This window comes from Streptomyces sp. NPDC088733, from assembly GCF_044751185.1.
Taxonomy (GTDB): Bacteria; Actinomycetota; Actinomycetes; order Streptomycetales; family Streptomycetaceae; genus Actinacidiphila.
On sequence record NZ_JBIVLH010000003.1, the window covers coordinates 54661 to 110771 of the forward strand.

54 protein-coding genes (2 of these 54 only partly in view) are annotated in these 56111 nt (G+C 72.6%); 33 read left to right on the plus strand and 21 right to left on the minus strand.

Translation table 11 applies throughout. The annotated features are described in order from the left end of the window. A protein-coding gene (locus tag ACIP64_RS06320) for a TerD family protein (protein WP_401582489.1) crosses the window boundary here: on the plus strand, positions 1-755 show its 3' portion. 178 nt of this gene lie to the left of the window's left edge; only the last 755 of its 933 coding nucleotides appear in the window; its start codon lies off the left edge, out of view; the stop codon is at positions 753-755. Between the two features lie 27 nt (positions 756-782). On the opposite strand, the gene ACIP64_RS06325 is transcribed toward ACIP64_RS06320, so the two are convergent. The 6 genes from ACIP64_RS06325 to ACIP64_RS06350 all read right to left on the minus strand — a co-directional run bounded on the left by ACIP64_RS06325 (position 783) and on the right by ACIP64_RS06350 (position 5104). After that, entirely contained in the window at positions 783-1514 is a 732-nt protein-coding gene (locus ACIP64_RS06325) for a Tellurium resistance (protein ID WP_401582491.1), read from the minus strand. A gap of 85 nt (positions 1515-1599) precedes the next feature. After that, on the minus strand, positions 1600-2748 hold the full coding sequence (locus ACIP64_RS06330) for a DUF475 domain-containing protein (protein ID WP_401582492.1): 1149 nt from the start codon (positions 2746-2748) through the stop codon (positions 1600-1602). Between the two features lie 16 nt (positions 2749-2764). Then, positions 2765-3340, minus strand: a complete 576-nt coding sequence (locus ACIP64_RS06335) for a TerD family protein (RefSeq protein ID WP_401582494.1) — start codon at positions 3338-3340, stop codon at positions 2765-2767. A 67-nt stretch (positions 3341-3407) separates the two neighbouring features. Further along, positions 3408-3983, minus strand: a complete 576-nt coding sequence (locus tag ACIP64_RS06340) for a TerD family protein (RefSeq protein WP_360906988.1) — start codon at positions 3981-3983, stop codon at positions 3408-3410. Between the two features lie 73 nt (positions 3984-4056). Continuing rightward, positions 4057-4515, minus strand: coding sequence for a peroxiredoxin (locus ACIP64_RS06345; RefSeq protein WP_401582496.1), 459 nt, complete (start codon positions 4513-4515; stop codon positions 4057-4059). Positions 4516-4663: 148 nt separating this feature from the next. Next, on the minus strand, positions 4664-5104 hold the full coding sequence (locus tag ACIP64_RS06350) for a DUF3052 domain-containing protein (protein WP_319662596.1): 441 nt from the start codon (positions 5102-5104) through the stop codon (positions 4664-4666). Positions 5105-5507: 403 nt separating this feature from the next. Between ACIP64_RS06350 and aceE the strand changes: the two genes are divergently transcribed. Then, positions 5508-8249, plus strand: coding sequence for a pyruvate dehydrogenase (acetyl-transferring), homodimeric type (gene aceE, locus ACIP64_RS06355; RefSeq protein WP_401582497.1), 2742 nt, complete (start codon positions 5508-5510; stop codon positions 8247-8249). Positions 8250-8321: 72 nt separating this feature from the next. Here the strand turns inward: aceE and ACIP64_RS06360 are convergent, their stop codons facing one another. Continuing rightward, the gene (locus ACIP64_RS06360) at positions 8322-8696 is read right to left on the minus strand and encodes a peptidase inhibitor family I36 protein (RefSeq protein ID WP_401582499.1); all 375 of its coding nucleotides are present in this window, start codon (positions 8694-8696) and stop codon (positions 8322-8324) included. A 137-nt stretch (positions 8697-8833) separates the two neighbouring features. Further along, a complete protein-coding gene (locus ACIP64_RS06365) occupies positions 8834-10435 on the minus strand; it encodes an MFS transporter (protein WP_401582501.1) in 1602 nt (533 codons plus the stop codon). Positions 10436-10542: 107 nt separating this feature from the next. On the opposite strand from ACIP64_RS06365, the gene ACIP64_RS06370 reads away from it, so the two are divergent. From ACIP64_RS06370 to ACIP64_RS06380, 3 genes are read left to right on the plus strand one after another with little or no spacing between them, the layout of a single operon-like run. Continuing rightward, positions 10543-11226, plus strand: a complete 684-nt coding sequence (locus tag ACIP64_RS06370; RefSeq protein WP_401582503.1) for a TetR/AcrR family transcriptional regulator — start codon at positions 10543-10545, stop codon at positions 11224-11226. Positions 11227-11279: 53 nt separating this feature from the next. Then, a complete protein-coding gene (locus ACIP64_RS06375; RefSeq protein ID WP_401582505.1) occupies positions 11280-12476 on the plus strand; it encodes an alpha/beta hydrolase in 1197 nt (398 codons plus the stop codon). 54 nt (positions 12477-12530) lie between these two features. Next, positions 12531-13316, plus strand: a complete 786-nt coding sequence (locus tag ACIP64_RS06380; RefSeq protein ID WP_401582506.1) for a DUF4429 domain-containing protein — start codon at positions 12531-12533, stop codon at positions 13314-13316. Here ACIP64_RS06380 and ACIP64_RS06385 read toward each other — a convergent pair. Further along, positions 13277-14296, minus strand: a complete 1020-nt coding sequence (locus tag ACIP64_RS06385) for an aldo/keto reductase (RefSeq protein ID WP_401582508.1) — start codon at positions 14294-14296, stop codon at positions 13277-13279. The two genes, ACIP64_RS06380 and ACIP64_RS06385, sit on opposite strands and share 40 nt — an antisense overlap. A gap of 5 nt (positions 14297-14301) precedes the next feature. Then, a complete protein-coding gene (locus ACIP64_RS06390) occupies positions 14302-14763 on the minus strand; it encodes a MerR family transcriptional regulator (RefSeq protein WP_401582510.1) in 462 nt (153 codons plus the stop codon). Positions 14764-14824: 61 nt separating this feature from the next. On the opposite strand from ACIP64_RS06390, the gene ACIP64_RS06395 reads away from it, so the two are divergent. Further along, positions 14825-15643: a serine hydrolase domain-containing protein gene (locus tag ACIP64_RS06395; protein WP_401582512.1), complete on the plus strand. Its 819-nt coding sequence runs from the start codon at positions 14825-14827 to the stop codon at positions 15641-15643. A gap of 313 nt (positions 15644-15956) precedes the next feature. Here ACIP64_RS06395 and ACIP64_RS06400 read toward each other — a convergent pair whose 3' ends face one another. Together ACIP64_RS06400 and ACIP64_RS06405 are read right to left on the minus strand one after the other, a co-directional pair. Next, positions 15957-16673: a cache domain-containing protein gene (locus ACIP64_RS06400; RefSeq protein WP_401582514.1), complete on the minus strand. Its 717-nt coding sequence runs from the start codon at positions 16671-16673 to the stop codon at positions 15957-15959. Positions 16674-16726: 53 nt separating this feature from the next. Beyond that, the gene (locus ACIP64_RS06405; protein WP_401582515.1) at positions 16727-17467 is read right to left on the minus strand and encodes a FadR/GntR family transcriptional regulator; all 741 of its coding nucleotides are present in this window, start codon (positions 17465-17467) and stop codon (positions 16727-16729) included. Between the two features lie 112 nt (positions 17468-17579). Between ACIP64_RS06405 and ACIP64_RS06410 the strand changes: the two genes are divergently transcribed. The 9 genes from ACIP64_RS06410 to fabF all read left to right on the plus strand — a co-directional run bounded on the left by ACIP64_RS06410 (position 17580) and on the right by fabF (position 26591). After that, entirely contained in the window at positions 17580-18686 is a 1107-nt protein-coding gene (locus ACIP64_RS06410; RefSeq protein ID WP_401582517.1) for an ABC transporter ATP-binding protein, read from the plus strand. Continuing rightward, on the plus strand, positions 18677-19870 hold the full coding sequence (locus ACIP64_RS06415) for an ABC transporter substrate-binding protein (protein ID WP_401582519.1): 1194 nt from the start codon (positions 18677-18679) through the stop codon (positions 19868-19870). The genes ACIP64_RS06410 and ACIP64_RS06415 overlap by 10 nt, the downstream gene beginning before the upstream one ends. Positions 19871-19877: 7 nt before the next feature. Continuing rightward, the gene (locus ACIP64_RS06420) at positions 19878-20765 is read left to right on the plus strand and encodes an ABC transporter permease (RefSeq protein WP_401582521.1); all 888 of its coding nucleotides are present in this window, start codon (positions 19878-19880) and stop codon (positions 20763-20765) included. Positions 20766-20777: 12 nt separating this feature from the next. After that, positions 20778-21602: an ABC transporter permease gene (locus ACIP64_RS06425; RefSeq protein WP_401582523.1), complete on the plus strand. Its 825-nt coding sequence runs from the start codon at positions 20778-20780 to the stop codon at positions 21600-21602. Positions 21603-21667: 65 nt separating this feature from the next. Continuing rightward, on the plus strand, positions 21668-22867 hold the full coding sequence (locus ACIP64_RS06430) for a helix-turn-helix domain-containing protein (RefSeq protein WP_360906590.1): 1200 nt from the start codon (positions 21668-21670) through the stop codon (positions 22865-22867). Between the two features lie 101 nt (positions 22868-22968). Continuing rightward, a complete protein-coding gene (locus ACIP64_RS06435) occupies positions 22969-23892 on the plus strand; it encodes an ACP S-malonyltransferase (protein ID WP_401582525.1) in 924 nt (307 codons plus the stop codon). A 14-nt stretch (positions 23893-23906) separates the two neighbouring features. After that, on the plus strand, positions 23907-24941 hold the full coding sequence (locus ACIP64_RS06440; protein WP_401582526.1) for a ketoacyl-ACP synthase III: 1035 nt from the start codon (positions 23907-23909) through the stop codon (positions 24939-24941). Positions 24942-25016: 75 nt separating this feature from the next. Then, positions 25017-25265 (plus strand): acyl carrier protein, encoded by a 249-nt coding sequence (locus ACIP64_RS06445; protein ID WP_319662619.1) that lies wholly within the window; start codon positions 25017-25019, stop codon positions 25263-25265. 63 nt (positions 25266-25328) lie between these two features. Beyond that, entirely contained in the window at positions 25329-26591 is a 1263-nt protein-coding gene (gene fabF, locus ACIP64_RS06450) for a beta-ketoacyl-ACP synthase II (RefSeq protein ID WP_401582528.1), read from the plus strand. Positions 26592-26678: 87 nt separating this feature from the next. On the opposite strand, the gene ACIP64_RS06455 is transcribed toward fabF, so the two are convergent. After that, positions 26679-27647, minus strand: a complete 969-nt coding sequence (locus ACIP64_RS06455; RefSeq protein ID WP_401582529.1) for a beta-ketoacyl-ACP synthase III — start codon at positions 27645-27647, stop codon at positions 26679-26681. A gap of 62 nt (positions 27648-27709) precedes the next feature. On the opposite strand from ACIP64_RS06455, the gene ACIP64_RS06460 reads away from it, so the two are divergent. The 3 genes from ACIP64_RS06460 (at position 27710) to ACIP64_RS06470 (ending at position 29851) form a co-directional block, all read left to right on the plus strand. Continuing rightward, positions 27710-28312 (plus strand): TetR/AcrR family transcriptional regulator, encoded by a 603-nt coding sequence (locus ACIP64_RS06460; protein WP_401582530.1) that lies wholly within the window; start codon positions 27710-27712, stop codon positions 28310-28312. Positions 28313-28384: 72 nt separating this feature from the next. Further along, positions 28385-29086, plus strand: a complete 702-nt coding sequence (locus tag ACIP64_RS06465) for a hypothetical protein (protein WP_401582531.1) — start codon at positions 28385-28387, stop codon at positions 29084-29086. Between the two features lie 3 nt (positions 29087-29089). Then, positions 29090-29851, plus strand: a complete 762-nt coding sequence (locus ACIP64_RS06470; protein WP_401582532.1) for a hypothetical protein — start codon at positions 29090-29092, stop codon at positions 29849-29851. Between the two features lie 608 nt (positions 29852-30459). On the opposite strand, the gene ACIP64_RS06475 is transcribed toward ACIP64_RS06470, so the two are convergent. After that, entirely contained in the window at positions 30460-31356 is an 897-nt protein-coding gene (locus tag ACIP64_RS06475) for an NAD(P)-dependent oxidoreductase (RefSeq protein WP_401582533.1), read from the minus strand. Between the two features lie 172 nt (positions 31357-31528). On the opposite strand from ACIP64_RS06475, the gene ACIP64_RS06480 reads away from it, so the two are divergent. From ACIP64_RS06480 to ACIP64_RS06490, 3 genes are all read left to right on the plus strand, one after another. Further along, positions 31529-32089: a sigma-70 family RNA polymerase sigma factor gene (locus tag ACIP64_RS06480; RefSeq protein ID WP_360906609.1), complete on the plus strand. Its 561-nt coding sequence runs from the start codon at positions 31529-31531 to the stop codon at positions 32087-32089. Next, positions 32086-32865: an anti-sigma factor domain-containing protein gene (locus ACIP64_RS06485; protein ID WP_401582535.1), complete on the plus strand. Its 780-nt coding sequence runs from the start codon at positions 32086-32088 to the stop codon at positions 32863-32865. Before ACIP64_RS06480 ends, ACIP64_RS06485 begins: the two co-directional genes overlap by 4 nt. 95 nt (positions 32866-32960) lie before the next feature. Then, positions 32961-34319: a cryptochrome/photolyase family protein gene (locus ACIP64_RS06490; RefSeq protein WP_401582536.1), complete on the plus strand. Its 1359-nt coding sequence runs from the start codon at positions 32961-32963 to the stop codon at positions 34317-34319. Here ACIP64_RS06490 and ACIP64_RS06495 read toward each other — a convergent pair. The 5 genes from ACIP64_RS06495 to ACIP64_RS06515 are packed head-to-tail and all read right to left on the minus strand — an operon-like array spanning position 34232 to position 39606. Beyond that, positions 34232-35041: a DUF1295 domain-containing protein gene (locus ACIP64_RS06495; RefSeq protein ID WP_401582538.1), complete on the minus strand. Its 810-nt coding sequence runs from the start codon at positions 35039-35041 to the stop codon at positions 34232-34234. The genes ACIP64_RS06490 and ACIP64_RS06495 overlap by 88 nt on opposite strands. After that, entirely contained in the window at positions 35035-36321 is a 1287-nt protein-coding gene (locus tag ACIP64_RS06500) for a class I SAM-dependent methyltransferase (protein ID WP_401582540.1), read from the minus strand. Before ACIP64_RS06500 ends, ACIP64_RS06495 begins: the two co-directional genes overlap by 7 nt. Beyond that, positions 36318-37706 (minus strand): class I SAM-dependent methyltransferase, encoded by a 1389-nt coding sequence (locus tag ACIP64_RS06505; protein ID WP_401582542.1) that lies wholly within the window; start codon positions 37704-37706, stop codon positions 36318-36320. The genes ACIP64_RS06500 and ACIP64_RS06505 overlap by 4 nt, the downstream gene beginning before the upstream one ends. Further along, positions 37592-38341 (minus strand): DUF1365 domain-containing protein, encoded by a 750-nt coding sequence (locus ACIP64_RS06510; protein ID WP_401582543.1) that lies wholly within the window; start codon positions 38339-38341, stop codon positions 37592-37594. The genes ACIP64_RS06505 and ACIP64_RS06510 overlap by 115 nt, the downstream gene beginning before the upstream one ends. Continuing rightward, positions 38335-39606 (minus strand): NAD(P)/FAD-dependent oxidoreductase, encoded by a 1272-nt coding sequence (locus ACIP64_RS06515; protein ID WP_401582545.1) that lies wholly within the window; start codon positions 39604-39606, stop codon positions 38335-38337. The genes ACIP64_RS06510 and ACIP64_RS06515 overlap by 7 nt, the downstream gene beginning before the upstream one ends. A 176-nt stretch (positions 39607-39782) precedes the next feature. On the opposite strand from ACIP64_RS06515, the gene ACIP64_RS06520 reads away from it, so the two are divergent. The 4 genes from ACIP64_RS06520 to ACIP64_RS06535 all read left to right on the plus strand — a co-directional run bounded on the left by ACIP64_RS06520 (position 39783) and on the right by ACIP64_RS06535 (position 45053). Continuing rightward, positions 39783-40499, plus strand: a complete 717-nt coding sequence (locus tag ACIP64_RS06520) for an alpha/beta hydrolase (protein ID WP_401582547.1) — start codon at positions 39783-39785, stop codon at positions 40497-40499. Continuing rightward, a complete protein-coding gene (locus tag ACIP64_RS06525) occupies positions 40496-42007 on the plus strand; it encodes an SDR family oxidoreductase (protein ID WP_401582549.1) in 1512 nt (503 codons plus the stop codon). Before ACIP64_RS06520 ends, ACIP64_RS06525 begins: the two co-directional genes overlap by 4 nt. 89 nt (positions 42008-42096) lie before the next feature. Then, the gene (locus ACIP64_RS06530; protein ID WP_401582551.1) at positions 42097-42918 is read left to right on the plus strand and encodes a hypothetical protein; all 822 of its coding nucleotides are present in this window, start codon (positions 42097-42099) and stop codon (positions 42916-42918) included. After that, positions 42915-45053 (plus strand): MMPL family transporter, encoded by a 2139-nt coding sequence (locus tag ACIP64_RS06535; protein ID WP_401582553.1) that lies wholly within the window; start codon positions 42915-42917, stop codon positions 45051-45053. The genes ACIP64_RS06530 and ACIP64_RS06535 overlap by 4 nt, the downstream gene beginning before the upstream one ends. Here ACIP64_RS06535 and ACIP64_RS06540 read toward each other — a convergent pair. Further along, on the minus strand, positions 45041-45535 hold the full coding sequence (locus tag ACIP64_RS06540; protein ID WP_319662641.1) for a DUF3145 domain-containing protein: 495 nt from the start codon (positions 45533-45535) through the stop codon (positions 45041-45043). The two genes, ACIP64_RS06535 and ACIP64_RS06540, sit on opposite strands and share 13 nt — an antisense overlap. Positions 45536-45771: 236 nt before the next feature. On the opposite strand from ACIP64_RS06540, the gene ACIP64_RS06545 reads away from it, so the two are divergent. The 8 genes from ACIP64_RS06545 (at position 45772) to ACIP64_RS06580 (ending at position 55454) form a co-directional block, all read left to right on the plus strand. Then, positions 45772-46683: an SGNH/GDSL hydrolase family protein gene (locus ACIP64_RS06545; RefSeq protein ID WP_401582555.1), complete on the plus strand. Its 912-nt coding sequence runs from the start codon at positions 45772-45774 to the stop codon at positions 46681-46683. Between the two features lie 188 nt (positions 46684-46871). Next, positions 46872-48032 (plus strand): mandelate racemase/muconate lactonizing enzyme family protein, encoded by a 1161-nt coding sequence (locus tag ACIP64_RS06550; protein ID WP_401582556.1) that lies wholly within the window; start codon positions 46872-46874, stop codon positions 48030-48032. Then, positions 48029-49051, plus strand: coding sequence for a zinc-binding dehydrogenase (locus tag ACIP64_RS06555; protein WP_401582557.1), 1023 nt, complete (start codon positions 48029-48031; stop codon positions 49049-49051). The genes ACIP64_RS06550 and ACIP64_RS06555 overlap by 4 nt, the downstream gene beginning before the upstream one ends. 136 nt (positions 49052-49187) lie before the next feature. Continuing rightward, on the plus strand, positions 49188-50234 hold the full coding sequence (locus tag ACIP64_RS06560) for a hypothetical protein (protein WP_401582558.1): 1047 nt from the start codon (positions 49188-49190) through the stop codon (positions 50232-50234). Between the two features lie 6 nt (positions 50235-50240). After that, complete coding sequence (chvE, locus tag ACIP64_RS06565) at positions 50241-51365, plus strand: multiple monosaccharide ABC transporter substrate-binding protein (RefSeq protein ID WP_401582559.1); 1125 nt, start codon at positions 50241-50243, stop codon at positions 51363-51365. Between the two features lie 65 nt (positions 51366-51430). Further along, positions 51431-52981 carry a multiple monosaccharide ABC transporter ATP-binding protein gene (mmsA, locus tag ACIP64_RS06570; protein ID WP_401582560.1) on the plus strand — a complete coding sequence of 517 codons (1551 nt, stop codon included), beginning with the start codon at positions 51431-51433 and terminating at the stop codon, positions 52979-52981. 1 nt (position 52982) lies between these two features. Beyond that, positions 52983-54239: a multiple monosaccharide ABC transporter permease gene (gene mmsB, locus ACIP64_RS06575; protein WP_401582561.1), complete on the plus strand. Its 1257-nt coding sequence runs from the start codon at positions 52983-52985 to the stop codon at positions 54237-54239. Between the two features lie 27 nt (positions 54240-54266). Continuing rightward, complete coding sequence (locus ACIP64_RS06580) at positions 54267-55454, plus strand: aldose epimerase family protein (protein WP_401582562.1); 1188 nt, start codon at positions 54267-54269, stop codon at positions 55452-55454. A gap of 79 nt (positions 55455-55533) precedes the next feature. Here ACIP64_RS06580 and ACIP64_RS06585 read toward each other — a convergent pair whose 3' ends face one another. Continuing rightward, positions 55534-56111, minus strand: partial view of a pyridoxal phosphate-dependent aminotransferase gene (locus tag ACIP64_RS06585; RefSeq protein WP_401582563.1) — the 3' end only. It continues 1042 nt past the right edge of the window; only the last 578 of its 1620 coding nucleotides appear in the window; its start codon lies off the right edge, out of view — the gene reads right to left on this strand; its stop codon occupies positions 55534-55536.

Below are 56111 nucleotides of genomic sequence, written 5' to 3' on the forward strand. Positions count from 1 at the left end.
ACCCGGCGGGCGTCGCGCGGCACCTGCCCAAGCGCAGCGAACCGGCCGGGCTGACCGACGCGGTCGAGGTGGACCTGTCCGCCCTGGACCCGAGCGTGGACCGCGTGGTGATCGCGGCCTCCTCCGACGGCGGTCCCTTCGCGCTCGTCTCCGACCTGCGGGTGCTGCTGTACGACGCCGCCGCGGCAGCCGGTTCCGAGGCCGAGCCGCTGGCGTTCTTCGAGGTCGTCCCGGACACCGGCGACGAGTCGGCGCTGATCTGCGGGGAGCTGTACCGGCGCTCCGGCAGCTGGAAGTTCCGCGCGCTCGGGCAGGGGTACGTGTCCGGCCTGGAGGGCCTGGCGACCGAGTTCGGGATCTCCGTGGACGAGGGCGACCTCGTCGAGGTCCCGGCGCAGCAGGCGAGCCCCGACGCCGAGGCCAACGCGCTGCCGCCGCAGCCGGTGCCGCCCACGGTCCGCATGACGGCCGAGCCCGAGGCATACACCCTGCAGGCCCCGGCCCCTTCGACGCAGGCCGTGCAGGCCACCCAGGCCGCCGAGCCCGCGTACGGCTACCCGCAGCAGCCCCCGACCGTGCCGGCCCCCGCCTACGGCTACCCGCAGGAGCCGACGGCGCCGGTCCCGGCGTACGGCTACCCGCCGCAGCAGCCGGCCGCCACCGCGGCCGCGCCCGGCCCCGCCTACGGATATCCCCATCCGCAGCAGCCCGTCACGCTGCCCCCGCAGGGGCCGCAGTTCCAGGAGCGCCGCTGAGCGCGGCCGCGGGCGGGGCCTGCGGCGTCAGACCTTGCTCTTGAAGCCGCGGCCCCACTGCAGCCCCCAGCCGTACAGCCGGTCGAGTTCGGCCTGGAAGCCGTAGACGTACTTGACCTCGCGGCGCACGGTCAGGTCGCCCTTCTTGTTCTCGATGAGCACGACCGCGCAGGACCGGGCCTGCGGCTCGCGCTCGTTGAGCGGGATCTCGATGCGCGGCCCGGAGCTGGGGAAGATCTCCACCTTGGCGTGGGTGCGGTCGAAGGCCGGCGTGCCGTCGTAGATGTAGACGAAGACGAGCAGGCGCTTGAGTTCGTCGCGCTTGTCGAGGTTGATGTAGAGCGTCTCGCCCGAGGAGCCGCCGAAGCGGTCGTCCCCGCTCATCTGGATGTACGGCGGGGCGTCCAGGTCGCCGAGGAAGTTGCCGAGCGGCTGGACGACGCCCTTGGTGCCGTCGGCGAGTTCGTACATGCAGGCCAGATCGAGGTCGACGTTGACCATGGCGGGGCCGGCCGCCTGCACCGGCTCGGGCTTGAACAGGTGCATCTGGCGGCTCAGCCAGGAGCCGCCGCGCTGGTTCCAGCCCCCGGTGTCGGAGGTGCGCATCTGCCAGGACAGGTTGATCCGCAGATTGCCGACGGCCGCGCCCTGCTTGGTGAGCGAGACGACCTGATGGCGCCGGGTGAGCTCGATGGTGTGCACGTTCGCGAGGTCGAACTGCACGTTGAAGCCGCTGCTGGGCCGCAGAAATTTCCACATATGGGCTCCGCCCCTCCCCTGACGTGCCGCCGCCCTCCGCCCGGCGGGCGGAGGGCGGCGGCACGGTCCGGTCGTGCGCCGGGGGTCAGACCCCGCTCGTCACTTCCGTCTTGTCGTTGTCGTCCCGCTGCTCGGAGCTTTCCCCGAGGCGGCGGTTTCGCACCACCGACGACCAGTAGGAGGCGCCGATCAGGACGACACCGACGAGGCCGGTGATGACCTCGTTGATCTCGTACTTGATGGTGACCAGGAGGATGACGGCCAGGGCGCCGATGGCGTAGTGCGCCCCGTGCTCCAGGTAGACGTAGTCGTCCAGGGTGCCCTTGCGGACCAGGTACACGGTGAGCGACCGGATGTACATCGCACCGATGCCGAGACCGAGCGCGATGATGAAGATGTCGTTGGAGATGGCGAACGCGCCGATGACGCCGTCGAAGGAGAACGAGGCGTCGATGACCTCGAGGTAGAGGAAGAGGAAGAAGGCCGCCTTGCCGGCCAGGCCCACGGCGCTGGAGCCGCTGCCGCTCGGCTTGCCGCCGCCGGCCACCTCCTCCAGCTCCTCGTCGGCCTCGTCGGCCTCCTCGTCGAGGCGGTCCTCGAAGTAGCTGGAGATGCCGCCGACAACGAGGTAGGTGATCAGACCGCCGACGCCGGCGAGCAGCACCGTGGAGGTCTTGTCGCCGCCGCCGTGGGCCACCGCGGTGGCCACGGTGGTGGCGGTGACCAGCAGCACGACCAGGGCGACGACCACCGAGAGCATGTCCAGCTTGCCGAGCTTGGACAGCGGGCGCTCCAGCCAGGACAGCCAGGTGTGCTCACGGCTCTCGAAGATGAAGTCCAGGAAAATCATCAGCAGGAACATTCCGCCGAACGCGGCGATCGCCGGGTGGGCGGAGGTCACCAGGTGTTCGTACTGGTCCTTGTTGTTGATCGCCAGATCGATCGCGTCGATCGGTCCGATCTTGGCCGTGATCGACACGATGATGATCGGGAAGACCAGGCGCATGCCGAAGACGGCGATCAGAATGCCGATCGTCAGGAAGATGCGCTGCCAGAAGGCATTCATCTTCCGGAGGATCCCGGCATTGATCACCGCGTTGTCGAACGAGAGCGAGATCTCCAGGACAGAGAGGATCGCGACGAGTGCGAGACCTTCCGCACCCCACAGGAAGCCGGCGAGGGCCAAGCCGATGGCAGTGACGCCGAGCGACCAGCCGAATGTACGGAGGAGCACTGGATATCCAATCCCTTTACGAAACGTTGACCCCGAAGTCTAGGGCGATACCCCGCAGCCCTGACGCGTACCCCTGGCCAACGGCCCGGAACTTCCATTCGCCGCCGTAGCGGTACAGCTCGCCGAAGATCATTGCGGTCTCGCTGGACGCGTCCTCGGACAGGTCGTACCGGGCCAGTTCGCTCTGGTCGAGCTGGTTGACCACTCGGATGTAGGCGTTGCTGACCTGGCCGAAAGTCTGGCCGCGGAGGTCCGCCTCGTAGATGGAGACCGGAAAGACGATCTTGTCGACCCGCTCCGGGACCGCCACGAGATCGACGATCAGGATCTCGTCGTCACCGTCGCCGTCGCCGGTGAGGTTGTCCCCGGTGTGCTCGACCGAGCCCTCAGGGCTCTTGAGATTGTTGTAGAAGACGAAGTACTCGTCGCCGAGGACCCGCCCCGAGGCGCACAGCAGGGCGCTCGCGTCCAGGTCGAAGGGCGCTCCGGTGGTGGAGCGCGCGTCCCAGCCCAGCCCGATCATCACCTGTGTGAGATTCGGTGCGGCCTTGGTGAGGGAGACATTGCCTCCCTTGGCGAGCGTCACGCCCATACTGTTCTCCTCCCCCAGCCGGGGTGCGCGGCCCGCCCCGGGCGGACGGACCGCACGACCCTGGACATCAGACGTTGACGCCGAAGTCCTGCGCGATGCCGCGCAGGCCGGAGGCGTATCCCTGGCCGATGGCCCGGAACTTCCACTCCGCACCGTGCCGGTACAGCTCGCCGAAGACCATGGCGGTCTCGGTGGAGGCGTCCTCGGTGAGGTCGTAGCGGGCCAGTTCGTTGTTGTCGGCCTGGTTCACGACGCGGATGAACGCGTTGCGGACCTGGCCGAAGGACTGCTGACGGGTCTCGGCCTCGTAGATCGACACCGGGAAGACGATCTTGGAGACCTCGGCCGGGACGGCCGCCAGGTTCACCTTGATCTGCTCGTCGTCGCCCTCGCCCTCACCGGTGATGTTGTCACCGGTGTGCTCCACGGAGCCGTCGGGGCTCTTGAGGTTGTTGAAGAAGACGAAGTGCTGGTCGGAGAGGACCTTGCCCTCGGTGCCCGTGAGCAGGGCACTGGCGTCCAGGTCGAAACCCGCGCCCGTGGTGGTGCGGGCGTCCCAGCCGAGGCCGACGACGACGGCCGTGAGGTTGGGGGCCTCCTTCGTCAGCGAAACGTTGCCACCCTTGCTGAGGCTGACTCCCACGAGTCCTCCCATGTCGTCGCGTGTCGCTCGTAACAGGATCAACGCCCTGAGGGTAGTACCCGGTTCCCTCCGGCTACAGGGCTTCGAGCGCCTTGACGTACTCGTTCAGGTCACGCGCGTCCGGCAGGCCGTTGACGACCGTCCAGCGGATCACGCCCTCCTTGTCGATGACGAAGGTGCCGCGCACCGCGCAGCCCTTGTCCTCGGCGAAGACGCCGTAGGCGCGGGAGACCTCGCCGTGCGGCCAGAAGTCGGACAGCAGCGGGTAGTCCAGGCCCTCCTGGTCGGAGAAGACGCGCTGGGTGTGCATGGAGTCGCATGAGACCGCCAGCAGCTGCACGTCGTCGTTCTGGAACGCCGGGAGCGCGTCGCGCAGCGCGCAGAGCTCGTCGGTGCAGACGCCGGTGAAGGCGAAGGGGAAGAACAGCAGCACGACGTTCCTGGCGCCGCGGAAGTCCGAGAGCCGGACGGTCCGGCCGTGCTGGTCCCTCAGCTCGAAGTCGGGGGCCTGCTCTCCTGCGCCGAGCGCCATACGGGACACACCTTTCCGGTGACGGGGCGGCGCCGGGACCCTCGCGGCCCGGCCGGCCGGCCGTCCAGTCAACCACTGCCCGCCGGACCCCATGCAAGACGCCCCCGCGGCATGCTGCCGCGGGGGCCCAGGGTCCGTCCTGAACGCCTCAGCGCTTGGCGGCCTTCGCCGACTTCGGAGTCACGAGCCGGCTGGCGGTCCAGTCCTTGGAGACGTTGACACTGCTGGTCTGAGCAAGGCCGGCGGTCTGCGCGGCCTCTCCGATGTCACTCGGCTCGACGTGCCCGTCACGGCCGGTCTTCGGGGTCATGAGCCAGATCTGGGCGCCGTCGTCGACGGCGGACGTGGCATCGACCAGGGCGTCGGTCAGGTCGCCGTCATCGTCGCGGAACCACAGGACGACACCGTCGGCGACGTCGTCGTAGTCCTCGTCCGCGAGCTCTTCGCCCGTGATCTCCTCGATACCCTCACGGAGCTCCTGATCGACGTCGTCGTCGTAGCCGAGCTCCTGGACCACCTGTCCGGGCTCGAAACCAAGCCGGCTTGCCGGGTTGGTCCGCTCCTCCGCGTGGCCCGCGGTCGCGCTCACGCTCTGCCTCCTGTCATGGGGGTTGTCTTCCCGCTCCTGTGCGGGGTTATGGGCGGTAGTCCACACGGGCGCGGCGGATCGCGCAAGTACCCGGCCGCCCATCCCGCCCAAACGTTGACGTGTCACCGCAACCCGAACTGCGAAGGGTGACGTGGCTCACTCCACTATGCCAGCATTTCTCCCGAATCGGAGTCGCGGTCGGTCGTACGTCCGAGTGGGCGTACAGTTGCGATTTGGTCGCTCGGCCACCGGAAGCCACACAGGAGCCCCGCCAGGGGCCTTGCAGGTGGGTCTGTGGCGCTACGTTACGGTTACCGCTCAGTAGAGATGACGTATCCCGAACGCGCGGTACACGATGGAGGCGGCGTGACCCCGTAGCACTATCTATCAGCGAAGGATTAGCGTGGCTTCCGGATCAGATCGCAACCCGATCATCATTGGCGGCCTTCCCAGCCAGGTCCCGGATTTCGATCCCGAGGAGACGGCGGAATGGCTCGACTCGCTTGACGCCGCTATCGACGAGCGCGGACGCGAGCGCGCCCGCTACCTGATGCTCCGGCTGATCGAGCGCGCGCGCGAGCGGCGCGTGGCCGTGCCCGAGATGCGCAGCTCGGACTACGTCAACACCATCGCGACCAAGGACGAGCCGTTCTTCCCCGGCAACGAGGAGATCGAGCGCCGCATCCTGAACGCGACCCGCTGGAACGCGGCGGTCATGGTGTCCCGTGCGCAGCGTCCCGGCATCGGCGTCGGCGGCCACATCGCCACCTTCGCTTCCTCGGCCTCCCTCTACGACGTGGGCTTCAACCACTTCTTCCGGGGCAAGGACGACGGCAAGGGCGGGGACCAGATCTTCTTCCAGGGACACGCCTCCCCGGGTGTGTACGCCCGCGCCTTCATGCTGGACCGGCTCTCCGCCACTCAGCTCGACGCGTTCCGCCAGGAGAAGTCCAAGGCGCCCTACGGCCTGTCCAGCTACCCGCACCCGCGGCTCATGCCGGACTTCTGGGAGTTCCCGACCGTGTCCATGGGCCTCGGCCCGCTGGGCGCGATCTACCAGGCCCGGATGAACCGCTACATGCAGGCGCGCGGCATCGCCGACACCGAGCAGTCGCACGTGTGGGCCTTCCTCGGCGACGGCGAGATGGACGAGCCGGAGTCGCTCGGCCAGCTGTCCCTGGCCGCCCGCGAGGGCCTGGACAACCTCACCTTCGTCGTCAACTGCAACCTCCAGCGGCTCGACGGCCCGGTGCGCGGCAACGGCAAGATCATCCAGGAGCTGGAGTCGCAGTTCCGCGGCGCCGGCTGGAACGTCATCAAGCTGATCTGGGACCGCACCTGGGACCCGCTGCTGGCCCAGGACCGCGACGGCGTGCTGGTGAACAAGCTCAACACCACGCCCGACGGCCAGTTCCAGACGTACGCCACCGAGACCGGCGCGTACATCCGCGAGCACTTCTTCGGCGACGACCAGCGCCTGCGCGCGATGGTCGAGGGCCTCACCGACGACCAGGTGCTGCACCTCGGCCGCGGCGGCCACGACCACCGCAAGATCTACGCGGCGTACAAGGCGGCCCGCGAGCACAAGGGCCAGCCGACCGTGATCCTGGCCCAGACCGTCAAGGGCTGGACCCTCGGCCCGAACTTCGAGGGCCGCAACGCGACGCACCAGATGAAGAAGCTGACGGTCGACGACCTCAAGCGCTTCCGCGACCGGCTGCACCTGCCGATTGCCGACAAGGAGCTGGAGTCCGGCGCCCCGCCGTACTACCACCCCGGCCGGAACTCGGAGGAGATCCAGTACATGCACGACCGCCGCAAGGGCCTGGGCGGTTACGTCCCGACCCGCGTCGTGCGTGCCAAGCCCCTTGCGCTGCCGGACGACAAGGCGTACGCGGCGACCCGCAAGGGCTCCGGCCAGCAGACGATCGCCACCACCATGGCGTTCGTCCGGCTGCTGAAGGACCTCATGCGGGACAAGGAGATCGGCAAGCGCTTCGTGCCGATCGCCCCCGACGAGTACCGCACCTTCGGCATGGACTCGCTCTTCCCGTCGGCCAAGATCTACAACCCGCTGGGCCAGACGTACGAGTCGGTCGACCGCGAGCTGCTGCTGGCCTACAAGGAGTCCCCGACCGGCCAGATGCTGCACGACGGCATCTCCGAGGCGGGCTGCACCGCCTCGCTGATCGCCGCGGGCTCGGCCTACGCCACGCACGGCGAGCCGCTGATCCCGGTCTACGTCTTCTACTCGATGTTCGGCTTCCAGCGCACGGGCGACCAGTTCTGGCAGATGGCCGACCAGCTGGCGCGCGGCTTCGTGCTCGGCGCCACCGCGGGCCGCACCACGCTGACCGGTGAGGGCCTGCAGCACGCCGACGGCCACTCGCACCTGCTCGCCTCCACGAACCCGGCCGTGGTCGCCTACGACCCGGCGTACGGCTTCGAGATGGCGCACATCGTGCGGGACGGTCTGCGCCGCATGTACGGCGGGACGCCCGAGGCGAACGAGGACATCTTCTACTACCTCACCGTCTACAACGAGCCGATCGTGCAGCCGGCCGAGCCGGCGGGCGTCGACGTCGACGGCATCCTCAAGGGCCTGTACAAGTACAAGGCCGGCGAGGCGGGCGCGGTCCCGGCGCAGATCCTGGCGTCCGGTGTCGCGGTGCCGTGGGCCCTCGAGGCGCAGCGCATCCTCGCCGAGGAGTGGAACGTGCGGGCCGACGTCTGGTCCGCGACCTCCTGGAACGAGCTGCGTCGCGACGCGGTCGAGGCCGAGGAGCACAACCTGCTCCACCCGGAGGAGGAGCAGCGCGTCCCGTACGTGACGCGGAAGCTCTCCGGCTCCGAGGGCCCGTTCGTGGCCGTCTCCGACTGGATGCGGGCCGTTCCGGACCAGATCGCGCGCTGGGTGCCCGGCACCTGGCAGTCGCTGGGCGCGGACGGCTTCGGCTTCGCGGACACCCGCGGCGCGGCGCGGCGCTTCTTCCACATCGACGCGCAGTCGGTGGTCCTCGGCGTGCTCACCGAGCTCGCCAAGGAGGGGAAGATCGACCGCTCGGTGCTGAAGCAGGCGATCGACCGCTACCAGCTGCTCGACGTGGCCGCCGCCGACCCCGGCGCGGCCGGCGGCGACGCCTGACGGTCCCCGCTCCACCAGGGCCCCCACCGCGGTCGCGGTGGGGGCCCTGCCCGTCTGCCTGTCTGCACGGCGTCATTGGTCGACGATCTGGAAGGCCCGGATCGTGTGCCGGGACTCGGGCACCCATGTGCCGGACGGGAACGTCTCGAAGTCGCCCTCGGTGGAGCACTCGGCGCTCTGGTAGGTCGTCACGAGCTTGCGGGTGCGGTTGGCGAAGGACTTCGCGGTGACACCGGCGGGCAGCGGCACGCAGGAGTTGACGTCGGTGTCGGCGAGTTCGTGGACCGCGCGGGTGCCGCCGTAGTCCGGCCGGGCCCACAGGCACAGTTCGCCGGGGTCGCAGCCGCCCGCGGGGGCCGCGCCCGCCGCGGCGGGGGACACCAGGGCGGCGGCGCTCGCGGCCAGGGCGAGCGGCAGGGTCAGGGTCAGGGTCAGGGCACGGCGCATGTGGATCACTCCCCGTTGTCGGTACGGCGTCGTCGCGGCACCCGAAGGCACCGGTACGGAGCACCACCGTGAACGACGAGGCCCGGGGCCGCCAAGGGCCCCGGGCCTCGATCACCCTGATAGGGAGTTCACCCGTGTCAGACGTGCACCGCGCCGCCCGCGGCGTCCGCGTTGACGCCGCGCCGGGTCAGGAAGGCGACACCCGCCGCGAAGGCGGCCACGACGCCGGCGACCGTGAAGGCCAGGCCCATCCCGGACAGGAAGGTCTCGTGCGTGACCTTCGTGATCATCGCGACGACCTCGGCCGGGGTGTTCGGGGCGACCGGCGGCACACCCACCACGACCGCGTCGGCGGCCTGCGCGGCCTGGTCGCCCTTGAGCGGGGGCAGCCCCGCGGCGGCCCACTTCTCGGGCAGCGCGCTGTCCACCCGCGAGGCCATGACCGTCCCCAGGACGGCGGTGCCGAGGCTGCCGCCGACCTGCATGGCGGAGCCCTGGAGACCGCCGGCCACGCCGGACAGCTCCAGCGAGGCGTTGCCGACGATGACGTCGGTGGCGCCGACCATCACCGGGGCGAGGCCGAGGCCGAGCAGCGCGAACCACAGGGACATGATCAGCGAACCGGAGTCGGCCTCCAGGCCGGTCATGCCGAACATGGCGACCGCCGTGCAGACCATGCCGCCGACCAGCGGCACCTGGGGGCCGAACTTGGTGATCAGCAGGCCGGCGACCGGCGAGCTGACGATCATCATCGCGGTGAGCGGCAGCAGATGGACACCGCACTCCACCGCCGACATCCCGTGGACGTTCTGCAGGTAGAACGTGACGAAGAACAGGCCGCCGAGGAAGGCGAAGGCCATCAGCACCATCAGCAGGGTGCCCGCCGACAGCGGTACCGAGCGGAACATCCGCAGCGGGATCAGCGGCTCGGAGGCCCTGGTCTCCCAGAACGCGAACAGCACGAACAGCAGCACGGAGCCGATCAGGAAGAGCAGGGTCTGCGCATTGCCCCAGCCCCACTCCGGAGCCTTGATCAGGCCCCACACCAGGCCGAACATCGCGCCGGAGAGCAGCAGGATGCCGGGGATGTCGAAGGACCGCGGCGCCTTCTCGGCGCGGACGTCCTTGAGGATCACCAGGCCCAAGGCGAGCGCGACCAGGCCGACGGGCACGTTGATGAAGAAGACGGACTCCCAGTTGACGTGCTCGACCAGCAGACCGCCCGCGATCGGCCCGGCGGCGGTGGAGGCGCCGATCACCATGCCCCAGATGCCGATGGCCATGTTGAGCTTCTCGGCCGGGAAGGTGGCCCGCAGCAGGCCGAGCGCGGCAGGCTGGAGCAGCGCGCCGAACACACCCTGCAGCACGCGGAGCGCGATCACCATGCCGACCCCGCTGGAGAGGCCGATCAGCCCCGAGGTGAGGGCGAAGCCCGCGAGGCCGATCAGGAAGGTCTGGCGGTGCCCGAAGCGGTCGCCGAGCTTGCCGGCGGTGATCAGCGACACGGCGAGCGCGAGCATGTACCCGGTGGTGATCCACTGGATCTGCTCGCGGGAGGCGCCGAGGTCGGCCTGGATGGCCGGGTTGGCGACGGCGACGATGGTGCCGTCCAGCGCCACCACCATGACGCCGATGGCTACCGAGAAGAGGGTCAGCCAGGGATGGCCGCGGAGGGGCTTCTTGGAGGGCGCCGGTATGGGCTCCGGTGCCTGGTCGGTGACGACGGAGGCTTGGGTCATGGGCAAGAGATTATGGCAGCATCTGACATTTGACCAAAGCATTCATCCGTCGGTTACTGACAGGAAGCGCGACCGGTTCGAAGGGGGTCCCGAAAGGTGGACGGCAGATGACGTACGCGATGCCCAAGACGCCCGTGTGCGGTCTGCGGGAACGCAAGAAGCAGCGCACGCGTGACGCGCTGGTGCGGGCCGCGGTGGAGTTGTTCGTGGCGCAGGGGTACGACGGGACGACCGTCGACGAGATAGCCGACGCGGTGGACGTCTCGCAGCGCACCTTCTTCCGCTACTTCGCGGGCAAGGAGGAGGTCGCCCTCGCGCTGGAGGACACCGTCGAGGACGCCTATGTCACCGCGGTGGCGGCCCGGCCGCCCGGCGAGCCGCCGTTCGAGGCGCTGCACGCGGCGCTGAGGGCGTCGTGGGACGGCATCGGCGCGCTCATCGTGGCCGTCGTGCCGCTGCCGACGTACATGGCGATGTACCGGGTGATCGAGTCGACGCCGACGCTGCTGGCCGCGCAGTTGCGCCGCTCGTCGGTGGTGGAGGGGCGACTGGCGGCCGTCATCGCCGCACGCGAGGGACTGGACGCGGCCGACCCGCGGCCGCGGGTGCTCGTGGGCGCCGTCGGCGGGGTGCTGAGGGCCGCCCAGCGGCTGTGGGGGGACGGCGACGAGACCACCGTGGAGTCGATCCGCAGGATCACCGAGGAGCACCTGGCCCTGCTGGTCCCCGTGCTGACACAACCGTGGGACGAGCACAAGGGTGTGTCCGGAATCTCCTTCTTTCAAACGTGACTTGAGTCACGGCGTGCTCAGGGGACCTGCGGCGTCTCCTATGGTGGCACGCAGTGAATTTCGCCGACGAGCGTTTCAGCTCCCCCTCCCTGCGCGCCCTCCTGGCTCTTGCCGTGGTCTTCGTCATGCTGTCGACCACCGGCTGGACGGCGCTGCGTCATCACCAAGGTGACAACGACGCCAAGTCCGTTGCCCTGGCCGCCTGGCGGCACGGGACGGTGGGCGGCCGTGCGCTGCCCGACCCGCAGGCGGGGGCGAAGGCGCTGGCACGCTTCTTCGGCACACTCGCCCCGAAGCAGGCCCAGCGCCTGGCGAAGCGCTACCCGTTGATCGTGGGCAACCTCAACGGCGCGCCACTGGCCCTGCGTTACCAGGCCAACCGGATCGCGCTCGGCACCGAGCGGGCCCGGGAGAACGCCCGCTCGCACAGCCCCCTGCTCACCACCGAGGGCCGGCAGGACGCGGCCGGCCGGGCGAGCCGCTACGCCTCCCTCCAGCGGCCCGGCCGGCAGATCCTGGCCTTCGACCCCGCGGGCCGGGGCCGGGTCGCCGAGGTCTTCGGCGACCTCCAGCACGCACATCGGGTCTCGATCGTGGTGCCCGGGGTCGACACCGACGTGATGTCCTTCGAGCGCACCGCCCTCCCCTACCGGGCCCCGGTGGGCATGGCCCGCTCCCTGTACGGCGCCGAGCGGGCCGCCGACCCGCGGGCGCGCACGGCCGTCATCGCGTGGGCGGACTGGACCACCCCGCTGGGCGTGGGCCTGGACGCGTCCACCGGCGAACTCGCCGAGCAGGGTGCCGTCCGGCTGACCGCCCTGGTGGGGGCGCTGCCGACGCGCGGCGACGTCGCGCTGTTCTGCCATTCGTACGGCTCGGTGCTGTGCGGGGTGGCCGCGCCGGGCCTGCCGGCCGGCCGGGTCTCGGACATCACGGTCTTCGGCAGCCCCGGCATGCGGGTGGACCGGGCGGCCGATCTGCGCACCGGCGCCCGCGTGTGGGCGACCCGCGACAGCTCGGACTGGATCGGCGACGTGCCGCACCTGGAGATCGCGGGCCTGGGCCACGGCGCGGACCCGGTCTCGCGGGACTTCGGCGCCCGGGTGGTCAGCTCCGACGGCGCCGAGGGCCACGCGGGCTACTTCCGCTCGGGCACCGGCAGCCTCGCCAACTTCACCCGTATCGCGCTGGGGCGCTTTCCGGACATCCGCTGCGCCCAGGGGCGGTCCTGCACGGCGGGCGTGGCCTAGACCGGCCTGACGCGGCGGGTTCCCCCGGCGGGAACCCGGCCTACGATGACTCGTATGGGTGACGTATTGGCCGGATCCAACGCCGTATGGGAGTTCGATGCCGACGCGGTCCTCATCCGTTACGAGCGCGGTTTGCGCAACTCCAGACTGCTCCAGGTCCTCGGTCAGCGCCGCGTCCCCTACGCGGCGCTGACGGGCGTGGAGCTCGCGCCGGGCAGACGCGGCACCCTCGTGCTGCGCGCCCTGCCGCGGCGCGGCGCCGACCCTCTGATGGACGCGGCGGACGGCCAGCTCAAGGAGGCCGCCGACCCCTACCGCCTGGTGCTGCCCACCGCCGGCCAACCGCTCGCGGAGCAGTGCGCCGAGCGGCTGCTGACCGCGATCGGCGCCCTGGGCGCCGGTGAGGACGAGCCGGCCCCGCGCCACCTCGTGGACGTCCCCGCGCCGCCGCTGTCGTTCAAGGCGTACGACGGGCGGGCGTCCTTCGACGGGCACACGGTGACCTTCCGGTGGTCCTGGACCGGCGCCTCCACGCCCAAGTGGCGGGCCGGCGACCAGCACTTCCCCGTCGCCGGGCTGACCGGCCTGGAGTGGCGCTCACCCGAGGCGCCCCGAGGCCACCTGCGGCTGCTCCCCCGCGACGGCGGCGGCCGGTTGCCGGGCAGCGCGGACGACGACCCGGCGGCCGTGGTGTTCGGCCTCGGCTACGGCCCGGTCCACGAGTCGCTGCCGCTGGCCGCGGCCGTGCTGGCGGCCGTCCAGCGGGCCGCGCGGTCGCGGCCCGCCCTGGAGCGCGACGGCTACTCGCGCGCCGCCGACGTGGACGACATGTCCGCGTAGCGGTCACCGGCGACCTGTCCCGCGATCGGTTCCAGCCGGCCGAGCTCGGCCTCGTCGAGGACGATCCGGGTGGCGGCGGTGTTCTCCCGCACCCGGTCGGCCCTGCGGGTGCCCGGGATCGGGACGACGGCCAGTCCGTGCACCTGCGCCCGCTGCTGGACCCAGGCCAGGGCGATCTGGCCGGGCGTGGCGTCGTGCGCCTGCGCGGCCGCGCGGAGCGGCTCCAGCAGATCGGCGTTGCGCTCGGCGTTCTCGCCGGTGAAGCGCGGCTGGGCCTGCCGGAAGTCGTCCGCCCCCAGCTCGGACGCGTTCCGGAAGGAGCCGGCGAGGAAGCCGCGCCCGAGCGGGGAGTACGGCACCACGGCCACGCCCAGTTCGGCGGCGGCACCGGCGAGCGACACCTCCACGTCCCGGCTGAACAGCGACCACTCCGACTGCACCGCCGCGACCGGGTGCACCGCGTGCGCCTCGCGCAGTTCGGCGCCGGTCACCTCGGACAGGCCGAGGTGCCTGACCTTGCCGGCCCGCACCAGCTCCGCCATCGCGCCCACCGACTCGGCGAACGGCACGGCCGGGTCGCGGCGGTGCATGTAGTACAGGTCGATGACGTCCACGCCGAGGCGGCGCAGGCTGGCGTCGACGGCCTGCCGGATGTACTCGGGGTCGTTGCGGACACCGCGGTACCGCAGGTCGTCGGCCTTGCGCGCGATGCCGAACTTGGTGGCGAGGGTGATCTCGTCGCGGTGCGCCCGCACGAAGGGGGCGAGGAACTCCTCGTTCGCGCCCAGCCCGTAGACGTCGGCGGTGTCGAAGAGCGTGACGCCGAGGGCCAGGGCCTCCTCCAGCGTGGCGCGGGCGGCGGTCTCGTCGGTCGGTCCGTAGAACTCGCTGATGCCCATGCAGCCCAGGCCCTGCACGCCGACCAGGGGGCCGTCCGTGCCGAGCCCGACCTTGGCGATCGGCTCGTGTGTGTCGCTCATGCGCTTCATGCCCTCTCGGACGCCCTGGGGGCGTCGGCATAGACGTTGATCTTGTGGTCGAGGACCGCGAGGGTGTCCTGGAGCTCGGTGATCCGCTGGAGCACGTCGCGCCGGGTGGACTCCAGCAGGTCCCGGCGGTCGGGGAAGGTGTGGTCCCCCAGCCGCACCAGCTCGGCGTAGCGGACCATGTCCGCGACCGGCATCCCGGTCAGCCGCAGCTTGCCGACGAAGGCCAGCCAGTCCAGGTCGCGGCTGGTGAAGCGGCGCTGCCCGGTGTGGGAGCGGTCGACGTGCGGCATCAGCCCGATGCGCTCGTACCAGCGCAGGGTGTGCGCGCTCAGCCCGGTGAAGGCCGCCACCTCGCTGATCGTGTAGCGGTCCCGGCCGGCCGGGAGGGGCTGCGGCGCCTCGTCGGCGCAGTTGCGTACGCTGCCGGGCTTGTTCTTGGCCACCTGCGTCACGGTCATGGGTTCCACGCTAAAACCCTGGAGTGCACTCCAGGCAAGGCCATTCGTTAGGCTCACCGTCATGCGGAGCCTGAGCAGCCTGAGCGCGATAGAGAACTGGCCTGTCCCGACGGCCGCGGCGGCGGTCGTCCGCCACGACGGCACGCTCCTGGGAGCGTACGGCGACACCGGGCGGCGCTTCCCGCTGGCCTCGGTGACCAAGCCGCTGTCCGCCTACGCGGCGCTGGTCGCGGTCGAGGAGGGCGCGGTGGAGCTGGACGAGCCGGCCGGCCCCGAGGGCTCGACCGTACGGCATCTGCTCGCGCACACTTCCGGTCTCGCCTTCGACGAGCACCGCGTGATGGCCGCCCCCGGCACCCGGCGGATCTACTCCAACGCGGGCTTCGAGGCGCTGGCCGACCACATTGCCAAGGCCGCCGACATCCCCTTCGCCGAGTACCTGCGGCTGGCCGTGCTGGAGCCGCTCGGCATGCACGCCACCGACTGCCCGGGCTCGGCGGGCGCGGGCGCGATCTCGACCGTGGACGACCTGGTGCGCTTCGCCGCCGAGGTGCAGGCGCCGCGGCTGCTGGCCGCGGAGACGGTGGCGGCGGCCACCTCGGTGGCCTTCCCCGGGCTCAGGGGCGTGCTGCCCGGCTACGGCGGCCAGAACCCCAACGACTGGGGCCTGGGCTTCGAGATCCGGGACCACAAGTCCCCCCACTGGACCGGCGCTTCCTCCTCGCCGCGCACCTTCGGGCACTTCGGGCAGTCCGGCACGTTCCTGTGGGTCGACCCGGAGGCCGGCGCGGCCTGCGTGGTGCTGACGGACCGTGACTTCGGCGAGTGGGCCCTGCCGTTGTGGCCCGCGCTCACGGACGCGGTGCTGTCGGAAGTCTGACGCGGCCGGCGCTTCGCCACCGAGGTGCGGGCGCCGCGGAGCCGGCTTCCCCCGGGCCACGAGAACGGGCGTCTCCCCGGCTCCGTCGCGTGGGCATCGCCGCTCCGGCCCGCACTCACGGACGCGGTGCTGTCGGAAGCGTGACGAGCGTCAGCGGGATCGGTGGAGGCGGCCACCCGGCCACGGGCGTTGACCAGTGCGGCCGGAGCGGGCAGCCGCCGCAGCAGCGGCAGCACAGCGGCCTCGAAGTGCCGCAGGTGGACATCGGCCGCGGCCGCACCGAGGAAGCGCCCGCCGTGCCGCACCGGCCCGCTCACGGACGCGGTGCTCGCGAAAGCGTCACGAGCGTCAGCGGGATCGGCCCGCAGGAACGCCCGCTGAAGCTCCGCAGGAGCGAGCCCGCCAGATGCCGCGGATCGGTGGAGGCCGCCACCCGGCCACGGGCGTTGACCAATGCGGCCGGAGCGGGCAGCCGCCGCAGCAGCGGCAGCACAGCGGCCTCGAAGTGCCGCAGGTAGACGTCGGCGGCGGCCACGCCGAGGAAGCGCCCGCGGTACCGGACCGGCACCGACAGCGTGAGGCTGTACTCGTCGGAGCACAGGTAGTCGACGTAGGGCCCGGCGACCGCGCGCTCGCCGGTGGCGCGGGGCAGCGCGAACCAGTCCCAGTGCGTGTAGTCGGAGTAGGCCGAGGTCGCCGGGTCGAGGTCCAGCAGCAGCGGACGCAACTCCCCGTCGCGGTGGGTCTGCCACCACTCCAGCCAGGCCGGTACGTCGCCGAGCAGCCCGGGTTCGGCGATGAAGCCGATGCCGGAGATCAAGTCGCCCTGGCCGCGCAGCCGGTCGTGCAGCAGCGGCCGCAGCGCGGCGAGGTCGGCGGTGGTCGGCGCGCGGCCGGCGGCGCGCACCGCGGCGACGGCGGTGGTGCGTTCGGCGACCTGGGTGACGGCGGCGAAGACGTCCTCGAGCGCGGCGCGGACCCGGTCCACGACACCGGCGGCGACGGACTCGACGACGGTTGATGAGCTCATGACCACGGCGAATGCCTCCGGTGCGGGAGGACGGGAGGTACGGGGCGCCCGGGTCAGCCGGCGGCGGCCAGTCGCAGTCCGATCAGGCGCTCCATCGCGTCCTGCACCCGCCGTTCGGCCAGGGACCTGGCCCGTTCCGCGTCGCCTTCGCGCACGGCGCCGATCAGCGCGCGGTGCAGCGCGACGGCCGCCGCGCGGGCGTCGTCCTCCCCGAGTGCGAGACAGATTAGCGCTCCGATCTCCGCCTGGATACGGATCTCCTCCTTGGTGAGACGGGCCGACTGGGAGGCGGCGGCGAGTTCCACATGGAGCCGGCCGTAGACCCGGCCGCGGGCGGTGAGTTCGTCGGCGGCCTCGAACTCCTCCAGGGAGCGCTGGAGGGGGGCGAGGTCGTCCGGCCCGGTGCGCTCGGCGGCCAGCCGGGCGGCGGATCCGGCGACGGCGGCCCAGTGGTCGGCGAGGTCGCGCAGTTCCTCGGTGCTCCAGTCGGCGAGCCGGTGGGCGAGCCGGACGTCCCGGGGCCGGCCGGGGGCGGTGACGAAGCTGCCGCCGCCGCGGCCGCGGCGGGTGGTGACCAGCCCCTGCTGCCGCAGGGCCATGAGCGCCTCGCGCAGGGTCACCGTGGACACGCCCAGCCGGGTGGCCAGTTCGCTCTCGCCGGGCAGTTGCTCCCCGTCGGCCAGCAGGCCCAGCTCGATGGCGTCCGCCAGCCGCCGTACGACCGCGTCCACCCGGGCGAGGTTGCCGACGGGTGCGAAGACGGCGTGCAGCGCGCCATTCGAAAGTTTGCTCACCCGGTCACCTTCTCACTTGGCGAAAGTTTTACCCCGGCCAGGCCTTGTCCTCTGAAATATAACTTCATAGGTTTTCGATCAACGCCCGCGCGAACAGAAAGGTTCCCCGCCCATGGAGGGAACGGACAGCGGAACGGCCGGGGGGACGGCCGACGGATCGCCCGCCGGGACACCTGCCGTGCGCCTGCGGGGCCTCGACAAGTCGTTCGGACCGGTGCACGCGGTCGACACGATCGACCTGGAGATCGGCGACGGCGAGTTCTTCTCGATGCTGGGCCCCTCGGGCTCCGGCAAGACCACCGTGCTGCGCATGGTCGCGGGCTTCGAGACGCCCACCGCAGGCACCGTCGAACTCGCCGGCCGGGACGTCACCCGCCTCGCCCCCTTCGAGCGGGACGTCAACACCGTCTTCCAGGACTACGCCCTCTTCCCGCACATGACGGTCGAGCAGAACGTCGCCTACGGGCTGAAGGTCCGCAAGGTGCCCCGGGCCGAGCGCGCCGAGCGCGTCCGCGCCGCCCTCGCCTCGGTCCGGCTGGCGGACTTCGGCGGGCGCCGCCCCGACCGGCTCTCCGGCGGTCAGCGGCAGCGCGTCGCACTGGCCCGCGCCCTGGTCAACCGCCCGAAGGTGCTGCTGCTGGACGAGCCGCTGGGGGCGCTCGACCTCACCCTGCGCGAGCAGATGCAGGTCGAACTCAAGGCGCTCCAGCGCGAGGTCGGCATCACCTTCGTCCTCGTCACCCACGACCAGGAGGAGGCGCTGGCCCTCAGCGACCGGATCGCCGTCTTCAGCAACGGCCGGATCGAGCAGGTCGGCACCCCCGCCGAGGTGTACGAGCGGCCCGCCACCCCCTTCGTCGCCGGCTTCGTCGGCACGTCCAACCTGCTCACCGACGAGAGCGGGACGTACAGCGTCCGGCCCGAGAAGATCCGGCTGCTGGACCCCGGGGAGAAGGCGCCCGCCGGGGACGGCACGGGCGACGACGCGCTGCGCACCGTCTCCGGCACCGTCGCCGAGGTCGTCTACCTCGGCGACGCCACCCGGTTCCTGGTCGACCTGGACGACGGCGGCCGGGTGACCGCCCTCCAGCAGAACCGGGAGACCTCCTCGGCGGACGTCGCCGCGTACCGGGGCACCCGCGTCCGCCTCCAGTGGCACCGCCGCCACCACGTCACCGTCCAGCCCGCAGCACCGGAAACGGAGTCCACGTGCGTCTGACCCGTACCCTCGCCGCCTGCACCGTCCTGGCCCTGGCCACCGCCTGCGGCGGGTCCTCCTCCGACAAGGGCTCCGGCTCCGGGAGCGGTTTCACCCCGCCGAAACTCAGCGCGCAGAAGACCCTCGGCAAGACCGAGGGCGCGGTCAACCTGATCGCCTGGGCCGGATACGCCGAGGACGGCTCCAACGACAAGTCCGTCGACTGGGTCACGCCCTTCGAGAAGGAGACCGGCTGCCAGGTCAACACCAAGGTGGCCGGCACCTCCGACGAGATGGTCAGCCTGATGAAGACCGGCCAGTACGACGCCGTCTCCGCCTCCGGCGACGCCTCGCTGCGCCTGATCGCCTCCGGCGACGCCGCCCCGGTCAACACCGCCCTGGTGCCCAACTACAAGGACATCTTCCCGAGTCTGAAGATGCAGAAGTGGAACTCGGTGGGCGGTGTCGCCTACGGCATCCCGCACGGCCGCGGCGCCAACCTGCTGATGTACCGCACCGACAAGGTCTCCCCCGCGCCCACCTCCTGGTCCGCGGTGTTCGACAAGTCCGCCCCGTACAAGGGCCATGTCACCGCCTACGACTCGGCGATCTACCTCGCGGACGCCGCGCTGTACCTGATGAAGACGAAGCCGGAGCTGGGCATCAAGGACCCGTACGCCCTGGACCAGAAGCAGTTCGACGCCTCGGTGGCACTGCTGAAGGAGCAGAACGCCAACATCGGCGAGTACTGGAGCGACTACCTCAAGGAGATCTCCGCGTTCAAGAGCGGCGACTCCGTCATCGGCACCAGCTGGCAGGTCATCGCCAACCTCGCGGAGGCCGAGAAGGCCAAGGTCGCCGCCGTCCTGCCGAGCGAGGGCGCGACCGGCTGGTCCGACACCTGGATGATCTCCGCGAAGGCCCAGCACCCCAACTGCGCCTACAAATGGCTGGACTGGATCGTCTCGCCCAAGGTCAACGCCCAGGTCGCCGAGTGGTTCGGCGAGGCCCCGTCGAACGCCAAGTCCTGCGCGCTGACCGCCGACAAGAACCACTGCACCGTCTTCCACGCCGCCGACGAGCCGTACTGGAAGCAGGTCCACTTCTGGAACACCCCGATCCCGCAGTGCCTCGACGGCCGCACCGACGTGACATGCGTCCCCTACGCCAAGTGGGTCCAGGCCTGGACCGAGATCAAGGGCTGAGCCGTCGGTGACCACCACGTTCCCCACGTCCGGCACGCCCGGGCGGCGGCTGGCAGGCTTCCTGCACCGCCGCCCGCGGCTGCGGCTGTCCCTGCTGCTGTCCGCCCCGCTGCTGTGGCTCGTCCTCGCCTACCTGGGCTCGCTGGCCGCGCTGTTCCTCTCCGCCTTCTGGACCACCGACCCCTTCACCTCGGACGTGGTGAAGGTCTGGAGCACCGACAACTTCCACGCCCTGTGGACGACCCCGGTCTACCGGGACGTCGCGCTGCGCAGCCTCGGTGTGGCGGTCGCGGTGACCGCCATCGACATCGTCGTCGCCTTCCCGATCGCGTTCTACACCGCGCGGGTGGCCGCCCCGAAGTACCGCCACCTGCTGGTCGTCGCCGTCCTCACCCCGCTGTGGGCCAGCTACCTGGTCAAGGCGTACGCCTGGCGGATCATGCTCTCCGAGAACGGGCCGCTGGACTGGGTGCTGAAGCCGCTGGGCCTCAGCGGCCCCGGCTACGGCCTGCCCGCGGCCGTCATGGTGCTGGCCTACCTGTGGCTGCCGTACATGATCCTGCCGATCCACGCGGGCCTCGAACAGCTGCCGGCCGGCCTGCTGGACGCCTCCGCCGACCTGGGCGCGCGCACCTGGCGCACCTTCAGGTCCGTGGTGCTGCCGATGGTGCTGCCCTCGGTCGCGGCGGGCTCGGTCTTCACCTTCTCGCTCAGCCTCGGCGACTACATCGCGGTGCAGATCGTCGGCGGCAAGACCCAGCTCATCGGCAACGTCGTCTACTCCAACATCACGCTCGACCTGCCGCTGGCCGCCGCGCTCGGCACGGTGCCGGTCGCGATCATCGTCGTCTACCTGCTGGCCGTGCGACGCACCGGCGCGCTCCAGAGTCTGTGAGGGCCGTACGCCATGCACCTGTCCCGACCCGCCCGGATCGCGCTGCGCGCCGCGGCCGCGCTCGGCTTCGCCGTCATCTACGTACCGCTGCTGCTGGTCCTGCTGAACTCCTTCAACGCCGACCGCGGCTTCGGCTGGCCGCCCTCCGGGCTCACCCTGCGCTGGTGGGGCGACGCCTGGCAGAGCGACGGTGCCCGCGCGGCGCTGTGGACCTCGGTGAAGGCCGGGCTCGGGGCGACTGCGGTGTCGCTGGTGCTGGGCACCCTGGTCGCGCTCGCCGTCCAGCGCCACCGGTTCTTCGGCCGTGAGGCGCTGTCCTTCGTGGTGGTCCTGCCGATCGCCCTGCCCGGCATCATCACCGGCATCGCGCTGAACACGGCGTTCCGCACGGTGCTGGAACCGCTCGGCGTGGGGCTCGGGCTGTTCACCGTCGTCGTGGGCCACGCCACCTTCTGCGTCGTGGTGGTCTTCAACAACGTCCTGGCCCGGCTGCGGCGCACCTCCGGCTCGTACGAGGAGGCGGCCATGGACCTGGGCGCCGACACCTTCCAGGTCTTCCGCGACATCACCTTCCCGCTGATCCGCTCGGCGCTGCTGGCGGGCGGGCTGCTGGCCTTCGCGCTCTCCTTCGACGAGATCGTGGTCACCACCTTCACCGCCGGGCCCGGCATCCAGACGCTGCCGGTGTGGATCTTCAGCAATATGGCCAGGCCCCAGCAGGCGCCCGTGGTCAACGTGGTCGCCGCGGTGCTGATCGTGCTGTCGGTGGTCCCGATCTACCTCGCCCAGCGGCTGTCCGCGGACACCGCCGGACACGCGGCAGGCGGCCGGATCTGACGCGCGGACGCGCGCAGAAGAGGGGTCCGTGCCATCCTTCCGCCCGGATAAGGCAGGCTTGTACCGTGCCAGAACCCGCGCAGAACGCATTCGACCCCGCCCGCGACCACTCCCACATCGCCACCCTGCGACGGCTGGAGAAGTCCGCGGGGCGCCTGGCGGCGGCAGCGATCGCTCGGATGGACGCGCAGCTGCCCTGGTACCGGGCCATGCCGCCGGAGAACCGCTCGTGGATCGGGCTCGTCGCGCAGGCGGGCATCGCGGCGTTCACCGAATGGTTCCGGCACCCGGAGACGCCGCAGGCGATCAGCACCGACGTCTTCGGCACCGCGCCGCGGGAGCTGACCCGGGCGATCTCGTTGCGCCAGACGGTGGAGATGGTGCGCACCACCATCGAGGTGATGGAGGCGGCCATCGACGAGGTCGCCGCCCCCGGCGACGAGTCGGTGCTGCGCGAGGCGCTGCTGGTGTACGCGCGGGAGATCGCCTTCGCAACGGCCCAGGTGTACGCCCAGGCCGCCGAGGCGCGCGGCGCCTGGGACGCCCGGCTGGAGTCCCTGGTGGTCAACGCGGTGCTGTCCGGGGAGGCCGACGAGGGCGTGCTGTCCCGGGCGGCGGCGCTGGGCTGGAGCTCGCCGGACAAGATCGTGGTCGTGCTGGGCACGGCACCCAACGGCGACAGCGAACTGACCGTGGAGGCGATCCGCCGGGCCGCGCGCCACGCCAAGCTCCAGGTGCTGACCGGTGTGCTGGGCGACCGGCTGATCGTGGTCGCGGGCGGCGACGACGAGCCGCTGCGCGTCGCCAAGGCGCTGATCGGCCCCTTCGCGGCGGGCCCGGTGGTGGCCGGACCGGTCGTCGGCGACCTGCTGTCGGCGTCCCGTTCCGCGCAGGCCGCGGCCGCCGGCCTGCGGGCCTGCGCCGCCTGGCCGGACGCCCCGCGCCCCGTGCAGGCGGACGATCTGCTGCCGGAGCGGGCGATGGCGGGGGACCGCTACGCCCGCGATCAGCTGGTGGAGGAGATCTACAGACCGCTGGAGGAAGCCGGTTCGGCGTTGCTGGAAACGCTCTCGGTCTACCTCGAGCAGGCCTCGTCGCTCGAAGGCGCGGCCCGTATGTTGTTCGTTCACCCCAACACCGTCCGGTACCGGCTCCGACGTGTGACGGACGTCACCGGCTGGTCCCCCTCGGATGTACGATCCGCATTCACCCTTCGCATCGCACTCATCCTGGGCCGGCTCTCCGACTCCGGACAGACACCGTAGGTGTACGCAGGGCATTTGTGGGACACCAACAAATCGCCCGTCGGTTCTTGGTCCCTGTCCCCACGGGCGGGGACGACCTCGCTCAAGAGAGAGTTGAAAGCGTGCTCGTACTCGTCGCTCCCGGCCAGGGTGCCCAGGCCCCCGGCTTCCTCGCCCCATGGCTCGATCTGCCCGGCGTCTCCGACCGCCTCGCGGAACTGTCCGCGACCGCCGGACTCGACCTCGCCCACTACGGCACCAAGGCCGAAGCGGAGGAGATCCGCGACACGGCCGTCGCCCAGCCGCTGCTGGTCGCCGCCGGCCTGGTCGCGGCGGAGCGGCTGCTGCCCGGCGCCGGCGCGCCGCACACGGTGGCCGGCCACAGCGTCGGTGAGATCACCGCCGCGGCGATCGGCGGGGTGCTGAGCGCCGACGCGGCGATGGCGTTCGTCCGCACCCGCAGCACGGCGATGGCCGCGGCCGCCGCCGTCACCGAGACCGGCATGTCGGCGGTGCTCGGCGGGGACCCGGACACGGTCGTGGCGCACCTGGAGAACCTCGGGCTCACCGCGGCGAACATCAACGGGGCCGGCCAGATCGTCGCAGCCGGCACGGCCGCGCAGCTGGCCGCGCTGACCGCGGACAAGCCGGAGAAGGCGCGGGTCATCCCGCTGAAGGTCGCGGGTGCCTTCCACACCCACCACATGGCCCCGGCCGTGGCCACCCTGGACGCGCTGGCGGGCACGCTGGAGGTCTCCGACCCGGTACTGCCGTACGTGTCCAACACCGACGGCAAGGTCGTCGCCGGCGGCGCCGAGATCGTCGCGCGGCTGGTGTCGCAGGTCTCCAACCCCGTGCGGTGGGATCTGTGCATGGACACCTTCAAGGAACTCGGCGTCACCGCCATCATCGAGCTGGTGCCGGGTGGCACTCTGGTGGGCCTGGCCAAGCGCGCGCTGCCCGGCGTCGCGACCCTGGCCCTCAAGACCCCCGACGACCTCGAGGCCGCCCGCGCGATCGTCGCCGAGCACGGCACCCAGGAATAGGAGTCCTCGCAGACATGACCGCGAAGATCAGGCCCGCCAAGGGCTCCCCGTACGCACGGATCATGGGTGTCGGCGGCTACCGGCCGACCCGCGTGGTGCCCAACGAGGTCATCCTGGAGCACATCGACTCCAGCGACGAGTGGATCCGCTCCCGCTCCGGCATCGCCTCCCGGCACTGGGCCGGCCCCGACGAGACGGTCTCCGAGATGTCCGTGATCGCGGCGGGCAAGGCCATCGCGGACGCGGGGATCTCGGCCGAGGACATCGGCGGCGTCATCGTCGCGACGGTCTCCCACTTCAAGCAGACCCCGGCGGTCGCGACCGAGATCGCGCACCGGATCGGCGCCGTCAAGCCGGCCGCCTTCGACATCTCCGCAGGCTGCGCGGGCTTCACGTACGCCGTGACGCTCGCCAAGGGCATGGTCACCGAGGGCAGTGCCAAGCACGTCCTGGTGATCGGCGTCGAGCGGCTGAGCGACCTGACCGACAAGTCCGACCGGGCCACCGCCTTCCTGTTCGGCGACGGCGCCGGCGCGGTCGTGATCGGCCCCGCCGACGAGCCGGAGATCGGCCCGACCGTGTGGGGTTCTGAGGGTGACAAGTCCAACACCATCACCCAGACCGTCGCATGGGACCGCTTCCGAGCGGGTGATGTCTCGGGGCTTCCGGTGGACGCCGACGGACAGGTGAAGTTCCCCGCCATCACCCAGGAGGGCCAGACGGTCTTCCGGTGGGCGGTCTTCGAGATGGCCAAGGTCGCCCAGGAGGCGCTGGACGCCGCCGGGATCACCGCGGACGACCTCGATGTCTTCATTCCGCACCAGGCCAACATGCGGATCATCGACTCGATGATCAAGGCGCTCAAGCTCCCCGAGCACGTCGCCGTGGCCCGCGACATCGAGACCACCGGCAACACCTCCGCCGCGTCGATCCCGCTCGCGATGGAGCGCCTGCTGGCGACCGGACAGGCCAAGAGCGGCGACACGGCCCTGATCATCGGTTTCGGGGCGGGTCTCGTGTACGCCGCCACGGTCGTTACCCTCCCCTAGTCAACACCCCACGCGGCGCCGCACTCCCGCCCGCCGCAGCCCGTAGTAACAGCACCGAAGAAGGAGAGCGCCGCAATGGCCGCCACCCAGGAAGAGATCGTCGAGGGTCTCGCCGAGATCGTGAACGAGATCGCCGGCATCCCCACCGAGGACGTCCAGCTGGACAAGTCCTTCACCGACGACCTGGACGTCGACTCGCTGTCCATGGTCGAGGTCGTCGTCGCCGCCGAGGAGCGCTTCGAGGTCAAGATCCCGGACGACGACGTCAAGCAGCTCAAGACCGTCGGCGACGCCGTCGACTACATCCTCAAGGCTCAGGCCTGATCCAGGCCGGCCCCGGACGACGTGTCTGTCGCCCGCCCTTCTAGACGTGGAGAGACAATCCCTGTGAGCCCGACCAATCACACCGTGGTCGTCACCGGTATCGGCGCAACCACTCCGCTGGGCGGGGACAGCGCGTCGAGCTGGGAGGGGCTGCTCGCCGGCCGTTCCGGCGTCACCGCCCTGACCCAGGACTGGGCGGCCGACCTGCCCGTGCGCATCGCGGCGCAGATCGCCGTGGAGCCGCTGGAGGTTCTGCCCCGCCCGGTCGCACGCAAGCTCGACCGTTCTGCCCAGTTCGCTCTGATCGCCACCCGTGAGGCATGGGCCGACGCGGGCTTCACCGCCAAGGCCGGCGAGGACAGCTCGGTCGACCCCGACCGCCTGGGCGCGGTGATCGCCTCCGGCATCGGCGGCGTCACCACCCTGCTCGACCAGTACGACAACCTGCTGGCGTCCGGCCCGCGCAAGGTGTCCCCGCACACCGTGCCGATGCTGATGCCCAACAGCCCCTCCGCCAACGTCGGCCTGGAGGTCAACGCCCGGGCCGGTGTGCACACCCCGGTCAGCGCCTGCGCCTCGGGCGCGGAGGCCGTCGGCTACGCGTACGAGATGATCCGCTCCGGCCGTGCCGACGTGGTCGTCGCCGGCGGCACCGAGGCGGCCATCCACCCGCTGCCGATCGCCGCCTTCGCCAACATGATGGCGATGTCCAAAAACAACGAGGACCCGCAGGGCGCCTCCCGCCCGTACGACAAGGCCCGCAACGGCTTCGTCCTCGGCGAGGGCGCCGGCGTCGTCATCCTGGAGTCGGCCGAGCACGCCGCCAAGCGCGGCGCCAAGGTCTACGCCGAGGTGCTGGGCCAGGGCCTGTCGGCCGACGCCCACCACATCGCGCAGCCGGAGCCCACCGGCCGCGGCATCGCCGCCGCGCTGGAGCAGCTGCTGACCGCGACGGGCATCGACCCGGCGCAGATCCACCACCTCAACGCGCACGCCACGTCCACCCCGCAGGGTGACGTCGCGGAGATCAAGGCGCTGCGCAAGGTCCTCGGCGACCACCTCGACCACGTGGCCATCTCGGCCACGAAGTCGATGACCGGTCACCTCCTGGGCGGCGCGGGCGGCATCGAGACGGTCGCGACCGTCCAGGCCCTGTACCACCGCACCGCCCCGCCGACGATCAACCTCACCGACCTCGACGACGAGATCGACCCAGGTCTGGTCTCCGGTGAGCCGCGCAAGCTGCCGGACGGTCAGATCGTGGCCGTCAACAACTCCTTCGGCTTCGGCGGCCACAACGTCGTCCTGGCCCTGCGTACCGTCTGACGGCAGGGCCGACCGGCCGCGGACCCCGAGGGCCGGCCCACTGCTCACGCGGTGGGCCGGCCCTCTGCGTTGCGGGCGGGCGCCCGGTCAGGGGCAGCTGACGACCTGTCCGGCCCAGGACAGCCCGCCGCCGAAACCGAGCAGCAGCACGGGGGCGCCCGGCGCCAGTTCACCGCGCTCGACGAGCTTGGAGAAGGCCAGGGGGACGGAGGCGGCGGAGGTGTTGCCGGAGTCGACGACGTCCTTGGCCACGACGGCTTCCGTGGCGCCGAGCTGACGGACCACCGACTCGATGATGCGCAGGTTGGCCTGGTGCGTCACGATGCCGCCGAGGTCGGCCACGGCGACGCCCGCGCGGCGGCAGGCCTCCTCCGCGATCGGGGCGAGGGTCGTGGTGGCCCAGCGGAAGACCGCCTGCCCGTCCTGGGCGAAGCGCGGCTGCCAGGCGCCCGTGAGCCGCACGGCGTCCGCCCGGGTGGGGTCGGAGCCCCAGACCACGGGGCCGACGCCCTGGAGCCCGCCAGGGCCCTCCGTGCCACCGTCCGGCACCGCGCTGAGGACGGCCGCCCCGGCGCCGTCGCCGAGCAGCACGCAGGTGCTGCGGTCGGTCCAGTCGGTGAGGTCGGACATCTTCTCGGCGCCGATGACGAGGGCGTGCCGCGCGGCTCCGGCGCGCACGGAGTGGTCGGCGGCGGCCAGCGCGGTGGTGAAGCCCGCGCAGGCGTTGTTGAGGTCGTAGGACGCGGGCGCGGTCGCCCCGAGCCGGGCGGCGACCTGGGCCGCGGTGCTCGGGGAGCGGTCGATGGCGCTGGAGGTGGCCACGACGACCAGGTCGATGTCGGCGGGCGCCAGGCCCGCGGAGGCCAGGGCCTTGCCGGCGGCGGCCGTCGCCATGTCGGCGACCGATTCGTCGTCGGCGGCGATGCGGCGGGTGGCGATGCCGGTGCGCTGCCGGATCCAGGCGTCGCTGGTGTCGACCATGGCGGCCAAGTCGTCGTTGGTGAGGACGCGTTCGGGCTGGTGGTGGCCGAGGGCGACGATACGGGTCGAGGTCATGCCGGAACTATAGCGACCGACCGATCGGACTCTAAAGAGGGGCGGCTCGCTACGATGGCCCCATGAGCCCACGCAAGTCCGCCACCGAGGCCCGCCACACCCGCGAGCGGATCATCGAACGCAGCGTCGCGGTCGCCTCCGTGGAGGGCCTGGAGGGCCTGACCATCGGCCGGCTCGCCACCGACCTCGGGATGAGCAAGTCCGGGCTGCTGGGCCACTTCGGCACCAAGGAGGCGCTGCAGATCGCCGCGCTGCGCCGGGCGTCGGAGATCTTCACCCGCGCCGTGTGGCTGCCGGCCGCGGGCAACCCGCCCGGCCTGGCCCGGCTGACGGCCATCTGCGAGGCCTGGGTGACCTACCTCGACCGCGAGCGGGAGGCCTTCCCCGGCGGCTGCCTGTTCACCGCCTCCGCCGTGGAGTTCGACGGGCGCGAGGGGCCGGTGCGGGACGCCGTGGCACGGCTGTACACCGTGTGGAAGCGGCGCCTGGTGCGGGATCTGCGGGCCGCCGTCGAACAGGGCGAACTGCCCCCGGACACCGATCCCGACCAGATCGTGTTCGAGCTCAACGGCGTCTACTTCGCGCTCAATCACGCCGTCCAGCTCTTCGGCGACCGGAGCGCCCCCGACCGCGCCCGGCGTGCGCTGCGCCGCGTCCTGCGCTGACGAATCAGCCCTTCGGGGGGATTGGCCCGGATTGCCGGATGGGCGGCCCTGCCGCCGCACAACATCTGGGACATGACCATATGGCTGAGGGGGGCCGGCCTCACGGCGGCCGCCGTGCTGGTGGTACTGGGTCCGGGGGGTCCCGGGGGCGGAGCGGGAACCGCCCGTGCCGACGAGCGCCCCGGCGTCCCGGGACCGCCGGTCGTGCGGTTCCTGCCGGACGGCACCGTACGGGTGGAGACGGGCGGCGGCGCCGTCCGCGTGGAGACGAAACCGGACGGCGGGGCGGGAGGGGTGCCGCGGACCCGTGTCCGCATCCGGCACGGCGGTGACACCGTGGAGGCCCAGACCGGCCCCGGCGGCTCGTCGGCCCGCGTACGGCGCGAGCACTGCCCCCGCTACCAGGCCTCCGTGGACGCCTCCACGGACTCCTCGGGAGCCCGCGGCTCGGTGTCCTGGCGGCATCCGTGCGGACCGGCCCCACGCCCGAAACCCGCCCCCGCGCCCGCGCCCGTACGGCAGCGGCCCGCCCCCGCGCCGACCCCGGCGCCCACCCCCACACCGACGCCGACACCCACGCCCACCCCGACACCGACCCCGACGCCGACACCCAGCCGCCGGGTCGAACTGCCGCCGGTCGCCTACCACAAGGTGACCGCGCTCCCACCGCCCGAGGGGCCGAGCCTCGTCCATCTGATGCTGCTGATCACCGCTCCCGCGGTGCTGTCGGCCGCCGCGCTCAAACCCCGTTCCCAAGCTCGTTCCCGGAGGTGACGCATGTCGGACTGGATTGTCCTGGCCATCGGAATGGCCGCGAGCTGCGTGGTCGTGCTGAGCATCGTGGCGATCAACAACCGCCGGCTGAGCGAGGACGACGACCCCAGCGAGACCCCGGACGTCATCGAGTACATGACGATGATGATCGGCGTGGTCTACGCGATCGTCCTGGGACTGGCCATCGCCGGCGTCTGGGAGGGGCGCGGCGCCGCCGAGGACGCCGCGCGCCGTGAGGCCCAGGCGCTGCACGAGGTCCAGGAGCGGGTCCAGGTGTACCCGGCCGCCGTCCGCGACCGGGTGCGCGAGGACATCGACACCTACGTGTCGTACGTCGTGGACAAAGAGATCCCGTACATGGTCAAGAACGGCGACAACACCCAGCGCGGCAGCGAACTGCTGGGCGTGGTGCGCCGCGACGTGACCGCGTTCGAGCCGCGCACCCCGCTGGCCAACCAGGCCTACCAGCCCGTCGTCGACCAGGTGGCCGCGGCCGACGACGCGCGCAACGCGCGCGCCGACAGCTCCTCGCCCACCATGCCGGGCGTGGTCTGGTTCGGGCTGATCGTGGGCGGCCTGGTCGCGGTGGGACTGATCTTCACCCTGCAGATCCGGCGCTCCCGCCGGGAGTTGCTCCTGGCCGGGCTCTACAGCGCCCTGATCGCCTTCCTCCTCTTCCTGATCTGGGACTTCAACGCCCCCTACGGACGGGACCCCGCCGAGGCGGCGGCGTCCTTCGCCGCGCTCTTCCCGCACGTGGGATAGCCGCGGGGCGGCCGGGCGGCCGTTCGGGCGATGCCGCCGGATGAGCCCGCCCGGCCACCGCCGGGTGCCCCCACCGCCGACGGGCAGGGCCCGCGGCACCCCCGGCCACCGCCGGGGGTGCCGCCCGGCCCGGTGCATCGCACGGCGGACAGCCGTCCCGCGGTCGGCGCGGCCGGACCACCCGGACGATGCGGCGGCTCTCCCGGCCGACGGCCGGGGAAGTGCCGTGCCTGAGGGCACCTTCCTGCGGAGCCGGGGGGCCCGCTTCGCGTCCCGGCCGTCGCCGAAGCCCGCGGGATACGACCCCTCCCCCCGGCCGAAGGCCAGCGAAGTGCCGTGCCCGGGGCCACCTTCCGGCGGAACCGGGGAGCCCCCTTCGCGCCCCCGCCGTCGCCGGAACTCGCGGGATACGACCACTCCCCCGGGCCGAAGGCCGGCCGAGTGCCGCGCCTGTGAGCACCCTCCGGCGGAACCGGGGAGCCCCCTTCGCGCCCCGGCCGTCCCCGCAGCCCGCGGGATACGACCCCTCCCCCCGGCCGAAGGCCTGCCAAGTGCCGTGACCGCAGGCACCTTCCGGCGGAGCCGGGGGCGGACGACGGCCCGGCCGCCTAGGCCTGCTTCGCGTCCCGGCCGTCGCCGAAGCTCGCGAACCAGGTGGCCGCCATGTCCTCCTCGCCGTGGCCCTGGGCCGCCGCCCGCCGGAAGCGCTCCGCGCCGGCCGCGGCCACGTCGAGGCGGACCCCGGCGGCCTCACCGGCCGCCACGACCAGCCGCGCGTCCTTCTCCGCGGTCTGCAGCGCGAAGCTGGGCGCGAAGTCGCCGCGCAGGATGGCATCGGCCTTCCCCCGCAGGTAGCCCATGTCGAGGCCGCCGCCGGCCACCGCGTCCAGGAAGGCGCGGGGGTCCACCCCGAGTCCCTCGGCCAGCGCCAGGGCCTCCGCGGTGCCGTGGGTGACGGTGAGCACCCAGCTGTTGACCACGAGCTTGAGCCGGCTGGCGGCGCCCTCCGCGGCGTCCTCGCCCACCCACTGGGTGCGCCTGCCGATGGCCCCGTAGACCGGCTCCAGGGCCTGCCGCACCTCCTGCGGCCCCGCCGCGAGCACCAGCAGCTCCCCGGCCTCGGCCGGCTGCCTGGTGCCGAGGACCGGCGAGTCGACGAAGACGATGCCGTGTGCGGCGGCGAACTCCGCGAACGCGCCGAGCGCTTCGACGCCGGCCGTGGTGGCCTGCGCCCAGACCGCGCCGGGCCGCAGCCCGGGCGCCGCCTGCCGCATGGTCTCCAGCGCGGCCGGGCCGTCGTGGAGGATGGTCAGCACGACGTCGGCGCCCTCCACGGCCTCCGCGGGCGTGGCGGCGACACGGACGCCGTCCTCCGCGAGCGGTTCGGCCTTGCTGCTCGTACGGTTCCACACGCGGACGTCGAGGCCGGCCCTGACGAGGTTGCGGGCCATCGCGGCACCCATGATCCCGGTGCCGAGGACTGCTACTGAGGTGGTGTCGGACATGGGAGCCACCGTACGACGGACCAATCCGAACCGCTCGCGGCGCCGAATGCCGGACGGGAGACTGTGCACGGGGCGACGGCAGGACCGCGGCGGCCGGGCACCGAGCACACGACAGCGGACCGACACAACGACGAAAGCGGGAGATGTGGAGAGGGAACCGGTGCGAATCGGCATGCCCGCGCGCCAGGGGCCGGACCTCACGGAACTGCTGCTCGCGGTCGCGCGCGGCGACCAGGAGGCCTTCGCCGGGCTGTACGACGCCGTGAGCGGACCCGTGCTGGGGCTGGTCCGCGGCGTGCTGCGCGACCCCGCGCAGTCCGAGGAGGTCGCCCAGGAGGTCCTGGTGGAGGTCTGGCGCACGGCGGCCCGCTTCCGCCCCGAGAAAGGCAGTGCGATGACCTGGGTGATGACCCTGGCCCACCGCCGCGCGGTCGACCGCGTCCGGTCGGCGAGCGCCGCCGCCGACCGCGAGCACAAGGCGGCCCTGCTGGACCGCACGCCCGCGTACGACGAGGTGACCGAGCAGGTCGAGGCCCGGCTCGAACGGGAGCAGGTGAGGCGCTGCATGCGCACCCTCACCGAGTTGCAGCACCAGTCGGTGATGCTGGCGTACTACCGGGGCCTGACCTACCGCGAGGTGGCGGAACTGCTGTCGCTGCCCCTGGGGACGGTCAAGACCCGGCTCAGGGACGGCCTCATCCGGCTGCGCGACTGCCTGGGGGTGACCGCATGAGCACCAACGCCGAGCTGCACACCCTCACCGGGGCGTACGCCCTGGACGCCCTGGACCGGCACGAGCGCGCCGAGTTCGAGAGCCACCTGGCGGACTGCGAGCCCTGCGCCCTGGAGGTGCGCGAGCTCACCGCGACCGCCGCCCGGCTCGGGCTCGCCGCGGCCGAACCCGCGCCGCAGCGGATGAAGGACGAGGTGATGCGGCGGATCGCCACCGTCCGGCAGGAGCCGCCGCGGGTGGCCGAGGTCCCCGTCCGGGACCGCCGCCGTGTCCGCCGCGCCCCGCGGACCCCGCTGGTCACCCGATTCGCCCTGGCCGCCTGCCTGGTGGCCGCCGCCGCGCTCGGCGGCGTCGCCGTCCGGCAGCAGCAGCAACTGGGCGACGCCCGCCAGGAGGCCCGGCAGGCGCAGGCCGGCGCCGAGTCCGTCGCCCGGGTCCTCGCCGCGCCGGACGCCGCCGCCACCACCGGGAAGCTCTCCGGCGGCGCGAGCGGCACGGTCGTGGTGTCCCGGAGCCAGGACCGCGCGGTGTTCTTCGCCCAGGGCCTGCCCCAGCTGTCCGGCGGCCGGGTCTACCAACTCTGGTTCTCCGACGCGGGCGGCACCATGCGCTCCGCCGGGCTGGTCCCCCGCTCCGGCCCGGGCGGCAGCGAGGCCGTGCTCCTCGACGGCCCCGTCGGCGGCGCCTCCGGCATGGGCATCACCGTCGAACCGGCGGGCGGCTCCCCGCGCCCCACCACGCAGCCGCTCGCGCTCATGTCCTTCGCGAAGGCCTGACCGGCGGGGTGACGCGCCCGGCGAATGCGGGAGCCGGGCGCGCGGGCGGCCTAGGCTCGGGCGGGACAAGGCAATCAAAGGTACGAGGTGCACGCGTGTCCGTGGCCGTCTGCTTGTTCACCGCGGATCTGCGGGTGCACGACAATCCCGTGCTGCGTGCGGCACTGAACTCGGCCGACGAGGTCGTACCGTTGTTCGTGCTGGACGACGGGGTCGGGGCGGCCGGCTTCGCGGTGCCGAACCGCGCGGCGTTCCTGGCGCAGTGCCTGGCGGACCTGGACGCCCGGCTGCGGGACCGCGGGGGCCGGCTGGTGCTGCGCGCGGGGGACGTGGTCGAGGAGGTGTGCCGGGTCGCGGAGGAGACCGGTGCGCGGCAGGTCCACATCGCGGCCGGGGTGAGCGGCTACGCCGGCCGCCGGGAGACGCGGCTGCGGGAGGCGCTGGAGGGGGCGCGGCGGGAGCTGCGGGTCCATGACGGCGTGCTCACCGTGGTGCCGCCCGGGGCCCTCACCCCGGCGGGCAAGGACCTGTTCGAGGTGTTCACGCCGTACTTCCGGCGCTGGGAGCAGGAGGACGTCCGGGACGTGCTGGGCGCGCCGCGGGTGGTCCGGGTGCCGGAGGGCCCGCGGTCGCTCGCGGTGCCGGACGCGCCGGGCGGGGTCTCGCCGGGCCTGCCCGCCGGGGGCGAGAGCGAGGGCCGCCGGCTCTGGCGGGCCTGGCGCTCGGGCGGCGGCGTGGACACGTACGACGAGCGCCACGACGACCTGGAGGGCGACGGGACCTCGCGGCTCTCGCCGTACCTGCACTTCGGCTGCCTGTCGGCGACGGAACTGGCCGCCGGCGCCCACGGCGGCTTCGTACGCCAGCTGGCCTGGCGGGACTTCCACCACCAGGTGCTCGCCGCCCGCCCGTACGCCGCCCACCGCGACCTGCGCCCGCGTCACGACTCCTGGCAGGGCGACGGCCCGGAGGCCGAGGCCTGGCGGGAGGGCCGCACCGGCTATCCGATCGTGGACGCGGCGATGCGGCAGCTGCGGCACGAGGGGTGGATGCACAACCGGGCGCGGCTGCTGGCCGGCAGCTTCCTGACCAAGACGCTGTACGTGGACTGGCGGGTCGGCGCCGCGCACTTCCTGAGCCTGCTGGTGGACGGCGACATCGCCAACAACCAGCTCAACTGGCAGTGGGTGGCGGGCACCGGCACCGACACCCGCCCCAACCGCGTCCTCAACCCGCTGACCCAGGCGCGCCGTTTCGACCCCGACGGGGCGTACGTCCGCCACTGGCTGCCGGAGCTGGCCGGTGTGGCGGGCGGCGCTGTCCACCGTCCCTGGCTGCTGGACGAGGAGCGGCGCCGCGAGCTGGACTACCCGGCGCCGCTGGTGGACCTGGACGAGGGCGCCGCCCGCTTCCGCGGCGGCCGGGGGAAGAAGCCCGCGGTGCGGGAGGCGTAGTCGTCCCAGCCGGGGCGGCCGGCCATCCGCCGCTCCAGCAGGGCCTTCCCGCTGCCGCGGATCAGCAGCAGGCTCATCACCAGCGGGGAGACCACGGTGGCCGCCGCCGCCTGCCAGGCGTCGCAGGTCAGCGCGAACAGCCCCCACCAGACGAGGAAGTCGCCGAAGTAGTTGGGGTGCCGCGTCCAGCTCCACAGCCCGCGGTCCATGATCTTGCCCCGGTTCGCGGGATCGGCCTTGAAGCGCGCCAGTTGACGGTCGCCGACCGCCTCGAAGAGCAGGCCGACGGCCCACAGCGCGACGCCGACCGCGGCGGCGGGACCGAGCGGGCCGGGGAGGTAGGAGGCCGCCTGCACCGGCAGTGAGACCAGCCAGACCAGGGCGGCCTGGAGCAGGTAGACCATGCGCAGGGCGTACAGGGTGCGGTTGCCGCGCGCCTTGTCCAGCAGGGCCTCGTAGCGCGGGTCCTCGCCGTGCCCCCGGCCCCGCCAGGCGATGTGGGCGGCCAGCCGCAGCCCCCACACCGCCACCATCACCAGCACCAGCGCACGCCGGGCCGGGTCACCGTGCCCGGCCGACATCGCGTACGCGACCGCCCCGACGGCCGCGAAGCCGGCGCCCCAGGCGATGTCGACGTACCGGTGCATGCCGCGGGCCCGGCCGACCGCGAAGGCCACCAGCATCACCGCGAGCGCCGCGCCCGCTGCCGCGAGGGTCACCATCGCCCGTACCAGCCGTCCTGGGTGTCCGGCAGCCCGGTGCCGCCGTCCTCGGTGGGCCGCACGGCGAGGATCTGGTCGACGCCCATGCGCCGTTCGGCGAAGGCCAGCGCGCCGCCGGCCAGGTACAGCCGCCACACGCGGGCGGTCTCCTCCCCCGCCATAGCCGTGAACTCGGGCCAGCGCGCCTCCAGTGTGGCCAGCCAGGCGCGGATCGTGCGCACGTAGTGCTCGCGCAGCGACTCCACGGCGCGCACCTCCAGCCCGGCGTCCTCCAGCAGGGCGACGGTACGGCCGAGGGGGCGCATGTGCATGTCGGGGGCGATGTACGTCTCGATGAACGCGCCACCGCCCGGCGCGACCCGGCCGCGGGACATCTGCTGCACCAGGGCCCGGCCGTGCGGGCGCAGCACGCGGTGCAGGGTGGCGGCGAAGGCGGGGTAGTGCGCGTCGCCGACGTGCTCGCCCATCTCGATCGCGGTGACGGCCTCGTAGCCGCCGCTGCCCTCCAGGTCGCGGTAGTCGCGCAGTTCGACCCGGACGTACTGCTCCAGGCCGCGTTCGCGGATGCGGGCCTGGACGGCGTCGCGCTGCGCGGCGGACAGGGTGACCGCGTGCACCTGGGCGCGGTGGGTCTCGGCGGCGTACAGCGACAGCGCGCCCCAGCCGCAGCCGATGTCGAGCAGCCGCATGCCGGGGCGCAGTCCCAGCTTGCGGCAGATGAGTTCCAGCTTGTCGCGCTGGGCGTCGGCGAGGCCGTACGAGGGGTCGTCGGCGCGGGTCCAGTAGGCGCAGGAGTACGCCATGGAGGGGTCGAGGAGCAGGGCGTAGAACGCGTTGGACAGGTCGTAGTGGTGGCTGATGGCGGCGCGGTCGCGGCCGCGGCTGTGCAAGGTCCCGTTCAGCCGGGCCCGGCCGCGCGGGGCGGGCGGCCGGGGGCCGACCGCGCCGAGCCGCAGTGCAGCGCCGGCCGCCCGCAGGCGGTCGGCGGCGGTCAGCCGGGGCGGGGTGACGCGGCCCTCGCGCACCGCGGCCCAGATCGTGCGCAGGCTCTCGGTGAGGTCGCCGCGCACGTCGAGCTCGCCGGTGATGTAGGCCTCGGCCAGGCCGAGTTCGCCGGGCTCCCAGAGCAGCCGGCGCAGCGCGCGCCGGGAGCGCAGCACCACCATCGGCGCATCGCGGGGCCCCGCGGTGCTGCCGTCCCAGGCCCGCAGCCGGAACGGCAGCGGGCCGCCGGTGAACTGCTCCAGCAGGGGGACGAGGGTGTCCGCGGCACTCTTCACCGGGCGGTCTCCCCTCGGGTGAGCAGCAGTTGGCGCACGTCGAGGTAGCCGGAGCGGAAGCCGGCCTCGGAGTGGCCGAGGTAGAGGGTCCACATCCGGCGGAAGACCTCGTCGAAGCCGAGGGCGGCGACCTCGGCGGCCCGGTCGGTGAAGCGTTCGCGCCACAGCCGCAGCGTCTCGGCGTAGTGCGCGGCGAAGCCCGTGCTCTCCTCGACGCGCAGCGTCGTGTGCGCCGCGAGGGTGCGCTCGATCGCCTCCGGGGAGGGGATCAGGCCGCCGGGGAAGATGTACTTCTGGATCCAGGTATGGGTGTGCCGGGTGGCCCGCATCCGGTCGTCGGCCATGGTGATGGCCTGGAGCGCGATCCGGCCGCCGGGGGCGAGCAGCCGGTCGAGGGCGGTGAAGTAGGCGGGCCAGTACTCGGCGCCGACGGCCTCTATCATCTCGACGCTGACGACGGCGTCGTAACGGCCCGTCACCTGCCGGTAGTCGCGCAGCAGCACCGTGGCACGGCCGGACAGGCCGGCCTCCTCGATGCGCTCGGCGGCCAGCCGGCGCTGCTCCTCGGAGAGGGTGACGGTGACGACCTGGGCGCCGCGCCGGGCGGCGCGCACGGCGAGTTCGCCCCAGCCGGTGCCGATCTCCAGCAGCCGGGTGCCCTCGCCGACCCGCGCGAGGTCCAGCAGGCGGTCGATCTTCCGGCGCTGGGCGTCCGCGAGCGCCTCCGGGCCGGCGGGCAGGCCGGCGAAGACCGCCGAGGAGTAGGTGAGGGTCTCGTCCAGGAAGAGCGCGAACAGCTCGTTGGACAGGTCGTAGTGGGCGTGGATGTTGTCCCTGGCGCCGTCGAGGGTGTTGCGGCGCTCGCGGGGCTCCCGGCGTGCCCACAGGGCGCGCAGCCGCTGCATCGGCCGGGGGACGAGTGCGGTGACGTTGGCGGCCAGCACGGTGAGCACCGCGACGAGGTCGGGCGCGTCCCACTCGCCGGCCATCCAGGACTCGCCGAAGCCGATCAGTCCGCCGGCTCCCACGCGGCGGAAGAAGGCCTCGGGGTCGGCGATCTCGACCACGGGGCCACCGGTGCCGAGCACCGGGCCGCCGGGCCCGAGGCGGCAGTTCAGCGGCAGCCGGGACAGGGCGCGGCGCACGACGGCGCCGGCGACGGCGGCCCGTGCGCGGGAGCACCGCGGTGGTGCGGCGACGTCCGGCCAGCGGCGCGGGTCCACGCCGCCGGAGGAGGCGGGAGCGGGTGCGGGGACGGGGACGGACGTGGTCACTCGAAACCCTCCTGAGGCGGGTGAACGGGGCGCCGCAGCACGGGCAGTCCGCGCAGCAGCAGTCGGATGCCGTGGCGGCGGATGCCGGCCGACACGGCGGCGGTGGACCATGGGTGGCGCAGCGCGGCGCGCAGCAGGAACGGGGCGGTGCCGGGCCGCCGTTCGCCGCGCACCGTGGCGGTGAACGGCCGGGTCCCGGCGCGCTCCAGGTGGACGGTGAGGCGCAGCGCGGCGTCCGGCTCCGGCAGCCGCATGCGGTAGGCGCCGTCGACGGGGAAGAACGGCGAGACGTGGAAGTCCTTGGCCACGCTCGCCGCGCCGGACCCGTCGGTGCGCAGCAGGTAGGCGTGGCGCTCGCCGTAGGTGTTGTGGACCTCGGCGACGACGCAGGCCAGGGCGCCGTCCGGCAGGTGGCACCAGTACAGCGTCAGCGGGTTGAAGACGTACCCGAGGACCCGGGCGTGGGTGAGCATCCGCACCGGGCCGCCCCGCAGGTCCACCCCGCGCGCGGCGAGCCAGGTCTCCAGGGCGGCCCGTACGGTGGGCTGCCGGCCGCCGAAGTGGTCCCGGGCGTCGAAGCGGGCGAAGGGGCGCAGCGGCGCGGGGAGCCGGGGCGGCCGGTCGGGGTCGATCAGCCACAGGTAGGTGCGGTGGGTGAAGGCGTGGCGGACCGGGCGCGTACGGACGTGGGTGATCACGCACTCGTACAGGGCGGGCACGTCCGGCGGGGCCGCGGCGGTCACCATCGCGCCCCCAGCGCGCGGGCGGCCTCGGCGCCGGAGCGGCAGCCGTCCTCGTGGAAGCCCCAGCCGTGGTAGGCCCCGGCGAAGGCGGTGACGGGGGTGTTCAGGGTGGGCAGCAGGCGCTGCGCGGCGACCGACTCCGGGGTGTAGACGGGGTGTTCGTAGACCATGCGGGCCAGCACCCGGCCGGGGTCGACCAGTTCCTCACCGCCGAGGGTGACCAGGAAGCGCTCGGGGCTGTCCAGCCGCTGGAGGCGGTTCATGTCGTAGGTGACCCGTACGCCGCCGGGCGAGGGGGCGCAGGAGGGCATCCGGTAGTTCCACGAGCCGCGGGCCCCGGTGCTGCGCGGCAGCAGCGAGGTGTCGGTGTGCAGCAGCGTGGGGTTGCGGGAGTACGGGATCGCGCCGAGCACCGCGCGCTCCGCCGCCGTGGCGTCGGCCAGCAGGCGCAGCGCCTGGTCGGCGTGGGTGGCGACGACCACCGCGTCGTACTCCTCGCTCTCGCCGTCGTCGGTGACGATCTCGGCGCCGTCGGCGTGCCGGCGCAGGGCGCGTACGGGGGTGGCGGTGCGCAGGGCCGTCAGCCGCTTCGCGATCCGCTCGACGTAGGTGCGCGAGCCGCCGGTGACGGTCTTCCAGGTGGGCGAGCCGGACACCGACAGCATCCCGTGGTGGTCCAGGAACCGGAAGAGGTACGCCGCCGGGTAGTCGGCGGCGGTCCGCGGCGAGCAGGACCAGACGCAGGCCACCAGGGGGGTGGTGAAGTGCGCGACGAAGTACGCCGAGAAGCCCCCCGCGCGCAGGAACTCCCCCAGGGTGGTGGTGTCGTCGCCGCCGTCCCCGGCGAGCAGCCGCCGGGCCCTGCGGTGGAAGCGCGGCACCTCGGCCAGCATCCGCAGGTACTCCGGGCGCAGCCCGTTGCGCGGCTGCGCGAACAGCCCGGCGGGCCCGCGGGCCCCGGCGTACTCCAGGCCGCAGCCCTCGCACCGCACGGACATGCTCATCTCCGACTCCTGTGTGCGGACGCCGAGTTCGGCGAAGATCCGCAACAGGGTGGGGTAGGTGCGCTCGTTGTGCACGATGAAGCCGCTGTCGACGGCCGCCACCCGGCCGTCGGACGAGGGGACGTCGTGGGTGTGGGCGTGCCCGCCCAGCCGGTCGTCCGCTTCGAACAGCGATACGTCGCCGTGCCGTTGCAGTGCGTACGCGGCGGTCAGGCCGGCCACCCCGCTCCCCACGACCGCGATCCGGCGCCCTGTGCCGTTCATGCCGCTCCCTTCGTGCCCCGTCTCTCCCTGATGGTGATTCGTAGGCCTGCGGCCACCGGATTGGCCGATCGGGCAATCCGGTGGGGGCGCGGTTCCGAATCCCGGGCAGGTATCAGGACGGGCGGCGGCGGAGGGAGCGGCGGACAATGACGGAGAGTGCGAGGAGAGGCGATCCGATGACGTACGGTGACGACGCGGCGGGTGGCGACGGCGCCGCGACGCTGGTTCCGTACGCCTTCCCGGAGCGCCCGTCGGCCGCCGTCCTGCTGCTGCACGGGGGCCGCGCCGAGGGCCTGGAGCCGCCCACGCGGTGGAACCTCCCCGGGGCCCGGATGCGGCCGTTCGTCCGGGCCATCGGCCGGGCCACGGCCGGGCACCCGGTGGCGCTCGCCGGGGTCCGCTACCGGCACCGCGGCTGGAACGGCGACCGGCAGGACGCCGCGCACGACGCGTGGCGGACGCTGGAGGCCCTGCGGGGGCGCGCGGGGGCGGTGCGCGTCGTACTGGTCGGCCACTCGATGGGCGGCCGGGCCGCACTGCGGGTGGCCGGGCATCCGCTGGTGGGCGGGGTCGTGGGGCTGGCCCCCTGGTGCCCGGCGGGCGAACCGGTGGAGCAGCTGGCCGGGCGACGCCTGGTGCTGCTCCACGGCGACCGGGACCGGGTCACCGATCCGGCCGCGTCGCTGGCCCTGGCCGACCGGGCGCGCGCGGCGGGCGCCCTGGCCTGCCACCTGACGGTGCCGGGCGGCGACCACGCGATGCTGCGGGACGCCGGTACCTGGCACGCGACCACCGCCCGCGTGGTGGCGGGGCTGCTGCGGCTCGCCCCGCTGCCGCCGGACGTGGCGAGCGCCCTGGCGGCCCCGGCCGCCGGAAAGGAACGACCCGGATGACTGCGAAGACCGCCCTCACCTGCCTGGTGACCGGGGCCAGCGGCTACATCGGCGGCCGCCTGGTGCCCGAACTGCTCGACGCCGGCCACCAGGTGCGCTGCTTCGTCCGCACCCCGGGAAAGCTGCGCGACCACCCCTGGGCGCCCCGCGCCGAGGTGGTGCGGGGCGACGTGACCGACGAGCAGTCGGTGCTCGCGGCGATGGAGGGCGTGGACGTCGCGTACTACCTCGTGCACGCGCTCGGCAGCGGCCGGCACTTCGAGGAGACCGACCGCCGTGCCGCCGAGACCTTCGGCCGCGCGGCGAAGGCCGCCGGTGTGCGCCGGATCGTGTACCTGGGCGGGCTCACCCCGGACGGGGTGCCCGAGCGGGAGCTGTCGCCGCACCTGCGCTCGCGCGCCGAGGTGGGCCGGGTGCTGCTGGCCTCGGGGGTGCCGACGGCCGTGCTGCGGGCGGCGGTCATCATCGGCTCGGGCTCGGCCTCGTTCGAGATGCTGCGCTATCTGACCGAGCGGCTGCCGGTGATGGTGACCCCGCGCTGGGTCAACACCCGCATCCAGCCGATCGCCGTACGGGACGTGCTGCGCCTGCTCGTCGGCTGCGCGGCGCTGCCGCCCGAGGTGAACCGCGCCTTCGACGTGGGCGGGCCGGACGTGCTCACGTACCGGGCGATGATGCTGAAGTACGCCGAGGTGGCCGGGCTGCCGCCGCGGCTGATCGTGCCGGTGCCGGTGCTCACGCCCCGGCTGTCCAGCCACTGGGTGGGGCTGGTGACCCCGGTGCCCGCGGGCCTGGCGCGTCCGCTGACCGAGTCGCTGCGGCACGAGGTGGTCTGCCACGACCACGACATCGCCCGGTGGGTGCCCGATCCGCCGGAGGGCATGATCGGCGTCGAAGGGGCGCTGGAGCTCGCCCTCCAGCGCATCCGGGACGCCAATGTGGTCACCCGCTGGTCCTCGGCCTCGGTGCCCGGTGCGCCCAGCGACCCGCTGCCCACCGACCCCGACTGGGCGGGCGGCAGCCTCTACAGCGACCGCAGGGCCCGGGTGGTCGACGCCTCGCCGGAAGCCCTGTGGCGGGTGATCGAGGGCATCGGCGGCGAGAACGGCTGGTACTCCTGCCCGCTGGCGTGGGCGGTCCGCGGCTGGCTCGACCGCTTCGTCGGCGGGGTGGGGCTGCGCCGGGGGCGTCGGGACGCGGCGCGGCTGCGGACGGGCGACTCGCTGGACTTCTGGCGGGTCGAGGAGATCGAACCCGGGCGGCTGCTGCGGCTGCGGGCGGAGATGCGGCTGCCGGGACTGGCCTGGCTGGAGCTGTCGGCCGGGCAGGACGACCGGGGGCGCACGGTCTACCGGCAGCGGGCGCTGTTCCACCCGCGGGGGCTGGCCGGCCACGCGTACTGGTGGAGCGTGTCGCCGTTCCACTCCGTCGTCTTCGGCGGCATGGCCCGCAACATCGCCTCGGCGGCTAAGCAGGCCGCGGCTCCGCCGCCGGCGGCTGCACGGTGACGCGGGGCCGGTTCGTCGTCCCCCGCCGCCAAGAGGCGGACGCCGACCGCGAGTCCGCCCTCCGCAGGACGGGCACAGGTCACCGCCCCATGCCGGAACGGTCCCCCGACGCCGCGTTCACGCACGTGCGGTCGCCGGACGAGTCACACGGCGACCGCACGTCCGCCCTCGACGGGACCGGCGCGGGCCACCGCCCGATACCGAGGCGGTCCACCGACGGCGGCCTCACGCCGGAGCCGGGGCGGTCCGCCGACGGCGCGTTCCCCGTCCCACGCCGTCAGGAGGCGAACGGCGACCGCAGGTCCGCCCTCGGCGGGACGGGCGCAGGCCACCGCGCGACGCCGAGGCGGTCCGCCGACGGCAGCTTCACGGTGGCGCGGGGCCGGTTCGTCGTCCCCCGCCGCCAGGAGGCCTACGGCAACCGCGAGTCCACGCTCGGTCGGGCGGGCGCAGGCCACCGGCTGATCCCGGTGCGGTCCGCCGACGGCGCGTTCCCCGTCCCCCGCCGTCAGGAGGCGAACGGCGACCGCGAGTCCGCCCTCGGCGGGACCGGCGGAGGCCACCGCGCGACGCCGAGGCGGCCCGCCGACGGCAGCTGCACGGTGGCGCGGGGCCGGTTCGCCGTCCCCCGCCGCCAGGAGGCCTACGGCGACCGCGGGTCCACGCTCGGCCGGGCGGGCGCAGGCCACCGCCTGATCCCGGGGCGGTCCGCCGACGGCGGGCTCCCCGTCCCCCGCCGTCAGGAGTCCGCCCTCGGCGGGACCGGCGCGGCGGAGGCGGCCGGTCCGAGCCGGCCGGTCCGGGCGGGCGGTGACGGAGCCGGGGGTCGTCGCGCCGCCGTGGGCGTCGCCGTCCATGCTGAGGGCAGCAGAGGGAGACACCCGCACGCACCCCCACGGGAGAAGCGATGACATCCGTGCCACGCACCGTCCGATGGCTGCTCCCCGTGGTGCTCCTGGTCGCCTGGATGGGGATCGGCGGCACTCTCGGCCCGTACGCGGGCAAGCTGGGCGAGGTCTCCACCAACGACCAGGCGGCCTTCCTCCCCCGAAGCGCCGAGTCCACGAAGGCGCTCGCCGAACGGCAGGTGTTCCGCCGGGGCGAGACCGTGCCGGCCGTCGTCGTCTGGACCGCGGCCCGCGGCCCGGTCACCGATGCCCAGCGCGACGCCGCCACGGCCGCGCTGGCCTCCCTGGCCGGGACGGAGGGCGTGACCGGGCACCCCTCGCCCGCCGTGCGCTCGCGGGACGGGCGGGCGCTGGAGGGCGTGCTGCAACTGCGGCCCGATCTCGGGCGGCAGGTGCAGGAGGTCGTCGACCGGATCTCCGCGACCGCCGGGCGGGTGCCGGGCACCACCGCGCACGTCGCGGGACCGGCCGCCTCGCAGGCCGACCTGGGCGACGCCTTCGCGGGCATCGACGGGCTGCTGCTGCTCGTCGCCCTCGGTGTGGTGCTGGTGATCCTGCTGCTGGTCTACCGCGCGGTGCTGCTGCCCCTGGTGATCATCGCCGGCTCGGTCCTCTCCCTCGGCCTCGCCTGCGGCGTGGTGTACGTGCTCGCCGACCACGGCACGGTCCGGGTGGACGGCCAGGTGCAGGGCATCCTGTCGATCCTCGTCATCGGCGCCGCCACGGACTACGCCCTGCTGCTGTCGGCCCGCTTCCGGGAAGAACTCGCCGGGCGCGGCGACCGGTTCGCGGCCATGCGGGCGGCGCTGGGCCGCTCGGCCGGGGCGATCGTGGCCAGCGCCGCCACCGTGGCGCTCGGGCTGCTCGCCCTGCTGGCCAGCGATCTGACGAACAACCGGGCCCTGGGCCCGGTCGGCGCCGTCGGCATCGTCTGTGCCGTGGCGAGCAGCCTCACCTTCCTGCCCGCCGTCCTGCTGCTGCTCGGCCCGGCCGCCTACTGGCCCGCCCGGCCGCGTCCGGCGCGGGAGGGGGGCCGGGGGGTGTGGCAGCGGGTGGCCGCGCTCGTGGACCGGGCGCCGCGCCGGGTCTGGGCGGTCGCTCTGGCGGTGCTGGCCGCCTGCGCGGCCTTCTCCCCCGCCCTGACCGCCCGGGGCGTGCCGCTCGACGAGATCTTCGTCCACCGGGCCCCGTCGGTGACCGCGCAGCGCGTCCTCGGTGAGCACTTCCCCGGCGGCTCGGGGAACCCCGCCGTGGTGGTCACGGCCGCGGACCGGCTCCCCCAGGTGACCCGGGTGGCGGAACGCACCGCGGGAGTCTCCTCCGCCACCGCGGTCACGGCCTCCGGCCGCCCCGGCCAGGGCGAGCCGCTGGTCGCCGGCGGCCGGGCGCTGCTGGAGGTGACGCTGCGGGACGCGGCCGACAGCGACGCCGCCAAGGCCGCCGTGGAGCGGCTGCGGCGGGCCGTGCACGCGGTGCCCGGCGCGGACGCGGTCGTCGGCGGCTACACCGCGCAGCAGGTGGACACCCAGGCGACCGCGGAGCGCGACCGGACGCTCGTGGTCCCCGTCGTCCTCGCGATCATCCTGCTGATCCTGGCGGCGCTGCTGCGCAGTGCGCTGCTGCCGCTGCTGCTGGTCGCCACGGTGGCGCTGAACTTCGCCGCCACCTTGGGTGTGTCGGCGCTGGTCTTCCCGCACGTGTTCGGTTTCTCGGCGACGGACGCCTCGGTCCCGCTGTACGGCTTCGTCTTCCTGGTCGCGCTCGGCGTCGACTACAACATCTTCCTGATGACCCGGGTCCGCGAGGAGACGCTGCGGTACGGGACGCGGCAGGGCGTCCTGCGCGGCCTGACGGCCACCGGGGGCGTGATCACCTCTGCGGGCGTGGTGCTGGCGGCGACCTTCGCGGCGCTGGGCGTGATCCCGCTGGCCTTCCTGGTGCAGATCGCCTTCATCGTGGCGTTCGGGGTGCTGCTGGACACGCTGCTGGTGCGGTCGCTGCTGGTGCCCGCGCTGGTCCGGGACATCGGGCCGCGGGTGTGGTGGCCGGGGGCCGCGGCGCGGTGCGCGGAGCCAGGCGGCACGCCGCAGGGCCCCGCGGCGGGGGCCGTGGAGCCGAGGGAGCGTCAGACCACCTGATGCAGCCACCGGACGGGGGCGCCCTCGCCCGCGTACCGGAAGGGCTCCAGCTCGTCGTCCCAGGGCTTGCCGAGGAGCTTGGCGACCTCGGTCTCCAGGTCGGCCTCGCCCTTGCGGGCCCGCGCGAGCGCGGCGCGCAGCCGGTCCTCGGGGATGAGGATGTCGCCGTGGATGCCGGTGACGGCATGGAAGATGCCCAGTTCGGGGGTGCTGCTGTAGCGCTCCCCCTCGGCGGAGGGGCACGGCTCCGCCGTCACCTCGAAGCGCAGCAGATGCCAGCCGCGCAGCGCGGACGCCAGCTTGGAGGCGGTGCCGGGGTCTCCCTGCCAGGAGAACTCGGCCCGCCAGGTGCCCGGGGAGGCGGGCTGGCGGATCCAGTCGAGGTTCACGCGCACGCCGAGCACGCCCGCGACGGCCCACTCGACGTGTGGGCACAGCGCGCGCGGTGCGGAGTGCACGTACAGAACTCCACGTGTCGTCACCGGGACCTCCAGTGTGGGACGAGGTACGCCTTCCCCAGCGGCCTCATGCCCATAACCGAGCCATCCGGGACAGCAGTGGACATTCTGCACTAATCATAACGAATGAGACAAGATCTGACTTCTGATCACCTCTTTCCCATCAGGCGTCAAGGAAAAAGCTACCGCGCGGCGTCACGCGAGGAGTGACGTACTGTCGGGATCACCGAGAAGTCACCCACTCGTCCGAGGGAGCAGCGATGCGGGAGTCGCTCCGGCGCGGAGTGCGCGGCGCCACCGCCGCCCTGACCGGCCTGCTGACGACGGCGCTGGTGACGGCCTGTTCCGTGGGCGGCACAGGGGCTACGGCGGCCGCCGAGAGCGCGGCCGCGAGCCCCCGCCCGAGCGCCTCGGCGGCCCTCGACTGGAACACCCGGCCGGCCTCGCTGGCCGCCCTGGGGGATTCCATCACCAGGGGTTTCGACGCGTGCGGCGTGTTGACGGACTGTCCGGAACTGTCCTGGGCGACGGGCAGCGGGGCCTCGGTGACCAGCGTCGCCGGCCGGCTGCTGACCCGCCCCGCCGCCAGGAGCTGGAACCTGGCGGCCAGCGGCGCCCGGATGGCCGACCTGCCGGCCCAGGCCGAGCGGGCCGTGGCGCTGCGCCCCCAGCAGGTGATGATCCTCATGGGCGCCAACGACGCGTGCGCGCCCAGCACGGCCCGGATGACGCCGGTGGACGCCTATCGCCGGGACTTCGCCGCCGCGCTGCGCACCCTGCACCGGGGGCTGCCCGAGGCGCAGGTCTTCGTGGCGAGCGTGCCCGACCTGCTGCGGCTGTGGGACGTCGGACGGCGCAACGCGCTGGGCCGGCAGATCTGGAAGCTCGGCCTGTGCCCCTCGATGCTGGCGGACCCCGAGGCGACGAACGCCGCGGCGAACGCCCGCCGGCAGGCGGTACGGGAGCGCGTGATCGCGTACAACGGGGTGCTGGCGCAGGAGTGCGCGCGCTGGGAGCACTGCCGCTCCGACGGCGGCGCGGTCTTCGACTACCGCTTCACCGAAGCGGAGTTGAGCCCCTGGGACTGGTTCCATCCCAGTGCCCGGGGACAGTCGCGGCTCGCGGGCATCGTCTACGGCGCGGCCTTCGGCTCCGGCGCCGTCGCCCGGTAGGGCGCGCGAACGCGCCTGCGCACGACGGGGCCTAGGGGTCCGGCGGGCGGTCCGGACTCACTTCGGCAACAACGCCGACACCTGGGCGACTCAGCCATTGACACCGCCCGGAGCCCGTAACTACGGTCCCTTCAACATTTCGAACGGGTGACGAAATCTCGAACGACCGTCCTTAAGGGGCAACTTCCGTGCGCATCACCGGCATCAGTACCCACGTGGTCGGCACTCCCTGGCGCAATCTCACCTACGTGCTCGTCCACACCGACGAGGGCCTGACGGGCGTCGGTGAGACGCGCATGCTGGGCCACACCGACGCGCTGCTCGGCTACCTCCACGAGGCCGCCGCCAACCACATCACCGGCTCCGACCCCTTCGCGGTGGAGGACCTCGTCCGGCGGATGAAGTACGGCGACTACGGCCGGGCCGGAGAGATCGTCATGTCGGGCATCGCGGTCGTGGAGATGGCCTGCTGGGACATCAAGGGCAAGGCCCTCGGCGTGCCGGTGTGGCAGCTGCTCGGCGGCAAGGTGAACGAGAAGGTCAAGGCGTACGCCAACGGCTGGTACACCACCGAGCGCACCCCGGAGGCCTACCACAAGGCCGCGAGCGCGGTCGTGGAGCGCGGCTACCGGGCGCTGAAGATCGACCCCTTCGGCACCGGCCACTTCGAGCTCGACCACGCGGCCACCTCGTACTCCGTCTCCCTCATCGAGGCCGTCCGCGACGCGATCGGGCCCGAGGCAGAGCTGCTGGTCGAGATGCACGGGCGCTTCAGCCCGGCCACCGCGATCCGGGTCGCCAAGGACCTGGCTCCGTTCAAGCCCAGCTGGATCGAGGAGCCGGTGCCGCCGGAGAACCTCAAGGCGCTGGCGAAGGTCGCCGCGCACACCGACCTGCCGATCGCGACCGGCGAACGCATCCACGACCGCTACGAGTTCCGCGAGCTGTTCGAGCTCCAGGCCGCCGACATCATCCAGCCCGACCTCGGGCACATCGGCGGCATCAACGAGGTGCGCAAGCTCGCCGCCACCGCCGAGACGCACTACGTGCTGGTCGCCCCGCACAATGTCGGCGGCTCGGTGCTCACCGCGGCGAGCCTGCAACTGGCCGGCTGCACCCCCAACTTCAAGATCCTCGAGCACTTCAACGACTTCGCGGACTCCGAGATCAAGAAGGTCGTCAAGGGCGCCCCCGTGGTCGGGCCCGACGGGTACTTCACCCTGTCGGACGCGCCGGGCCTGGGTGTCGAGCTCGACGTGGACGCCGCCGCCGAATTCCCCCAGCAGCAGGCCCGCTTCGACCTGTGGGCCGAGGGCTGGGAGCGCCGGCAGCCCAAGGGCACCCAGTGACCGCCCCGCGCGCCGTCGTCCTCGACGGGCCCGGCCGGCACCGGATCGTGCCCGCGGAACCGGTCGCGCCCGGCCCGGGCGAGGCACTGGTCCGCGTGCACGCGGCCGGGATCTGCGGCAGCGACCGCGAGGTCCACGCCGGCACCCGCCCCGAGGGCTACGTCCGCTACCCCGTCACCCCCGGCCACGAGTGGTCCGGCACGGTGGAGGCGGTGGGCCCCGGTGTGACCGCGGACCTGGCCGGCCGCAAGGTCGTCGGCGAGGGCTTCCGCAACTGCCAGGTCTGCGACCGCTGCCACGCCGGGGAGACCACGCTGTGCGGCGCCCCGTACGAGGAGACCGGCTTCACGCAGCCCGGCGCGATGGCCGACACCCTCACCCTGCCCGCCCGGCTGCTGCACGTGCTGGACGACGACGCCGACCTGCGCTCCGCCGCGCTGCTGGAACCGGCGGCGTGCGTGGCGGCCGCGCTGCTGAAGGCCCCCGCCGCGCCGGGCGACCGGGTGGCCGTCGTGGGCACCGGCACGCTCGGGATGCTGGCGGTGCAGTTCCTGGCCGCGGTGTCCCCCGCCGAACTGCTCGTGGTGGGCACCCGGAACGACCGGGAGGAGCTGGCGGCGTCCTTCGGCGCCACGACGTTCCGCACCACGGCCGAGCTGACGGGCCCCGGCGCCGCGGACTTCGACCTCGTCGTTGAGGCGGCCGGTTCGCCCGCCGCGGCCCGGATCGGTGCGGGGCTGCTGCGCCGGGGCGGCCGGCTGGCGCTGACCGGCATCCCGGAGGCGGGCTCCGCGCAGGGGCTGGACCCGACCGATCTGGTGGTGCGGCAGCTGACCGTGCACACGGTGTTCGGGGCGCCGCCGGCCGCGTGGGCGCACACGGTGCGCGCGTTCGGCGCGGGGGTGCTGACCCCGGCTCCCCTGATCACGCACGAACTGCCCCTGGAGGACTACGCGGGGGCGCTCGGCCTGCTGGCGGGCCGGGACCCGAAGGTGGGCAAGGTGCTGCTGCGCCCATGACCCCGGCCCGCCCCGGACAACGATGTCCGCTCCGTACCGGCCCGCACCCAATGACCCGAACGTCGTCCGACATCCCGAACAACCCGCAGCCCGCACCGATCCGGAACGGCACCACCGGCACCGACGAAGGAGCACCGTGAACGACGCTTCCACCCCGAGTCCCGACGGGACCGGTACCGCCCCCGGCCCCCGTCGCCCAGGGCAGCACGCGCTCGCCCTGCTCGGCCACGGTGCCCCGGCGGACGACCCGGCCGACGCCTCCCCGCACTCCTTCCCCGACGGCGGCACCTGGCGCACCGAGATCCCCTCCGTGGAGGGCCCCGAGGCGCTGGCCACCGTGCTGGAGGAGGCCGAACTGCTGGAGGTGCCCGTGCACCGGATCAGCCAGGGCAGCGGCGTCTGGATGCTGACGGACGCGGAGATCACCGAGATGGTGGCCGCCTGCGCCGAACGCGACGTCGAGCTCTGCCTGTTCACCGGTCCCCGCGGCACCTGGGACATCGGCTCGGCCACCCGCACCGACTCCCGCGGCGGCGGCCTGCGCGCCCGCGGCCACGACCAGGTGGCCGGCTGCGTCGAGGACGCCCTGCGGGCGGCCGCGCTGGGCGTGCGCTGCCTGCTCGTCGCCGACGAGGGCGTGCTGTGGCTGCTGCACCGGCTCCGCGAGCAGGGACTGCTGCCCGCCGACACCACCTTCAAGGTCTCCGCGCTGGTCGGCCCGGTCAACCCGGCCGCCTACGCGGTGTGGGAGCGGCTCGGCGCCGACTCCGTCAACATCCCCTCGGACCTGACCCTCCAGCAGATCACCGAGATCCGCCGGACCAGCCGGGCCCCGATGGACTTCTACATCGAGGCCCCCGACGACCTCGGCGGCTTCGTCCGGCTCTACGACGCGGCCGAACTGATCCGCCGCGGCGCCCCGATCTACCTCAAGTTCGGCCTGAGCAAGGCCCCCGGCATCTACCCGTACGGACGGCAGTTCCGGGACGTCGCCCTGGCGACCGCCCGCGAACGGGTCCGCCGCGGACGCCTCGTGCTCGACCTGCTCTCCCGGCTCGGCGCGGACGGCGGGCTCTCCCCGCTGGGCGCGCGGCTGCCGGGCCCGCTCCACCGCTTCCCCCTCGACATCACGACCGACCAGGACCACGCGGCCGACCCCCGCCTGGCCCCCGAAAGGATCTGATCAGCCATGCGCATCGCGAGAGCCGCCCACCTGCGCACCACTGCCGCGCTGATAGCCACCCTCGCCCTCGGTGCCACCGCGACCGCCTGCGGGCAGAGCGACAACGGGGGCGGCGGCGGCGACAAGGACGGGGGGAAGGGCGGCACCATCGGCATCGCCATGCCCACCAAGTCCTCCGAGCGCTGGATCGCCGACGGCGACAACATGGTCAAGCAGTTCCAGGCCAAGGGCTACAAGACCGATCTGCAGTACGGCGACGACAAGGTGGAGAACCAGGTCGCGCAGATCCAGAACATGATCACCAAGGGCGACAAGCTCCTGGTCGTCGCGGCGATCGACGGCTCGGCCCTCAGCGACGTGCTCCAGCAGGCGCACGACGCGGGCATCAAGGTCATCTCCTACGACCGCCTCATCCTCGGCTCGCAGAACGTCGACTACTACGCCACCTTCGACAACTTCAAGGTCGGCCAGCTCCAGGCGGGTTACATCGTCGAGAAGCTCGGTCTGAAGGACGGCAGCAAGAAGGGCCCCTTCAACATCGAGCTGTTCGCCGGCTCGCCCGACGACAACAACACCAAGTACTTCTTCAACGGCGCGATGGACGTGCTCCAGCCGTACATCGACAAGAAGCAGCTGGTGGTCAAGAGCGGCCAGACGGGCCTCACCCAGGTCACCACCCTGCGCTGGGACGGCGCCACCGCCCAGGCCCGCATGGACGACCTGCTGAGCAAGTCGTACACCTCCGACGACGTGGACGCGGTCCTGTCCCCGTACGACGGCATCTCCCGCGGCATCATCTCGGCGCTCAAGAGCGTCAGCTACGGCACCGGCAAGAAGCCGCTGCCGGTCGTCACCGGCCAGGACGCCGAGGTCGCCTCGATCAAGTCGATCATCGCGGGTGAGCAGGCGCAGACCGTCTACAAGGACACCCGCGAACTGGCGAAGGTCGCCGTCCAGATGGGCGACGCGGTCCTCACCGGCGGCAAGCCCGAGGTCAACGACACCAAGACGTACGACAACGGCACCAAGGTCGTCCCGACCTACCTGCTGCCGCCGGTCAGCGTCGACAAGTCCAACTACAAGGAGATCGTCGTCGACTCCGGCTACATCAAGGAGTCCGAGCTCCAGTAGTCCCGGAGCCGGACCGCACGACCGACGATCGTCACCCCTCCACCCGAGGAGAACGGAAAGCAGGAATGGCCGGACCCGTCCTCGAAATGCGCTCCATCACCAAGACCTTCCCAGGGGTCAAGGCGCTCTCCGATGTCACCCTGACAGTGGCCGAGGGCGAGGTCCACGCCATCTGCGGTGAGAACGGTGCGGGCAAGTCGACCCTGATGAAGGTGCTCAGCGGGGTCTATCCGCACGGCACTTACGAAGGCGAGATCCTCTTCCAGGGGGAGCCCTGCGTCTTCCGCGACATCCGCGCCAGCGAGCAGCGCGGCATCGTGATCATCCACCAGGAACTCGCCCTGGTGCCCTACCTGTCCATCGCCGAGAACATCTTCCTCGGCAACGAGCACTCCAGCCGCGGCGTCATCAGCTGGAACGAGACGCTGCGGCACGCGGGCCGGCTGCTCAAGCGGGTCGGGCTCGCCGACCCGCCGAGCACCCGGGTCGCCGACATCGGCGTGGGCAAGCAGCAGCTCGTCGAGATCGCCAAGGCGCTGTCCAAGGAGGTCAAGCTCCTCATCCTGGACGAGCCGACGGCCGCCCTGAACGACGAGGACAGCCGCAAACTCCTGGACCTGATCCTGGAGTTCAAGGAGCACGGCATCTCCTGCATCATCATCTCGCACAAGCTCAACGAGATCGCGCGGGTCGCCGACTCCATCACCATCCTGCGGGACGGCCGGACCATCGAGACGCTGGACATGAAGGCCGGCGCCGAGGACGGCACGCCGGCCGTGACCGAGGAGCGGATCATCCGCGGCATGGTCGGGCGCGACCTGGACCACCGCTTCCCGGAGCGGGAGCCGGACATCGGCGAGGTGGCCTTCGCGGTCGAGGACTGGACCGTGCACCACCCGATCGACCAGCAGCGCAAGGTCGTCGACGGGGTCTCGCTCAATGTCCGCAGCGGCGAGATCGTCGGCATCGCCGGGCTGATGGGCGCCGGCCGCACCGAACTGGCCATGAGCGTCTTCGGCCGCTCCTACGGGCGCGGCATCTCGGGCCGGGTCTACCTGCGCGGCAAGGAGATCCGCACGCGTACCGTCCCGGAGGCGGTCGCCCACGGCATCGCCTACGTCACCGAGGACCGCAAGCACTACGGGCTCAACCTGATCGACGACATCAGCCGCAACATCTCGCTGAGCGCGCTGTCCAAGGTGGCCCGGCGCGGCGTCGTCAACCAGCACGAGGAGGCCCGGGTCGCCGAGTCCTTCCGCTCGACGATGAACATCAAGGCGCCCACGGTCTTCGAGACCACGGGCAAGCTGAGCGGCGGCAACCAGCAGAAGGTCGTCCTCAGCAAGTGGATCTTCGCGGGACCGGAGATCCTCATCCTCGACGAGCCCACGCGCGGCATCGACGTCGGGGCCAAGTACGAGATCTACACGGTCATCAACGACCTGGCGGCCCAGGGCAAGGCCGTCGTCTTCATCTCCTCCGAACTGCCGGAACTGCTCGGTATGTGCGACCGCATCTACACGATGTCGGCGGGCCGGCTGACAGGGGAGATCCCGCGCGAGAGCGCGACCCAGGAAGTACTGATGCGCCACATGACCATGGACCGAGGGAACTGAGATGGGCAGCCCGGTGAAGACCGACATGACTCCTCCGCCGCCCGCCGGAGGGGCGGCCGCGGCCGCGACCGGGGGCGGACCGGCGGGCACCGCCGCGTACATTTTGCAGGCCGCGCGGCGCAACATGCGCCAGTACGGCATGATCATCGCGCTCGTGCTGATCGCCGCGCTGTTCCAGATATGGTCCGGCGGCATCCTGCTCAAGCCGCAGAACGTCACCAACCTGATCGGCCAGAACAGCTACATCCTCATCCTGGCCATCGGCATGATGGTGGTGATCATCGCCGGCCACATCGACCTCTCCGTCGGTTCGCTGGCCGCCTTCGTCAGCGCCGCGGCGGCCGTGATGATCGTCCAGCACCATGTCTCCTGGCCGCTGGCCCTGGTGGTGTCCCTGCTCATCGGCGCCGTCGCCGGCGCCTGGCAGGGCTACTTCATCGCCTACGTCGGCATCCCGTCCTTCATCGTGACGCTGGCCGGCATGCTGCTCTTCCGCGGCGGCACGCAGATCTTCCTGGAGGGCCAGTCCATCTCGCCCTTCCCCACCGGCTTCCAGAAGATCGGCAACGGCTTCCTGCCCGAGGTCGGGCCGCACACGAACTACCACAACCTCACGCTGCTGATCGGCCTCCTGGTCATCGCCATCACCGTCGTGCAGGAGATCCGCGACCGCCGCCAGCAGGTCGCCTACGACCTCGACGTGCTGCCGCGCAACTTCTTCCTCCTCAAGCTGCTCGCCATCGTCGCCTGCGTGGTCGCCTTCACGATGACGCTGGCCAGCTACCACGGCGTGCCCATCGTGCTGCTCATCCTGGCCGGACTGCTGATCGTCTTCGGCTTCGTGATGCGCAACGCGGTGATCGGCCGGCACGTCTACGCCCTCGGCGGCAACCAGGCCGCCGCCAAGCTCTCGGGCGTCAAGGACCGGCGCGTGGTCTTCCTGGTCTTCGTCAACATGGGCGTGCTGGCGGCTCTCGCCGGCCTCGTCTACGCCGCCCGTCTCAACGCGGGCGTCCCGCAGGCCGGGATCAACTTCGAGCTCGAGGCGATCGCCGCCGCCTTCATCGGCGGCGCCTCCGCCACCGGCGGTGTCGGCACCGTGCTGGGCGCCATCATCGGCGGCCTGGTGCTCGGAGTCCTCAACAACGGGATGTCGCTCGTCGGCATCGGCACGGACTACCAGCAGGTCATCAAGGGCCTGGTGCTCCTGGCCGCGGTCGGCTTCGACGTCTGGAACAAGCGCAAGGTCGGTTCGTAAAGCAGGCACCTAACGAAGGAGCCGCACGTGGACAGACGTACATTGATCGCGGGCGCGACGCTTGGGGCGGTCGCTCCCGTGATCAGCGGGACCAGCGCCCAAGCGGCCGGCACGACCGGGTCGGCCGCCCCTGTCAAGAAGGGGCCCGCAGGTAGGACAAAGGTGACAAAGGAACACTTCGGGACCCTGGAGGACGGCACCAAGGTCGACATCTGGACCGTACGCAACGGCGGGATCACCCTGCGCGTGCTGTCGTACGGCGGGATCGTGCAGACCCTGGAACTGCCCGACCGTCACGGGCGCCCGGCCAATGTCTCCCTCGGCTTCGACAACCTCGACGCCTACGTGGCCAGCAGCCCGTACTTCGGCGCGCTGATCGGGCGGTACGGCAACCGGATCGCGCGGGGCCGCTTCACGCTCGACGGCACCACCTACCAGTTGCCGGTCAACGACGGGCCCAACAGCCTGCACGGCGGCGACAAGGGGTTCGACAAGCGGGTCTGGGCGGTCGAGAGCTTCACCGCCGGCGGTGACGCGGGCCTGGTGCTGCGCTACACGAGTGCCGACGGAGAGATGGGTTACCCCGGCACGCTCAAGGTCAGGGTGGTCTACACGCTGACCTCGGGCGGCGAGTGGCGGGTCGACTACAGCGCCACGACCGACAAGGCGACGGTGGTGAACCTCACCAACCACACGTACTTCAACCTGCGCGGCGAGGGCAACGGCGGCGTCTACGACCACCAGGTCGCGATCGCGGCACGCCGCTTCACCCCGGTGGACTCCACGCTGATCCCCACCGGCGAGCTGGCGCCCGTCGCGGGCACCCCGTTCGACTTCCGCACCGCGAAAGCGATCGGCCGCGACATCCGCACGGCCCACCAGCAGGTGCTGTACGGGCAGGGCTTCGACCACAACTTCGTGCTCGACAAGGGCCGCACGGCCCGTCCCGAGCACGCGGCCACGGTCACCGAGCCGGTCTCCGGACGCATCCTGCGCGTCGCCACCACCGAGCCGGGCGTGCAGTTCTACACCGGCAACTTCCTCACCGGCGCCTTCGCGGGCTCCTCCGGGCACGTCTACCGGCAGAGCGACGGCTTCTGCCTGGAGACCCAGCACTTCCCGGACTCGCCGAACCAGCCGTCGTTCCCCTCGACGGTCCTGCGGCCGGGGCAGACGTACCGCTCCACCACGGTGCACTCCTTCGGCGTCCACTGATCCGGACGTCCGCGACGGCGGCCGGGGCCCGTGCCCCGGCCGCCGTCGTTCCGTTTCCGGGGCCGGTCCCGCGCCGCGGTCAGACCGGGTCCTGCCAGTAGCGCGCCGGTCTGGGCGAGCCCGGGGCGGCGGACGCGAAGGCGGGCGGCACGTCGGCGGCCGGCGCCGGGTACAGGTCGGGGGCCGGGGGTTGCGGCGGTTGCGGCTGGGGGGCCGGCTGCGGCGGCATCATCTGGGTGGCCATCGGCTGCTGCTCGTACACGGGCTGCGGGCCCATCCGCTGCGGCTCGTACACCGGCTGCGGACCCATCCGCTGCGGCTCGTACACCGGCTGCGGACCCATCCGCTGCGGCTCGTACACCGGCTGCGGGGGCGCCGGCGGGAGCGGGGCGGGCTGCTCGTACACAGGCTGCGGGGGCTGCGCCTGCGGCAGCTGGAGCTGCGGTACGGGCACCGGCTGCGGCGCGGGCTGGATCTGCGGGAGCTGCTGCACCTGCGGCGCCGGTTCCGGCTCGGGGACGGGCGCGGCCTCGGGCTCGGCGGCGTACCAGGTGCTGCCGTACAGCACCGTGCTCAGCCCGGTCAGGAGCCGCTGGACGTCTCCTTGCGGCCGCACGACCAGGCGCATGAAACGGCTGCTGCTGCCCAGCTTGTTGC

What these genes read in the sequence shown, in the direction of transcription:
- ACIP64_RS06390 (WP_401582510.1), bottom strand. Translation starts at nt 14,763, where the DNA reads ATGACCGTGACGCAGGTGGCCAAGAACAAGCCCGGCAGCGTACGCAAC.
- ACIP64_RS06545 (WP_401582555.1), top strand. Translation starts at nt 45,772, where the DNA reads ATGCGGGAGTCGCTCCGGCGCGGAGTGCGCGGCGCCACCGCCGCCCTG.
- ACIP64_RS06510 (WP_401582543.1), bottom strand. Translation starts at nt 38,341, where the DNA reads ATGGTGACCGCCGCGGCCCCGCCGGACGTGCCCGCCCTGTACGAGTGC.
- ACIP64_RS06485 (WP_401582535.1), top strand. Translation starts at nt 32,086, where the DNA reads ATGAGCACCAACGCCGAGCTGCACACCCTCACCGGGGCGTACGCCCTG.
- ACIP64_RS06345 (WP_401582496.1), bottom strand. Translation starts at nt 4,515, where the DNA reads ATGGCGCTCGGCGCAGGAGAGCAGGCCCCCGACTTCGAGCTGAGGGAC.
- ACIP64_RS06505 (WP_401582542.1), bottom strand. Translation starts at nt 37,706, where the DNA reads ATGGTCCACCGCCGCCGTGTCGGCCGGCATCCGCCGCCACGGCATCCG.
- ACIP64_RS06460 (WP_401582530.1), top strand. Translation starts at nt 27,710, where the DNA reads ATGAGCCCACGCAAGTCCGCCACCGAGGCCCGCCACACCCGCGAGCGG.
- chvE (WP_401582559.1), top strand. Translation starts at nt 50,241, where the DNA reads ATGCGCATCGCGAGAGCCGCCCACCTGCGCACCACTGCCGCGCTGATA.
- ACIP64_RS06530 (WP_401582551.1), top strand. Translation starts at nt 42,097, where the DNA reads ATGCCGGAACGGTCCCCCGACGCCGCGTTCACGCACGTGCGGTCGCCG.
- ACIP64_RS06465 (WP_401582531.1), top strand. Translation starts at nt 28,385, where the DNA reads ATGACCATATGGCTGAGGGGGGCCGGCCTCACGGCGGCCGCCGTGCTG.
- ACIP64_RS06395 (WP_401582512.1), top strand. Translation starts at nt 14,825, where the DNA reads ATGCGGAGCCTGAGCAGCCTGAGCGCGATAGAGAACTGGCCTGTCCCG.
- ACIP64_RS06495 (WP_401582538.1), bottom strand. Translation starts at nt 35,041, where the DNA reads ATGGTGACCCTCGCGGCAGCGGGCGCGGCGCTCGCGGTGATGCTGGTG.
- ACIP64_RS06335 (WP_401582494.1), bottom strand. Translation starts at nt 3,340, where the DNA reads ATGGGCGTGACGCTCGCCAAGGGAGGCAATGTCTCCCTCACCAAGGCC.
- ACIP64_RS06445 (WP_319662619.1), top strand. Translation starts at nt 25,017, where the DNA reads ATGGCCGCCACCCAGGAAGAGATCGTCGAGGGTCTCGCCGAGATCGTG.
- ACIP64_RS06525 (WP_401582549.1), top strand. Translation starts at nt 40,496, where the DNA reads ATGACTGCGAAGACCGCCCTCACCTGCCTGGTGACCGGGGCCAGCGGC.
- mmsB (WP_401582561.1), top strand. Translation starts at nt 52,983, where the DNA reads ATGGGCAGCCCGGTGAAGACCGACATGACTCCTCCGCCGCCCGCCGGA.
- ACIP64_RS06365 (WP_401582501.1), bottom strand. Translation starts at nt 10,435, where the DNA reads ATGACCCAAGCCTCCGTCGTCACCGACCAGGCACCGGAGCCCATACCG.
- mmsA (WP_401582560.1), top strand. Translation starts at nt 51,431, where the DNA reads ATGGCCGGACCCGTCCTCGAAATGCGCTCCATCACCAAGACCTTCCCA.
- ACIP64_RS06475 (WP_401582533.1), bottom strand. Translation starts at nt 31,356, where the DNA reads ATGTCCGACACCACCTCAGTAGCAGTCCTCGGCACCGGGATCATGGGT.
- ACIP64_RS06410 (WP_401582517.1), top strand. Translation starts at nt 17,580, where the DNA reads ATGGAGGGAACGGACAGCGGAACGGCCGGGGGGACGGCCGACGGATCG.
- ACIP64_RS06385 (WP_401582508.1), bottom strand. Translation starts at nt 14,296, where the DNA reads ATGAGCGACACACACGAGCCGATCGCCAAGGTCGGGCTCGGCACGGAC.
- ACIP64_RS06380 (WP_401582506.1), top strand. Translation starts at nt 12,531, where the DNA reads ATGGGTGACGTATTGGCCGGATCCAACGCCGTATGGGAGTTCGATGCC.
- ACIP64_RS06325 (WP_401582491.1), bottom strand. Translation starts at nt 1,514, where the DNA reads ATGTGGAAATTTCTGCGGCCCAGCAGCGGCTTCAACGTGCAGTTCGAC.
- ACIP64_RS06400 (WP_401582514.1), bottom strand. Translation starts at nt 16,673, where the DNA reads ATGAGCTCATCAACCGTCGTCGAGTCCGTCGCCGCCGGTGTCGTGGAC.
- ACIP64_RS06440 (WP_401582526.1), top strand. Translation starts at nt 23,907, where the DNA reads ATGACCGCGAAGATCAGGCCCGCCAAGGGCTCCCCGTACGCACGGATC.
- ACIP64_RS06370 (WP_401582503.1), top strand. Translation starts at nt 10,543, where the DNA reads ATGACGTACGCGATGCCCAAGACGCCCGTGTGCGGTCTGCGGGAACGC.
- ACIP64_RS06480 (WP_360906609.1), top strand. Translation starts at nt 31,529, where the DNA reads ATGCCCGCGCGCCAGGGGCCGGACCTCACGGAACTGCTGCTCGCGGTC.
- ACIP64_RS06455 (WP_401582529.1), bottom strand. Translation starts at nt 27,647, where the DNA reads ATGACCTCGACCCGTATCGTCGCCCTCGGCCACCACCAGCCCGAACGC.
- ACIP64_RS06515 (WP_401582545.1), bottom strand. Translation starts at nt 39,606, where the DNA reads ATGAACGGCACAGGGCGCCGGATCGCGGTCGTGGGGAGCGGGGTGGCC.
- ACIP64_RS06360 (WP_401582499.1), bottom strand. Translation starts at nt 8,696, where the DNA reads ATGCGCCGTGCCCTGACCCTGACCCTGACCCTGCCGCTCGCCCTGGCC.
- ACIP64_RS06425 (WP_401582523.1), top strand. Translation starts at nt 20,778, where the DNA reads ATGCACCTGTCCCGACCCGCCCGGATCGCGCTGCGCGCCGCGGCCGCG.
- ACIP64_RS06535 (WP_401582553.1), top strand. Translation starts at nt 42,915, where the DNA reads ATGACATCCGTGCCACGCACCGTCCGATGGCTGCTCCCCGTGGTGCTC.
- ACIP64_RS06520 (WP_401582547.1), top strand. Translation starts at nt 39,783, where the DNA reads ATGACGTACGGTGACGACGCGGCGGGTGGCGACGGCGCCGCGACGCTG.
- ACIP64_RS06470 (WP_401582532.1), top strand. Translation starts at nt 29,090, where the DNA reads ATGTCGGACTGGATTGTCCTGGCCATCGGAATGGCCGCGAGCTGCGTG.